At 73.4% G+C, this 57,671-nt stretch carries 40 protein-coding genes, 2 tRNA genes and 1 pseudogene (1 of these 43 running past the window's edge); 21 read left to right on the top strand and 22 right to left on the bottom strand.

Features of this window, described 5'->3' with window-relative positions:
• The 6 genes and pseudogenes from HWY08_RS13005 to HWY08_RS13030 all read right to left on the bottom strand — a co-directional run.
• A pseudogene (locus HWY08_RS13005) lies at positions 1 to 224 on the bottom strand (HNH endonuclease); the annotation flags it as partial.
• A gap of 522 nt (positions 225 to 746) precedes the next feature.
• Positions 747 to 1,766 (bottom strand): NAD-dependent epimerase/dehydratase family protein, encoded by a 1,020-nt coding sequence (locus tag HWY08_RS13010; protein ID WP_176065848.1) that lies wholly within the window; start codon positions 1,764 to 1,766, stop codon positions 747 to 749.
• On the bottom strand, positions 1,763 to 6,481 hold the full coding sequence (locus tag HWY08_RS13015; protein WP_176065851.1) for an AMP-binding protein: 4,719 nt from the start codon (positions 6,479 to 6,481) through the stop codon (positions 1,763 to 1,765). The genes HWY08_RS13010 and HWY08_RS13015 overlap by 4 nt, the downstream gene beginning before the upstream one ends.
• Positions 6,478 to 8,088: an NPN-dependent hydroxyacid isomerase, LarAH14/15/16 family gene (gene larAH / locus HWY08_RS13020; RefSeq protein WP_176065853.1), complete on the bottom strand. Its 1,611-nt coding sequence runs from the start codon at positions 8,086 to 8,088 to the stop codon at positions 6,478 to 6,480. Before larAH ends, HWY08_RS13015 begins: the two co-directional genes overlap by 4 nt.
• Position 8,089: 1 nt before the next feature.
• Positions 8,090 to 8,770 carry an HAD family hydrolase gene (locus HWY08_RS13025; protein ID WP_176065855.1) on the bottom strand — a complete coding sequence of 227 codons (681 nt, stop codon included), beginning with the start codon at positions 8,768 to 8,770 and terminating at the stop codon, positions 8,090 to 8,092.
• An 85-nt stretch (positions 8,771 to 8,855) separates the two neighbouring features.
• Positions 8,856 to 9,839 carry an NAD-dependent epimerase/dehydratase family protein gene (locus HWY08_RS13030; protein WP_176065857.1) on the bottom strand — a complete coding sequence of 328 codons (984 nt, stop codon included), beginning with the start codon at positions 9,837 to 9,839 and terminating at the stop codon, positions 8,856 to 8,858.
• 102 nt (positions 9,840 to 9,941) lie between these two features.
• On the opposite strand from HWY08_RS13030, the gene HWY08_RS13035 reads away from it, so the two are divergent.
• From HWY08_RS13035 to HWY08_RS13090, 12 genes are all read left to right on the top strand, one after another.
• Positions 9,942 to 11,954 (top strand): molybdopterin-dependent oxidoreductase, encoded by a 2,013-nt coding sequence (locus tag HWY08_RS13035; RefSeq protein WP_176065859.1) that lies wholly within the window; start codon positions 9,942 to 9,944, stop codon positions 11,952 to 11,954.
• Between the two features lie 124 nt (positions 11,955 to 12,078).
• On the top strand, positions 12,079 to 14,640 hold the full coding sequence (locus tag HWY08_RS13040) for a bifunctional aconitate hydratase 2/2-methylisocitrate dehydratase (protein ID WP_235969617.1): 2,562 nt from the start codon (positions 12,079 to 12,081) through the stop codon (positions 14,638 to 14,640).
• Positions 14,641 to 14,951: 311 nt separating this feature from the next.
• The gene (locus HWY08_RS13045) at positions 14,952 to 15,641 is read left to right on the top strand and encodes an NUDIX hydrolase (RefSeq protein WP_176065863.1); all 690 of its coding nucleotides are present in this window, start codon (positions 14,952 to 14,954) and stop codon (positions 15,639 to 15,641) included.
• A gap of 48 nt (positions 15,642 to 15,689) precedes the next feature.
• The gene (pdhA, locus tag HWY08_RS13050) at positions 15,690 to 16,745 is read left to right on the top strand and encodes a pyruvate dehydrogenase (acetyl-transferring) E1 component subunit alpha (RefSeq protein WP_176065865.1); all 1,056 of its coding nucleotides are present in this window, start codon (positions 15,690 to 15,692) and stop codon (positions 16,743 to 16,745) included.
• 237 nt (positions 16,746 to 16,982) lie between these two features.
• Positions 16,983 to 19,385: an OmcA/MtrC family decaheme c-type cytochrome gene (locus HWY08_RS13055; RefSeq protein WP_176065867.1), complete on the top strand. Its 2,403-nt coding sequence runs from the start codon at positions 16,983 to 16,985 to the stop codon at positions 19,383 to 19,385.
• A 16-nt stretch (positions 19,386 to 19,401) separates the two neighbouring features.
• Positions 19,402 to 20,463: a pyruvate dehydrogenase complex E1 component subunit beta gene (locus HWY08_RS13060; protein ID WP_255499663.1), complete on the top strand. Its 1,062-nt coding sequence runs from the start codon at positions 19,402 to 19,404 to the stop codon at positions 20,461 to 20,463.
• A gap of 2 nt (positions 20,464 to 20,465) precedes the next feature.
• Complete coding sequence (locus HWY08_RS13065; protein ID WP_176065871.1) at positions 20,466 to 21,845, top strand: dihydrolipoamide acetyltransferase family protein; 1,380 nt, start codon at positions 20,466 to 20,468, stop codon at positions 21,843 to 21,845.
• A complete protein-coding gene (locus HWY08_RS13070; protein WP_235969618.1) occupies positions 21,842 to 23,254 on the top strand; it encodes an aspartate ammonia-lyase in 1,413 nt (470 codons plus the stop codon). Before HWY08_RS13065 ends, HWY08_RS13070 begins: the two co-directional genes overlap by 4 nt.
• A 38-nt stretch (positions 23,255 to 23,292) precedes the next feature.
• Positions 23,293 to 25,044, top strand: coding sequence for a carboxypeptidase regulatory-like domain-containing protein (locus tag HWY08_RS13075; RefSeq protein WP_176065874.1), 1,752 nt, complete (start codon positions 23,293 to 23,295; stop codon positions 25,042 to 25,044).
• A 10-nt stretch (positions 25,045 to 25,054) separates the two neighbouring features.
• On the top strand, positions 25,055 to 25,600 hold the full coding sequence (locus tag HWY08_RS13080; protein ID WP_176065876.1) for a hypothetical protein: 546 nt from the start codon (positions 25,055 to 25,057) through the stop codon (positions 25,598 to 25,600).
• An 83-nt stretch (positions 25,601 to 25,683) separates the two neighbouring features.
• Positions 25,684 to 28,032: a glutamine--tRNA ligase/YqeY domain fusion protein gene (locus tag HWY08_RS13085; protein WP_176065878.1), complete on the top strand. Its 2,349-nt coding sequence runs from the start codon at positions 25,684 to 25,686 to the stop codon at positions 28,030 to 28,032.
• A gap of 178 nt (positions 28,033 to 28,210) precedes the next feature.
• Complete coding sequence (locus HWY08_RS13090; RefSeq protein ID WP_176065879.1) at positions 28,211 to 30,280, top strand: methyl-accepting chemotaxis protein; 2,070 nt, start codon at positions 28,211 to 28,213, stop codon at positions 30,278 to 30,280.
• A 58-nt stretch (positions 30,281 to 30,338) separates the two neighbouring features.
• Here the strand turns inward: HWY08_RS13090 and HWY08_RS13095 are convergent.
• The 4 genes from HWY08_RS13095 to gltX form a co-directional block, all read right to left on the bottom strand.
• Positions 30,339 to 30,413: transfer RNA gene (locus HWY08_RS13095), tRNA-Glu, on the bottom strand.
• A 60-nt stretch (positions 30,414 to 30,473) separates the two neighbouring features.
• Positions 30,474 to 30,547: transfer RNA gene (locus HWY08_RS13100), tRNA-Gln, on the bottom strand.
• Positions 30,548 to 30,560: 13 nt separating this feature from the next.
• Entirely contained in the window at positions 30,561 to 30,806 is a 246-nt protein-coding gene (locus HWY08_RS13105; RefSeq protein WP_235969619.1) for a hypothetical protein, read from the bottom strand.
• A gap of 222 nt (positions 30,807 to 31,028) precedes the next feature.
• Positions 31,029 to 32,450, bottom strand: a complete 1,422-nt coding sequence (gene gltX, locus HWY08_RS13110; protein ID WP_176065883.1) for a glutamate--tRNA ligase — start codon at positions 32,448 to 32,450, stop codon at positions 31,029 to 31,031.
• A 79-nt stretch (positions 32,451 to 32,529) separates the two neighbouring features.
• Between gltX and HWY08_RS13115 the strand changes: the two genes are divergently transcribed.
• The gene (locus HWY08_RS13115) at positions 32,530 to 33,060 is read left to right on the top strand and encodes a hypothetical protein (protein WP_176065885.1); all 531 of its coding nucleotides are present in this window, start codon (positions 32,530 to 32,532) and stop codon (positions 33,058 to 33,060) included.
• Entirely contained in the window at positions 33,057 to 34,058 is a 1,002-nt protein-coding gene (locus HWY08_RS13120; protein ID WP_176065888.1) for a zinc metalloprotease, read from the top strand. Before HWY08_RS13115 ends, HWY08_RS13120 begins: the two co-directional genes overlap by 4 nt.
• Here the strand turns inward: HWY08_RS13120 and amrB are convergent.
• Positions 34,034 to 34,828, bottom strand: coding sequence for an AmmeMemoRadiSam system protein B (gene amrB, locus HWY08_RS13125; RefSeq protein WP_176065889.1), 795 nt, complete (start codon positions 34,826 to 34,828; stop codon positions 34,034 to 34,036). The genes HWY08_RS13120 and amrB overlap by 25 nt on opposite strands.
• Before the next feature lie 27 nt (positions 34,829 to 34,855).
• Here amrB and HWY08_RS13130 point away from each other — a divergent pair, with 27 nt between their 5' ends.
• The 4 genes from HWY08_RS13130 (at position 34,856) to HWY08_RS13145 (ending at position 41,317) form a co-directional block, all read left to right on the top strand.
• Entirely contained in the window at positions 34,856 to 35,242 is a 387-nt protein-coding gene (locus HWY08_RS13130) for a response regulator (protein WP_176065890.1), read from the top strand.
• Positions 35,243 to 35,548: 306 nt separating this feature from the next.
• On the top strand, positions 35,549 to 39,475 hold the full coding sequence (locus HWY08_RS13135; RefSeq protein ID WP_176065891.1) for a choice-of-anchor Z repeating domain-containing protein: 3,927 nt from the start codon (positions 35,549 to 35,551) through the stop codon (positions 39,473 to 39,475).
• 14 nt (positions 39,476 to 39,489) lie between these two features.
• Positions 39,490 to 40,257 carry a myxosortase MrtX gene (mrtX, locus tag HWY08_RS13140; protein ID WP_176065892.1) on the top strand — a complete coding sequence of 256 codons (768 nt, stop codon included), beginning with the start codon at positions 39,490 to 39,492 and terminating at the stop codon, positions 40,255 to 40,257.
• A 10-nt stretch (positions 40,258 to 40,267) separates the two neighbouring features.
• Positions 40,268 to 41,317 carry a deoxyguanosinetriphosphate triphosphohydrolase gene (locus tag HWY08_RS13145; protein ID WP_176065893.1) on the top strand — a complete coding sequence of 350 codons (1,050 nt, stop codon included), beginning with the start codon at positions 40,268 to 40,270 and terminating at the stop codon, positions 41,315 to 41,317.
• On the opposite strand, the gene HWY08_RS22035 is transcribed toward HWY08_RS13145, so the two are convergent.
• Together HWY08_RS22035 and HWY08_RS13155 are read right to left on the bottom strand one after the other, a co-directional pair.
• Positions 41,314 to 42,654 (bottom strand): response regulator, encoded by a 1,341-nt coding sequence (locus HWY08_RS22035; RefSeq protein WP_176065894.1) that lies wholly within the window; start codon positions 42,652 to 42,654, stop codon positions 41,314 to 41,316. The two genes, HWY08_RS13145 and HWY08_RS22035, sit on opposite strands and share 4 nt — an antisense overlap.
• Positions 42,655 to 42,738: 84 nt before the next feature.
• Complete coding sequence (locus tag HWY08_RS13155; RefSeq protein ID WP_176065896.1) at positions 42,739 to 43,584, bottom strand: class II glutamine amidotransferase; 846 nt, start codon at positions 43,582 to 43,584, stop codon at positions 42,739 to 42,741.
• A 117-nt stretch (positions 43,585 to 43,701) separates the two neighbouring features.
• On the opposite strand from HWY08_RS13155, the gene HWY08_RS13160 reads away from it, so the two are divergent.
• Both HWY08_RS13160 and HWY08_RS13165 read left to right on the top strand, forming a co-directional pair.
• Complete coding sequence (locus tag HWY08_RS13160) at positions 43,702 to 45,303, top strand: Hsp70 family protein (RefSeq protein WP_176065898.1); 1,602 nt, start codon at positions 43,702 to 43,704, stop codon at positions 45,301 to 45,303.
• On the top strand, positions 45,303 to 45,857 hold the full coding sequence (locus HWY08_RS13165) for a J domain-containing protein (RefSeq protein WP_176065900.1): 555 nt from the start codon (positions 45,303 to 45,305) through the stop codon (positions 45,855 to 45,857). Before HWY08_RS13160 ends, HWY08_RS13165 begins: the two co-directional genes overlap by 1 nt.
• A gap of 45 nt (positions 45,858 to 45,902) precedes the next feature.
• Here the strand turns inward: HWY08_RS13165 and HWY08_RS13170 are convergent, their stop codons facing one another.
• From HWY08_RS13170 to HWY08_RS13180, 3 genes are all read right to left on the bottom strand, one after another.
• On the bottom strand, positions 45,903 to 46,931 hold the full coding sequence (locus HWY08_RS13170) for an agmatinase family protein (RefSeq protein ID WP_176065902.1): 1,029 nt from the start codon (positions 46,929 to 46,931) through the stop codon (positions 45,903 to 45,905).
• A 9-nt stretch (positions 46,932 to 46,940) separates the two neighbouring features.
• Positions 46,941 to 48,116, bottom strand: a complete 1,176-nt coding sequence (locus HWY08_RS13175) for a homospermidine biosynthesis protein (protein WP_176065904.1) — start codon at positions 48,114 to 48,116, stop codon at positions 46,941 to 46,943.
• Between the two features lie 94 nt (positions 48,117 to 48,210).
• Positions 48,211 to 48,684, bottom strand: coding sequence for an RrF2 family transcriptional regulator (locus HWY08_RS13180; protein WP_176065906.1), 474 nt, complete (start codon positions 48,682 to 48,684; stop codon positions 48,211 to 48,213).
• Positions 48,685 to 48,764: 80 nt separating this feature from the next.
• On the opposite strand from HWY08_RS13180, the gene HWY08_RS13185 reads away from it, so the two are divergent.
• Positions 48,765 to 49,598: a PHP domain-containing protein gene (locus tag HWY08_RS13185; RefSeq protein WP_176065909.1), complete on the top strand. Its 834-nt coding sequence runs from the start codon at positions 48,765 to 48,767 to the stop codon at positions 49,596 to 49,598.
• A gap of 767 nt (positions 49,599 to 50,365) precedes the next feature.
• Here HWY08_RS13185 and HWY08_RS13190 read toward each other — a convergent pair.
• The 6 genes in view from HWY08_RS13190 to HWY08_RS13215 are tightly spaced (at most 24 nt apart) and all read right to left on the bottom strand, a layout consistent with a single transcriptional unit that may run on beyond the window.
• Positions 50,366 to 51,904 carry an NADH-quinone oxidoreductase subunit N gene (locus tag HWY08_RS13190; RefSeq protein ID WP_176065911.1) on the bottom strand — a complete coding sequence of 513 codons (1,539 nt, stop codon included), beginning with the start codon at positions 51,902 to 51,904 and terminating at the stop codon, positions 50,366 to 50,368.
• 15 nt (positions 51,905 to 51,919) lie between these two features.
• A complete protein-coding gene (locus HWY08_RS13195; RefSeq protein ID WP_176065913.1) occupies positions 51,920 to 53,608 on the bottom strand; it encodes a complex I subunit 4 family protein in 1,689 nt (562 codons plus the stop codon).
• Between the two features lie 16 nt (positions 53,609 to 53,624).
• On the bottom strand, positions 53,625 to 56,090 hold the full coding sequence (locus HWY08_RS13200) for an NADH-quinone oxidoreductase subunit L (protein WP_176065915.1): 2,466 nt from the start codon (positions 56,088 to 56,090) through the stop codon (positions 53,625 to 53,627).
• Positions 56,091 to 56,092: 2 nt separating this feature from the next.
• A complete protein-coding gene (gene nuoK, locus HWY08_RS13205; protein WP_176065917.1) occupies positions 56,093 to 56,404 on the bottom strand; it encodes an NADH-quinone oxidoreductase subunit NuoK in 312 nt (103 codons plus the stop codon).
• Between the two features lie 24 nt (positions 56,405 to 56,428).
• The gene (locus HWY08_RS13210) at positions 56,429 to 57,073 is read right to left on the bottom strand and encodes an NADH-quinone oxidoreductase subunit J family protein (protein WP_176065919.1); all 645 of its coding nucleotides are present in this window, start codon (positions 57,071 to 57,073) and stop codon (positions 56,429 to 56,431) included.
• 12 nt (positions 57,074 to 57,085) lie between these two features.
• Positions 57,086 to 57,671 carry the 3' portion of a NuoI/complex I 23 kDa subunit family protein gene (locus tag HWY08_RS13215; RefSeq protein WP_176065921.1) on the bottom strand. The gene runs 230 nt beyond the window's last position, so the window shows 586 of its 816 coding nt (coding positions 231-816); its start codon lies beyond the right edge, outside the window; its stop codon occupies positions 57,086 to 57,088.

Genomic DNA, 57,671 nt, shown 5'->3' on the forward strand with positions numbered 1-57,671 from the left:
ATGGCGGCGATGCGCCGACCGGCGGCGCCCTCGCTCAGGTGGAGGGCGCGAACGCACCACTCCCACAGGGAAGGATAGCCGGCCTCGGCCCAGGCCCGGCGCTGGTCGAAGACGTCGAGGTGGAGCAAGAACTCGACCTGGGTGTGGCGCTCGTCCCCGGCTAGCGCGGTCAGGCGACGGGAGAGGGCGGCGGTATCGAGGGAAGCGGGCGCGGCGTCGGGCATGAAGACCTCCGGTGCGTGTTCTCCGACGGTAACACGCACTTTTCGAGCCTCCGGGAAGGCCCCTGGCCGCCGCGCCTGCGCGTCTTCGTGAGGAGCCCGCCGACTTCGCCTTCGACGGCGCCGCGCGCCTCGCAGGCGCAGGGCGCGGCGCGCTAGCGGGCCATCCTGTTGCATTGCCGGGCCGCGCGCGCGATTCAGCTGTGACTCGGTCAAGCGCGAAAGCGTTCACCGTTGGGGCGTGCTGCCGGCGCACCGCGGTTCACCCTCAGAGGACATTTGTGAGCCGGGCACGCCCAGCCGTCTCGAACGCGCGGCTCCGCCGCGCGTGGGGCGCCCGCCGGCCGAGGCCTGCCCGCCGGCGCGAGTCCGGCCGCCCATCCTGCCGCGCCCCTCTCTGCCCGTAGTCCGCCGGGCCGCCAAGCCCACCGACGGCCGCTGAGGCGCATGACCTCTAGGAGATGTGGCTGATGATGAGGCTCCGGCCGTCGCCCCGCTTCGCGGGGCGAGGGAGAGGGGGCTCTCTCAGCCGAGGTCGCCCACCGTCGCGGGCCGGCCGGCGCCCTTCGCGCGGACGTGGCGGTCGAGCCAGGCGACGGTGGCGTGCAGCGTCTCCTGGGGGTCGCGGGCGGTGAAGCCGAGCTCCTGCTCCGCCTTGCGGCTGTCCACGTAGAAGAAGTGCTCACCCATCTCGACCTCCTCGGGCGAGATGGGGCTCTCGCTGCCGCGCCAGCCGTGCCAGCGGCCGAGGAGGTGCGCCCCGGCCACGTTCACCTTCGAGGGCAGGCGCAGCGCGGGCGGGGCGACGCCGGAGAGGCGCGACAGGCGCGCGAAGAAGTCGGCGAAGGTCAGGTTGGCGCCGCCGAGGAGGTACCGCTCGCCGGGCCGGCCGCGGGTGAGCGCGGCCGCGAACGCCGCCGCCGCGTCGCGGACGTCCACGAACGAGAGCCCGCCCGAGGGCCGGGCCGGCACGCGCCGCTCGAGGAACTTGAAGACCACGTCGGTGGAGGAGAGGCGGGCGTCGCCGGGGCCGAGCAGCAGCGACGGGTTCAGCACCACCACCGGGAGGCCGGTGTCGCGGTGGAACCTGAGCGCCGTCTTCTCCTGGTAGATCTTGGAGAGGTAGTAGGGCCAGCGCGCCGCCACCTGGATGGGCGGGCCGTCCGACTCCGTGTGGACCTTCTCCTCGCGCGAGATGCCGATGGTGCCTGAGCTCGAGGCGAGGACGAACCGGCTCACCCCGGCGGCGTGCGCGTCCTCGAGCAGCGTCCGCGTGCACTCGACGTGGAGCTGGTAGAGGGCGGAGGGGTCGCGGGCGTCGAACGCCACCTGGCCGGCCAGGTGGAACACCGCCTCGACGCCGGCGAGCGCCCGCCGCACCGCCGCGCGGTCCTGCAGCGGGGCCCGGACCACCTCGGCCCCCAGCGCCTCGGCCTGGGCCGCGTCGCCGCGGGCGAGGACGCGCAGCCGATGCCCGCCCTCGGAGAGCAGCGGCAGGAGCGCCGAGCCGAGGAAGCCGGTGCCGCCGGTGACGAGCAGGTTCACGAGTCGTGCTCCTCCGGGGCGAGGATGACCTTGGCCGGCCCGGCGCCGCCCGCGTCCCCCCGCACGCGGGGAGCAGGGGCCGCACCGTCGCCGTCCTCCGGCGCGCCGGTCGCAGTCGCCTCGGCGGTCGCAGTCGCCTTCGCGGTCGCGGTCGCGGTCGAGGTCGCCTTCGCGGTCGCGGTCGCGGTCGCGGTCGAGGTCGCGGTCGAGGTCGCGGTCGAGGTCGCGGTCGAGGTCGCCGTCGAGGTCGCCGTCGAGGTCGCCGTCGAGGTCGCGTTCGAGGTCGGCCCGAGCCCCCCCAGCGCCCGCACCGCCTCCTCCATGAGGCGAGTGGCCTCCTTGTGCGCCTCGCCGCGCGCCAGGTGCGCGGTGCGGGCGCGCAGGTCGGCGACCGCGATGGGCTGCCCGATGACGACCGCCAGGTCGGCCGCGCGCGGCACGAGCCGGCCCGGGGCGAGCGCCTCGTGCGTCCCGCGGATGTAGACCGGGAGCGCGTCCACTCCGCACTGGAGCGCCAGGTAGCCCGCGGTCGGCTTGAAGCGCGCCAGCGCGCCGTCGCGCGAGCGGGTGCCCTCCGGGAAGATGAGGAGGTTGAGCCCCTGCCGCAGCGCCTCCTCCGCCGCCCGCAGGCTCTGCCGGACCGAGCCCGAGCGCTCCATCGGGATGAGGTTCGTGAAGTTCTCGAAGTAGGCGCGCTTGAGCGGCGTGTCGAAGAAGTAGTCGCGCGCCGCCAGCGCGGCGAGCCGCTCGCCCTGGTCGCCGAGCGCCACCTTGACGAGGCCCATGTCGAGGTGGCTGGCGTGGTTCGCCACCACCAGGAAGTTGCGGTCGCGCGGGATGAAGGCGCGCCCGCGCACCTCCGTCCGATAGAGATCCCGGTACAGCACGCGCTGGCCGGCGGCGAGGAGCTTCCGCCCGATCGCGGAGAGCGGCTCCGGCAGGGCGACGTCCGGCTCGCGCTCCGCGGCCGCCTTCTCCGCAGAGGGCGCCGGGGCCTCGCGCTCCGCCCGGTGCACCGCCGCGCCGGCGGCGCGCGCCAGCTCGCCGGCCGTCTCCAGCCGGTGCAGCCCGTCGGTCACGCTCGCCGGCACGCCCGCCTGCTCCAGCGCCGCCGCCAGCTCCGTCAACATGAGCGAGTCGAAGCCCAGGTCGGCCGCGAGCAGGCTCGCCGGCGTCACGCTCCCGCGCGGCCGGCGCGCCACCTCGGCCAGGAGGTCGAGCACCCAGCCGTCGCCCGCCGCCTCGCGCGCCGCGGTGCGGGCGCGCGCGCCCTGCTGCGCCGCCGCCTCGAGCTTCCGGAGCTCCTCGGCCACCCAGGCGCGCTTCACCTTGCGGGTGGAGGTCTTCGGCAGCTCCAGGTCGGTGACGTGCCAGACCTTCACCCGCTGGTGGAACGGGAGCGACGCCGAGACGCGCCGCACGTGCTCCTCGAGCCGCCGCCGCACCTCGGCGCGGTCGCGGCCCTCCCACCGCGGCACCACCAGCATCGCCAGCTTCTCGAAGGCGCCGTCGCGCAGGCCCACCACCGACAGCTCCTGCACCAGGTCCTCGGAGCGGTAGCGCTCCTCCACCTCGTCGGGGTGGACGTTCTTGCCGTCGGCGTCGATGACGACGTCCTTCTTGCGCCCCACCAGCACGAGCCGCCCGGCCTCGTCGAGCCGGCCGAGGTCGCCGGTCCGCAGCCAGCCGCCCTCGAGCACCTCGGCGGTGAGCGCCTCGTCCACCTCCGGCCGCTCGCTCCCCGCCTTCCAGTAGCCCGCCATGACGTTCGGCCCGCGGGCGAGCACCTCGCCCACCCCGCGCGCGTCCGGCGCGTCGATGCGCAGCTCGACGCCGGGCAAGGGCCGCCCCACGGTGCCGGCGCGGGGGCCGTCGTCGGGCGTCGAGACCGCCAGCACCGGCGCGGCCTCGGTCAGCCCGTACCCCTCGTAGAGGTCGAAGCCCAGCTCGTGGAAGGCGCGCTGGACGTCCGGCGCCAGCGCCGAGCCGCCCGAGACGAGGATGCGCAGCCGCCCGCCGAGCTTCCGGTGCACCGGCCAGAAGAGGAGCTTGCCGAGGTTCGCGCCCAGCCGGTCGCGCAGGCCGGCGTTCGCGCCCATGAGCGCGCGGGCGGCCGCCTCCACCGCGCCGGGGCGGGCCGACAGCTCCTGGGTGATGCGCCGGTGGAGGAGCGCCCACAGCGCGGGGACGCCGATCATGGCGGTGACGCGCCCGCTCTCCAGCGCGTCCCCGAGCGTGTCGGCGGTGAGCTCGTCGAGGTACTCCACCTCCGCGCCGCGCGCGAGCGGCACCAGCAGCCCGCAGGTGAACTCGAAGGTGTGGTGGAGCGGCAGCACCGACAGGAGCCCGTCGCCGGGCCCGAGGTCGAAGATCGACGAGAGCCGCGCCACCAGGCTGGTGAAGTTGCGGTGGGTGAGGAGGACGCCCTTGGGCGTGCCCGTGGTGCCGCTCGTGTAGATGAGCGAGGCGACGTCGTCGGGCTGGGGCGGCGGGAGGCGCGGCGCCGCGGCGGGGTCGCCCGCCAGCGCCTCGGCGAGCCCGAGCGGCGCCGGGCCGCCCTCGCCGCGCCAGGCCTGGACGAGCTCCGCCGCGCGCTCGGCCACCTCCTCCGAGAGGAGCGCCAGCTTCGCCCCGGCGCTGCGCGCCAGGTTCGCGAGCTCGGGCTGGGAGAGCTGGGCGTCCACCGGCACCGCCACGCCGCCGGCGGCGAGGACGCCGAAGAAGGCGATGCCCCACTCCGGGCGGTTCTCCGCGGCGAGCAGCACGCGGTCGCCCGGCCGGACGCCCCGCGCGGCGAGCGCGCCCGCGACGCGCTCCGCGGCCGCGCCCAGCTCGGCGTAGGTGTAGCGGTCCTTGCGCGCGCCGGTCATCCGCAGCGCGACGCGGCGCCGGTGGGTCTCGCAGGAGGCGTGGAGCAGCTCGAGCAGGTCGCGGTGCTGCTTCACGGGGTGGACCTTCTTCTGCGACTCCTCCTCCAGGCCGGGGAACACCCACTCCTCGAGGCCCTTCATGTGGACGTCGAGCCAGTACTCGCGCCAGGCGAGGCGCTCCGGGTCCCAGGGCAGCCGCTCCTGGTCCGCCGGCGCGAGCCGCGCGTACAGCTCGCGCAGGTGGGCGCAGCGGAAGACGTACCGGTTCTCCCACACGAAGGGCATGAAGAGCTCGAACAGGCTCTCCGTCTGCGCCAGCTTCGACTCGACCTCGTCGAGCGCGTCGGCGGCGCGTCCGGCCAGCGCCGAGAGCCGCGGCGCGCCCCAGCGAGGCCCCTCGTCGCGGAGCAGCCGGCTCGCCGCGCGCGCCAGCCGCGAGAAGGCCGGCGCGCTGAAGGTCTCGTAGTGCCGCCGCGAGACCGAGTAGGGCTCGAAGCGGGACCGCACCGCGTTGGCGAGCCGGCTCCCCTCCTGCCGGCTCCGGTAGAAGCGCCGGCGGTAGAGCCCGACCAGCGCCAGCGCGCGCCGCACGTAGAGCGGGTTCGTGTCGCTCGAGGCCAGGTGGTAGACGGACTTCCGGCCGGGGGGATGAGGCCCCCCCGGACCCCCCGCTCGCTCCGGGGCAGCCTCCTCCGGCTGCCCCTCCGCTCGCCCGTCGAGCACGTCGGCGAGGATCGCGACGATGGCCGCCGCCACCAGGTCGACCGGGACGATGTCGAGGATGGCGCGCTCGCCCATCGGGTAGACGCGCTGCCCCTTGAGGCCCAGGAACGCGAGCGGCGCGCTGGTGGTGAACCCCTCGTTCCAGCCCGGGAACGGGTAGCGCAGCGCGGTCTCGACGATGGCCGGGCGCACCAGCGCGAAGCGGACGCCGCTCCGCGCGATGGCCTGCTCGCCCAGGCTCTTCGTGTAGGTGTAGGTGTTGGGCCAGCCCCAGTGCCGGGCGCGCTCCATCCCCAGGTCGACCAGCCGCTGCGAGATCCAGAGGCGCTTCTCGCGCCCGAGCGCGAGGCGCTCGGAGCGCGCGTCGCCGGCGCGCCCCTCGGCCCGCAGCCGCTCCTGGGCGCGCGCCCGCAGCTCCGACTGGAGGGCGGCGTCCTCGGCCTCCTCGCGCACGCGGGCGATGCGGCGCTCGCAGTCGGCGAGCTCGCGGTCGAGGTCGAAGTCGCGCGCGTCGAGGGTGGGGGCGGTGGGCCGGCCCTCGACCCCGTCGCGGCGCGGGAAGTAGCCCTCGAGCGCCTCGTCCTCGAACACCACCCCGCTGCGGTTGCCCGCCACGAAGCAGGTGGAGACGTGGACGAGCGCCGCGCCGGTGCGCCGGCACAGCTCGGCGGCGTGGCGCGCGCCGAGCGCGTTCACGTCGATGGCCAGCTCGAGCGAGGGGTTGAAGTCCACCAGCCCGGCGCAGTTCACCACCGCCCGCAGCGGCCCCAGCGCCGCCAGGTCGGCCTCGGAGAGCCCGCACAGCGGGTCGGAGACGTCGCCGGCGAGCGGGGCGCACTTCTCGCGCAGGAAGGCGTCCAGCCGCGCCCCGTGCCGCTCGCGGAGCGGGTCGAAGGGCCGGCTCGCCGCCACCTTGCCGAAGAAGCGCGCCTCGGCGGTGCCGCCGGTCCCGGGGCGCACCAGCACGAACACCTTCCCGATCTCCGGGTACCGGTGGAGCAGCATCGAGAGCATGACCTTGCCCACGAAGCCGGTGGCCCCGGTCACGAGGATGCGCTGGCCGCGGAGCGTCGCCGCGACGTCGAGGAGCCCGGCGGGCGGAGCTGAGGTCGGCTCGCTCATCCGAGGTTCTGCGTCATGACGATGGGCGGGTGGTGGAGCATCGCGATCTGGGCGCTCCGGCCGTGGTGGGCGCGCGCCAGGTCGATGGCGTCGGAGAGGCGCTCGGCGCGCTCCCAGCCCATGAGCCGGGGCACGTGCTCGTTGTCGGCGCCGACCACGATGATGCGCCCGTAGTGCTGGCGGCCGTTCTCGCCCCAGTACCACATGAAGAACGGGTGCGCGCCGTGGTAGGCGTGGCCGGTCCGGTACATGTGCACGTAGCTCGGGTTCTCGGCGAACTCGCGCTCGTACTTCTGCTCGAGCACCTTCGCGTCGCGGGTCTCGGGCAAGAGCCGGTGGAAGAACTCGATGTAGCTCGGGTGGTGCTCGGGGTCGAACTCGTCCGAGCAGGGGTGGGTGACGATGAGCGTCCCGCCCGGCTTCACCAGCGGCTTCCCCCGGTAGAAGTTGAAGAAGTACCCGCAGGCCATGACCTGCACCAAGAGCGGGTTCAGGATCGAGTTCACGTTGTAGGGCGAGATGAACGGGATGCCCATGACGCCGACGTCGGCCTGGAAGTCGACGTCCACCGCGTACTGCTCCCAGCTCTTCTCCAGGATCTTGCGGTGGGTCGGCTCGGTGCGGCCGGCGTGGACCGCGATCACCTCGTAGGCGGCGGGCACGGCCTGGAACAGCTTGCGCCGCGCGGCGCGCGGCAGGGCCTTCAAGGTCGCCTGCAGGCCGGCGAGCTTCAGCCGATCGAGCTCGCCGTAGTGGTCCTCGCGCTTCATGAGGAAGCCCATCGGCCCGTCGAACATCCGGTTGTTGATGGTGGTCTCGATGTGGAACACGTCCAGGCTCTCGTCGATGACGCGGCCGATCCGGTCGATCGAGCGGTGCATCTCCGACCGCGCCGGGTCCATGTACGAGTCGCTCTTGCGGATGTGGTCCGGCGTGTGGTGCGCCTTCACGCCCTCGTAGTTGGTGAGCCCGGTCCCGACCGACTTGTGGCCGCCGTCCATGGGGACGAGGTTCAGGTTCACGTAGATGAGCAGGTCCGACTCGGCGGCGCGCCGGTTCACCACCACCTTCTCGCCGTGGCGGGTGGTGCCGAGCGTGACGAGGCCGTCCGGGTCCTCCGCGTCGTGGTGGTAGAGCCGGTCGGGCCACCAGGCGTCGAAGATCTTCTCGCCCACCATCCGCTTCACCTCGGCCGCCGTCATCCGGCGGTGCAGGCAGATGGCGATGACGAGGTGGACGTCGTCCACCCCCGAGTCGGCGAGCAGCTCGAGCACGACCTCCAGCACCTGCTGCCGCACGTCGGGCGTGCGCATGGGCGGCAGCGGCAGGGAGATGTCGTCGAGCGCGATGGTGACCTTCATCCCCGGGCGCAGCTTCGCGTGGAGCGGCTCGCAGCCCTCGGGGTGGTTGATGGCCCAGCGGATGGCGGACTTCACGTTGGGCAGGCCGGCGACGGGCGGCTTCGGGTAGATGACCTTCGTGCCGACGGGGAGGTCCTCGACCAGCAGGTCCTCGCCCGAGAAGAGGACGCGCGGCGCCGAGTCGCGGTCGAGGGTGACGACCTGCTCGGCCTGCTCGTGGAGGCGGGTGAGGGAGAGGGGGCGCATGTCAGGAGGCTCGGGTGGTGTCGAGGATGGGCCACGCGTAGGCGCGGGCCACTTGGCGCAGCCGCAGGTCGGGGTTCACCGCGGCCGGGTGGCCGACCACCGTCAGCATGGGGTAGTCGGAGAAGCTGTCGGAGTAGGCGTGGCTCCGGTCGAGGGCGAGCCCCTCGCGCAGGCAGTAGTCGCGCACCGCCACCGCCTTGTGCGCCCCCTCCACGATGGGCGGGACGACGCGGCCGGTCGCCACCCCCTCCACGTAGTGCATCCGGTTGGCGATGACGTCGTCGGCGCCGAGGTGCCGCGCCAGGTCGCGCACCGTGAAGTCGAGCGCGCCCGTCACCAGCACCAGGCGGCAGCCGGCGCGGCGCGCCTCGGCCAGGAGCCGCGGCGTGCCGGGGTGGATGGCCGGCAGGAGCACCGCCTCGAACAGCTCCGCCGCCAGCTCCTCCAGCCGGTCCTGCGAGAGGCCGCGGTACGACTGGTAGAAGAGCTCGTTGAAGGCCTTGCGGTCGAGCTTGTCGAGCGCCCAGTAGAGCGGCGCGCCGGCCAGGGTGCGCGCGGTCCGGAGCGCCGTGCCGAAGATGCTCCCCTGGTTCAGCGCGTAGTACGCGAACGCGTGGACGATGTTCGTCCGGACCAGGGTCCCGTCCACGTCGAAGAACGCGGCGCGCTGGGGGTCGGGCATGCGGTGCGTGAAGTCCCGGGTGGGGGTCGAGGGTGAAGCTGGAATGTTATAGCCAGTGGCGCGCCGAGCGGGCCTGCAATCGAGATCAGGGCCCCGGCAGCCACCCGCGCTCGCGGTAGTCGCGCGCGGAGCGGGCGACCGAGTCGCGCAGCGCCGTCCCGGCGGTGAACCCGAGCACCCGCTCCGCCTTGCCGGTGGCGCAGGTCCAGCCCGGGGCGAGCACCTGGCGCACGAGCTTCCGGTTGAGCGGGAGGCGGCGGCCGGTGAGCCGGGTGACGGCGTCGGCGGCCCAGCCGAGGGCCGAGAGCGCCGCCGGCGGGACCGGCACGGTGCGCGGCGCGACGCCCAGCGCGCGCGCCACCTCGCGCTGCAGCCCCTCGACGCTGGTGCGCTCCGGCGAGGCGAGGAAGAAGACCTGGCCGACCGCCTCCGGGCGCTCGCCGAGGAGCGCGAAGCCGCGGGCGCAGTCGTCCACGTCGATCCACGAGAGCGGCCGCTCCGGCCCGAGGACCCGCAGGACCAGGCCCTTCGCGGCGAGCCGGAAGAAGAGGAGGTTCTCGCGGTCGCCGGGCCCCAGGATGCGCGGCGGCCGCGCCACCGCCACCGGCAGGCGGCCGGCGTAGGAGAGCGCGATCCGCTCCGCCTCCGCCTTCGACTCGCCGTACCACTCGACCGGGGCGAGCGGGTCCTCCTCCCGCTTCCCCTCGCGCGAGGGGCCGGCGGCGGCGAGCGAGCCGGCCAGCACGAAGCGCCCGCGCGCGGCGCCGCCCTCGAGGCAGGCGTCGAGGAGGAGCCGGGTCGAGCCGGCGTTCACCGCGAAGAAGCTGTCGCGGTCGGCGGCGCGGCGCAGGCCCGCCAGGTGGTAGACGAGCTCGCACCCGTCCACCGCCCGGCGCACCGCCGCGCGGTCGAGCGCGTCGCCGCGCACCACCTCCACCCCGGGCGGCAGCGCCGACGCGTCGCTCGAGGGCCGAAGCAGCGCGCGCACCGCCACGCCGCGCGCGGCGAGCGCGCGGACGAGGGCGCGGCCGAGGAACCCGGCGGCGCCGGTGACGAGGGCGGTCGGCATGCGGGGACCATGAGCCACGCCGGCGGCGGCCGGTCAACGGAAAGCGCGCCGGGCCGGGCCGCGCGTTGAAATCTCCCGGGCCGGCGGGGCAGGATGCCGGCCATGCCGACCGTCCACCGCTCCGCCTGCCCCTACGACTGCCCCGACTGCTGCGGGCTCCTGGTGGAGGTGGAGGGCGGCCGGGCGGTGGCGGTCCGGGGCGACCCCGACCACGCGTGGTCGCGCGGGACGCTCTGCCCGAAGATGAACCACTACGAGGCGACGGTGCACGCGCCTTCGCGCCTCACCACCCCGCTCCTGCGCGACGGGCCGAAGGGCTCCGGGCGCTTCCGCCCGGCCGGCTGGGACGAGGCGATCGCGCTCGTGGCGTCGCGCTGGAAGGCGCTCATCGCGGCGCACGGCGCCGAGTGCCTCCTGCCGTACTCGTACGCCGGGACGATGGGCCTCGTGCAGCGCAACGCCGGGCACGCCTTCTTCCACGCGCTCGGGGCCTCGCGCCTCGACCGCACCATCTGCTCGCCGGCCAAGGGCGCCGCCTGGAAGGCGGTCATGGGCGAGACGGCCGGCATGGACCCGGAGGAGGTGGCCGAGAGCGACTTCGTGGTCGTGTGGGGCCTCGACCCGGTGGCGACGAACATCCACCTGGTGGCGCGGCTCAAGGCCGCCCGCGCCCGCGGCGCGCGCGTCCTCCTCGTCGAGACCTACCGGACCGCGAGCGCCCACCTCGCCGACGAGGTGCTCCTGGTGCGGCCCGCCTCTGACGGCGCGCTGGCGCTCGGGGTGCTGCACGTCCTCGAGCGCGACGGGCTGGTGGACCGCGCCTTCGTGGACGCCCACGTGCAGGGGTGGGGGGAGCTGGCGCGGCAGGTGCTGCCCGAGTGGACCCCGGCGCGGACGGCGGCCGTCACCGGCCTCGCGGAGGAGCGGGTGGTGGCGCTGGCGCACGCGCTCGGGGAGGCGCGCGCGCCCTTCATCCGGGTGGGCAACGGGCTCTCGCGGCACGGCAACGGCAGCATGAACCTGCGCGCCATCGCCTGCCTCCCCGCCGCCCTGGGCGCCTGGGCGAAGCGCGGCGGCGGCGCCCTCTTCGACAGCTCGGCGTCGAAGGCGTTCGACACCTCCGCCGTCACGCGCGAGGACCTGCAGCCCGGCCCGACCCGGCTCGTCAACATGAACCAGCTCGGGCACGCCCTCACCGAGCTCGACCGGCCGCGGGTGATGTCGCTCTACGTCTACCACTCGAACCCGGCCGCCGTGGCGCCCGACCAGAACCGCGTGCTGGCGGGGCTCCTGCGCGAGGACCTGTTCACGGTCGTGCACGAGCGCTTCCTCACCGACACCGCGCGCCACGCCGACGTGGTGCTCCCGGCCGCGAGCTCCCTGGAGGCGGACGACCTCTTCCGCTCCTACGGACAGTACGTGATCCAGCGCACCCGGCCGGTGGTGGCGCCGGTGGGCGAGGCGAAGCCGAACTGGGACGTGTTCCGGCTCCTCGCCAGGGCAATGGGCCTCACCGACCCCTTCTTCGAGCTCACCGCGAACGACCTCGTCGAGCGGCTCCTCGCGCCGCCGTCTCCCTGGCGCGAGGGCCTCGACCGGGCGGCGCTGGACGAGGGCCGTCCGCTGTCGCTGAAGCTCCCGCCCGACGTGAAGCTCCGCTTCCGGACGCCGTCGGGGAAGATCGAGATCCTGAACCCCAGCCTGGCGCAGCCGCTGCCGGTCTACCGCCCGCCGCACACGGCCGGCTCGGCCCTGCCGCTCCGGCTCATGACGGCGCCGTCGGTGTGGGGGCTCAACTCCTCCTTCCTCCAGGAGCGGGCGGATCTCCAGTCGAAGGCGGGCCCCATGGCGCTGCGGATGAGCCTGGCCGACGCGGAGCGGCGCGGGCTCGCGGCGGGCGCCCGGGTGGTCGCCTGGAACGAGCTCGGCGAGGTGACGTTCACCCTGGAGGTGACGGACGACGTGCCGGCGGGCGTGGTGGTCGCGCCCGGCGTGCGGCGCCTCGAGGACGCGCTCGGGGCGCGCACCGTGAACGCGCTCACCTCGCAGCGGCTCACCGACGAGGGCGAAGGCAGCACGTTCTACGACACCGCCGTCGACGTGCGGGCCGCCTAGGTCTCCCCTCGCCCGAACCCGGGCGGGGTGACAATCCGCCGCAGATGGTGTAGGAGAACGGGCGTCCCGCCGGGGCAAGCGCGCGCCCGGACAGGGTTTCTCCCCCAACCCCGATCCGAAGGAGATGACGGTGATCGACGCTTACCTGAAGCACGAGGCGGAGCGAAAGGCACTCGGAATTCCCGCTCGCCCGCTCGACCCGGAGCAGACGCGGGAGCTGTGCAAGCTCCTCGAGGCGCCGCCGGCCGGCCAGGAGAAGTTCCTCCTCGACCTGCTCGAGAACCGCGTCTCCCCGGGCGTCGATCCCGCCGCCGAGGTGAAGGCCGGCTTCCTGGCCGACGTCCTCCACGGCAAGCGCAAGTCGCCGCTCCTCTCGAAGAAGGACGCGGTCCGCATCCTCGGCACGATGATGGGCGGCTACAACGTCGGCCCGCTGGTCGAGGCGCTCTCCGTCCCCGAGCTCGCCGACGGCGCCGCGCAGGCGCTCTCCGCCACCACCCAGGTCTACGACGCCTTCGACGCCGTGCTGGCGCTCTCGAAGAAGAACGCCGCCGCGAAGCGGGTGGTGGAGTCCTGGGCCAAGGCCGACTGGTTCACCGCCCGGCCGGGCGTGCCGGCGCAGGTGAAGGTCAAGGTCTTCAAGGTCGACGGCGAGATCAACACCGACGACTTCTCCCCCGCCGGCGACGCCTCGACCCGGCCCGACATCCCGCTCCACGCGCTCGCCATGGGCAAGACGCGCTTCCCGGGCGGCCTGGCGAAGATCGCGGAGTTCCGCGCCCAGGGCTTCCAGGTCGCCTTCGTGGGCGACGTGGTCGGCACCGGCTCCTCCCGCAAGAGCGCCTGCAACAGCGTGCTGTGGGCCATCGGCGAGGACATCCCGTCCGTGCCCAACAAGCGGCGCAACGGCGTGATCATCGGCGGCGTCATCGCGCCCATCTTCTTCAACACGGCGCAGGACTCGGGCGCGCTGCCCATCAAGACCGACGTCACGAAGCTCAAGACCGGCGACGTGGTGGTCATCGACACGGTGAAGGGCGAGGTCCGGACCGAGCAGGGCGAGGTGCTCTCGACCTTCAAGCTCGCCCCGAACACGCTCGCCGACGAGTACCGCGCCGGCGGCCGCATCCCGCTCATCATCGGGCGCGCCCTGACCGAGAAGGCGCGCCAGGCGCTCGGCCTCGGCGAGACCGACCTCTTCACGAAGCCGGTGAACCCCCAGCCGAAGCCCGGCCAGGGCTACTCGCTGGCGCAGAAGATGGTGGGCAAGGCCTGCGGCGTGGCCGGCGTGCTGCCCGGCACCGCCTGCGAGCCGAAGATGACCACCGTCGGGTCCCAGGACACGACCGGCCCCATGACCGCCGACGAGCTCAAGGAGCTCGCCTGCCTCAAGTTCGCCGCCCCGATGTTCATGCAGTCGTTCTGCCACACGGCCGCCTACCCGAAGGCGGCCGACGTGAAGATGCACAAGAGCCTGCCGCGCTTCGTGCAGGAGCGCGGCGGCGTCGCGCTCAAGCCGGGCGACGGCGTCATCCACTCCTGGCTCAACCGCCTGCTCCTGCCCGACACCGTCGGGACGGGCGGCGACAGCCACACCCGCTTCCCCATCGGCATCAGCTTCCCGGCCGGCTCGGGCCTGGTCGCCTTCGCCGGCGCCGCCGGCTTCATGCCGCTCGACATGCCGGAGAGCGTGCTCGTCCGCTTCAAGGGCAAGCTGAAGCCGGGCATCACGCTCCGCGACGTGGTGAACGCGATCCCGTACTGGGCCATCCAGCAGGGCCTCCTCACCGTGCCGAAGAAGAACAAGAAGAACGTCTTCAACGGCCGGATCCTGGAGATGGAGGGGCTGCCCGACCTCACCGTCGAGCAGGCGTTCGAGCTCACCGACGCCGCCGCCGAGCGGAGCGCCGCCGCCGCCTGCGTCGACCTGTCGGAGAAGAGCGTCGCCACCTACCTCCGCTCCAACGTCGCGCTCATGAAGAAGATGATCGCCGACGGCTACCAGGACGCCGCCACGCTGCAGCGCCGCGTGGACGAGGCCGAGGCGTGGCTCGCGAAGCCCGCGCTGCTCCGCGCCGACAAGAACGCCGAGTACGCGGCGGTGATCGAGATCGACCTGGCCCAGCTCGACGAGCCGATCCTGGCCTGCCCGAACGATCCCGACGACGTGAAGAAGCTGTCCGCCGTCCAGAACACGAAGATCGACGACGTGTTCCTCGGCTCCTGCATGACGAACATCGGCCACTTCCGCGCCGCCGGCGAGCTCTGGAAGGGGCAGAAGTTCAACCCGGCGGTGCGGACCTGGATCTGCCCGCCGACGCGCATGGACCAGCAGCAGCTCAAGGACGAGGCGTACTTCTCGACCTACACGGCCATCGGCGCCCGCATCGAGATCGCCGGCTGCTCGCTGTGCATGGGCAACCAGGCGCGCGTGCCCGACGCGGTCAACGTCTTCTCGACGTCGACCCGCAACTTCGACGACCGCATGGGCAACGGCGCCAAGGTGTTCCTCGGCTCGGCCGAGCTGGGCGCGGTGGCGGTGAACCTGGGCCGGCTCCCCACGCCCGCCGAGTACTTCGCGGCCTACCAGGAGAAGATCGCGCCCAAGGCGGCGCAGGTGTACCGCTACCTCCAGTTCGACGAGCTCGAGGAGTACAAGCCGAAGGGGCTGCGCACGGTCGCCTGAGCGACCGGCGGGTGGCCGCTCCAGGCGGCTTCGCGAGGGCGGGGGCGCGTGCTCCCGCCCTCTGCTCTTGCGCGCGGCGCCGCGGGTTGCCTCTCCCCGGCGCCGTTTTTAGTTTTTGTACAACGAGGAACCGGATCCCGCGGGCCCACGGGATCGCGAAGCTGACCGAGCGGACGGCACCGGGTCATCGCGGGGAGGTTGTCCCGGGACCGTTCCCCCCCACCACTCACGTCGTGCGCCGGCGGCGCGCGGGCCAGGTGCCCTCGCGCCGCCGGCTTGCTTCAGCCGGCGGGCGCCCCTAGCCTGCGCGGATGCCGCGCCTGACCGCGATCGAGATCGTCGAGGACCGCACCGCCCGCTCGCGCTGCGACGAGGGCTTCCTCCGGCTGAAGCGCTACCGAGCCCGCAACCGCCGGGAGGACGGCTCGCGCTCCCCCGAGTACCCCATCGACGTCATCGACCGGCCGACCCTCGACGCGGTGGCGGTGTGCCTGTGGGCGCGCGGCGCCGAGGGGATCGAGGTGCTCACCCGCCGCGGGCTCCGGCCCGCCGCCTACTTCAGGCGCGGCAAGGCTGCGGTGCTGCCGGAGGGCGAGTACCTCCTGCTGGAGGAGCTGGTGGCGGGGGTGCTCGAGCCCGGGGAGGTGGGCCTCGACGCGCTGCGGCGGCGCGCCGCGGACGAGGTGCGGGAGGAGGCGGGGCTGGAGGTCGCGCCCGACCGCTTCCAGCCGCTCGGCGGGCCCTTCTTCATGCTCCCGGGCATCGCGTCGGAGAAGATCCACCTGGTGGAGGCCCAGGTGGAGCGCGGCGGCGGCCCGGCGGTCTGGCCCGCGCCCGAGACGGGGGACGGCTCCCCCCTCGAGGAGGGCGCCGAGCTGCGCTGGCGGCCGCTGGCGGCGGCGATCGAGGCCTGCGAGCGGGGGGAGCTCGAGGACGCGAAGACCGAGCTCGCCCTGCGCCGGCTCCAGGCGCGCCTGGGCGCCGGGCTTCGCTCGCCGTGAAGCGGATCGCGTTGACTTCGCGCGCCTCCGCCCCCTAAAGAACGCGGCATGGCCGAAGCGAACACCGCCGCCCGCGAGGCGGCCGCCCCTCGGGCGGAGACCGCGCCCGCGGCGAAGCAGGCGCTCCTCGACCTCTACCGGCGCATGCTGCTCCTGCGGCGCTTCGAGGAGGCGGCGGGGCGCGTCTACACCGAGGGCAAGATCGGCGGCTTCTGCCACCTCTACATCGGGCAGGAGGCGGTGGGGATCGGGGTGCAGACGGCGCTCGATCCCGCGCGCGACTACCTCGTGAACGGCTACCGCGACCACGGGCACGCGCTGGCGTGGGGGACGGAGCCGGAGAAGGTGATGGCCGAGCTGTACGGCAAGGCCAACGGGATCGCGCGCGGCAAGGGTGGGTCGATGCACATGTTCGACGCCCCCCGCCACAACCTCGGCGGCTACGGGATCGTCGGCGGGCAGATCCCGCTCGCGGTCGGCGTCGGCTTCGCGCTGCGGTACCAGAAGAAGGACGGCGTGGTGGTGTGCCTCTTCGGCGAGGCGGCCGTGAACAACGGCGCCTTCTGGGAGTCGCTCAACATGGCGGCCATCTGGAAGCTGCCGGTCATCTTCATCTGCGAGAACAACCGCTACGGGATGGGCACCTCCATCGAGCGCAGCTCGGCCGTCACCGAGGTGTGGCGGCGCGCCTGCGCGCACGATCTCCGGGGAGAGCTGGTGGACGGCATGGACGTGCTCGCGGTCCGCGACGCGGTCGCGCGCGCCGCCGCCGAGGTGCGCCCGGAGGGCGGGAAGCCGGTGCTGCTCGAGGCGCGCACCTACCGTTACCGCGGGCACTCGATGGCCGATCCGGCGACCTACCGCACGCGCGACGAGGTCGAGCAGGAGAAGAAGCGCGATCCCCTGAACGTACTGCTCGCCCGCGCGCGCGAGCGGAGCGTCGAGCTGCCGCAGCCCGAGCTGGAGCAGCTCGACGCCGAGGTCGGGAAGGTGGTCGAGGCGGCGCTGCGCGCGGCCGAGGAGGGGCCGCAGCCCGACGTCGCGTCGATCTGGCGGGACGTCTACGCGTCCGCCGAAGATCCGGCGCTGCACCGCGAGATCTGACCGCCGCCGACCCGGTCGAGCGCTCGTTTCCCCTTTCGGGACACCGCCCGCGGCGCCCCGTCGCCCCGCTGCAAACGCGGCGAAAGGCGCGCACGGGCACCCGTTCGGGTTGCTACGCCGCAAAGGGGGTGCCTAGACACCCACCGTCATCGTGTCATCCTTCCACGCGATCCGCAGTCGGAGTCGCGTGCCGCATTCACCTTGGACGGGCTGGTTCCGGGCCCAGGATGGCTAAGGATGACGAAGCCTTCTCTCGGAAGCGTGGCGCTCGTGGCCGCATGCGCGGCGGCGATCGGTCTGGCAGCTTGCAAGGGCGACCGGGGTCCGGCGGGACCCCCTGGACAGCCCGGCGGGACGACGGGTGGGACGGACGGCGGCACGAGCGCCACCGGCACCTCGGCGGCGCGACTGTACGCGAAGTTCACCGCCGCCAGCATCCCCAACGGAGGCGCCAAGGGTGGGACCCCGACCGTCACCTACCGGCTCTTCAAGGACGCCGCGCTCACGCAAGACGCCGGCACCTGCGCCGGCGGTGGCTCGAGCAGCTACGCCGCCTTCTCGCCCAACTTCACGGTCGCGAAGCTCATCGACGATCCGGAGAACCCGGGGACGAAGATCTGGCAGAGCTACATCAACCGGCTCATCGGGACTGTGAAGGTCGCCGCCACCGAGGGCGCCCGCGGCAGCGTCGCCGGCACGCTCAAGGACAACGGCGACGGCACCTGCACCTACACCTTCAAGAGCGACCTGAGCGCGCCAGTGGCGCCGTCCACCACCGCGGCCGTGACGGAGACCTACGACCCGGCGGCCGTCACCCGCGTCGGCATGCAGAACAACGGCGCCTCGGTCGACGACACCCACCCGGCCTTCGACGGGTTCGTCGACGTGGCGGCGGGGGGAGGGCAGGCGCAGGCCGACAACGCGCGCGTCGTCGTCGCGACCGCCTCCTGCAACCAGTGCCACCGCGATCTCGCCCACCACGGCGCGAAGCGGCTCAGCACCGAGTACTGCGTCACCTGCCACAACCCCGGCACGCCCGACCCCGACCCGACCAGCGTGAACTCCACCTCGCTCGCCTTCGCGGTGATGGTCCACAAGATCCACCAGGGCGGGAACCTGCCCAGCGTGACGGGCAACAACGTGAACGGGACGAAGATCACGGGCGCCACGGCCGGTCAGTACCCGGGCAAGATCGTCATCAACGGCACCGACTACACCTTCGTCGGCTTCCCGCAGGACACCGGCAACTGCACGGTCTGCCACGGCGCGACCACCGGCACCGGCAACGACTACTGGAAGACGCAGGCGAGCATCGAGAGCTGCGGCGCCTGCCACGACCGCGTCGACTTCACGGCCGCCGCGCCGAGCCCCACCGCGGCGCCGCCGAAGGCCGGGTACATCGCGCACCCGGCCGGCGCGGTGCAGGACGGTCAGTGCACCCAGTGCCACGGCGCCGGCAAGCAGGTCGACACGACCGTCGTGCACCGGATCGGCATCCCGACGCCCGACCAGCAGAAGTCGCGCTACGCCATCAAGAGCGTGACCAACACCGCGCCGACGCAGACGCCGGTGGTCACGATCGCCATCACCAACCCCACTGCGAGCGACGCGCCGCAAGATCTCGCCGCCGACCCGCTCTGGACCAACACCACCAACGGCGCGAGCCGGCTCGCCGTCACGATCGGCTGGTCCGTCAAGGCCGGGGAGGACTGGGACAACTCGGGGAATGGGAACGGCGCCGCGCAGCCGGTCTCGGTCGACGTGCTGGCGGGCGTGAAGGCCGGCACGGTCACGAAGAACACCGATGGCACCTACGTGGTCACCTCGAGCAAGCCGGTCCCCTCCGACGCGAAGGGCTCCGGCGTCGTGCTCATCGAGGGACACCCGGGCACCTCCACCGGCACGCGGTTCTCCGTGACGAACGCCATCCAGTACTTCCCGATCACGGACGCGACCGCCACCCCGCGGCGCGTGGTGGTCGACATCCAGAAGTGCGACAAGTGCCACGGCCTGCTCTCCCTGCACGGCAACAACCGCACCGACAAGATCGAGGGCTGCGTCATCTGCCACAACGCTCAGGCGACCGACATCAGCCAGCGCCCCGGGACCACGGCCGGCGTGGACGGGAAGATCGAGCAGAGCATCCAGTTCGGGGCGATGATCCACGGGATCCACGCCGGGAAGCATGATCCGTTCACGCAGGGCATCGTGGTTTACGGGTTCGGGAAGAGCGTGAACGACTTCCGCGACGTGCAGTTCCCGGAGGGCAACTCGGTCGGCCACTGCGACGCGTGCCACGCCGACACGAACCCGCTCCCGAGCGCCGACACCGGCATCGTGAACGGCATCACCATCACGACGGGCGGCGCCACCGTCACGGATCAGACGACGTTCCTGCGGACGACGCACGGCGCGGGCATCTGCTCCTCGTGCCACCAGTCGGCGCAGCCGACCGCGCACATGGCCCAGAACGGCGGCGTGGGCGTGGCCACGGTCGGGACCACCACCATCAGCGGCACCGGACTGACCCAGGGGGCGATCGACCAGGCGGGCACGCTGGGCGGCACCGGCGCCGAGGCCTGCACGGTCTGCCACGGCAAGGGCTCGATCGCCGATCCGGCCCTGTTCCACGGCCACTAGGCCGGGCTGACGGCGAGTGACGGGAGGGGGCGAGCCCGCGGGGCCCGCCCCCTCGCTTTTCCTTGCGGCGGCGGCGGAGGCGCGCAAGAACCGGCGCATGCCCGTCCTGTCGTACCGTGAAGCGCTCAACCAGGCGATGCGCGAGGAGATGGCGCGCGACGACCGCGTCTTCCTCCTCGGCGAGGAGGTCGGCCAGTACAACGGCGCCTACAAGGTGTCGCAGGGGCTCCTCAAGGAGTTCGGCCCCTGGCGCGTGGTGGACAGCCCGATCTCGGAGCTCGGCTTCGCCGGCCTGGGCGTCGGCGCCGCCATCGCCGGGCTGCGCCCCATCATCGAGTTCATGACCTGGAACTTCGCGCTGCTGGCCTACGACCAGATCGTGAACAACGCGGCCAAGATGCGCTCGATGTCGGGCGGGCAGCTCACCTGCCCGGTCGTCTTCCGCGGCGCGCAGGGCGCGGCCCACCAGCTCGCGAGCCAGCACTCGCAGGTGTTCGAGAACATCTACGCCTACATCCCCGGGCTCAAGGTGGCGGTGCCGGCCACCCCGCGCGACGCGAAGGGCCTGCTCAAGACCGCCATCCGCGACGAGGATCCGGTGGTCTTCATGGAGTCCGAGGTCCTCTACGGCTCGAAGGGCGAGGTGGAGGAGGGCGAGCTCCTCATCCCCTTCGGGCAGGCCGAGATCGTGAGGGACGGCGGGGACGTGACGATCGTCGCCTGGCAGAAGATGCGCTTCGTGGCGCTGAAGGCGGCGGAGCTCCTGGAGCAGGAGGGGATCCACGCCTGCGTCATCGACCCGCGCACGCTGCGGCCCTTCGACCTCCCCGCGGTGCTCGGCTCGGTCGCCCGCACCCACCGCTGCGTCATCGTCGAGGAGGGGTGGCCGTGGATGGGCTCCGGCGCGCAGCTCGCCGACGCCGTCCAGCGCCACGCCTTCGACGACCTCGACGCGCCCGTGCTGCGCGTCACCGGGCGCGACGTGCCCATGCCCTACGCCAAGCCGCTCGAGCACGAGGTCCTGCCGACGCCCGAGCGCGTCGTCGAGGCCTGCAAGAACGTGCTCTACAGGACCTGACCATGCCCAAGCCCATCAACATGCCGAAGCTCTCGGACGAGATGACCGAGGGCAAGCTCGCCGACTGGCTCAAGCAGGAGGGCGAGGAGGTCAAGGCGGGCGACGTCATCGCCCAGGTGGAGACCGAGAAGGCCACCCTCGACGTGGAGGCGTTCGAGTCGGGCGTGCTCCTCGGCATCGTGGTGCAGAAGGGCGAGACGGCGCCGGTCGGGACGCCCATCGCCTGGGTGGGCGCGCGCGGCGAGCAGATCCCGGCCGCGCAGCCGAAGGGCGCGCCCGACGCCGCGAAGGAGACCATCGCGGGGGGCGAGACGTCGAAGGAGTCGTCGCAGCCGGCGCGGCCTCGCGCGGACGAGCCCGAAGCGGCGGCCGTCGCGCGGACCAGGGCCGCGGCCTCGAGCACGACCGCGAGCAGGACCGCGACCGCGACCAGGACCGCGAGCCCGACTGCCGCCCCCGTCTCAGGCCCTCCACCCGCGGGCGCGGGCCAGGGGACCGGGCGCGACGGGCGCGTCATCGCCTCGCCCGCCGCGCGGAAGCTCGCGCGCGAGCGCGGGATCGACCTGGCCGCGCTCGGCGGGTCGGGGCCCGGGGGGCGGGTGGTGCTCGCCGACGTGGAGCGCGGGCCCCAGGCGCGCGCCCCGGCCGCCGCGCCCGCGAAGCGCAAGCGCGAGCTGCCGCCGAAGCGGACCCTGCGCGACGAGAGCCTGCCGCTCTCGCCCATGCGCAAGGCCATCGCCAGGAACCTCGCCGTCGCGAAGCCCGGCTCGCCGCACTTCTACCTCGAGATCTCGGCCGACATGCGGCGCGCGGTGGCGCTCCGGGAGCAGCTCAACGAGCTCGGGCAGGGGGAGATCTCGCTCAACGACCTCGTCCTCAAGGCGGCCGCCGACGCGCTCACCCGCCACCCCGAGGTGAACGCCGCCTGGGCCGGCGAGAGCATCGTCCGCCACGCCGGCGTGCACGTGGGCATGGCGGTGGCGGTCGAGGAGGGGCTCATCACCCCGGTGCTGCGCGACGCCGACCGGCTGTCGGTGTTCGAGGTGGCGCGCGCCTCGCGGGAGCTCGCCAAGCGGGCGCGCGACCGTCGGCTCAAGCCGGACGAGTACCAGGGCGGCACCTTCACCGTCTCCAACCTGGGCATGTTCGGGATCGACGCCTTCTACGCCATCATCAACCCGCCCGAGGCGGCCATCCTCTCGGTGGGGGCCTCGCAGAAGGTGCCGTGGGTGGACGAGGCGACCGGGGCGCTGGTGGCCATGGAGCGCTGCCGCTTCGGCCTCTCCGGGGACCACCGCGTCATCGACGGCGCCGCCGGCGCCCGGTTCCTGCAGACCTTCAAGGCGGTCATCGAGAGCCCCGTGCGGCTGGTGGTGCCGTGAAGCGGAAGGCGCGGGCGGCGAGGACCCGCCTCGAGCGCGACACGATGGGCGAGCTGGCCGTGCCGGCGGACGCGCTCTACGGCGCGCAGACGGCGCGCGCCCTGGAGAACTTCCCCATCTCCGGCCTCCGCCCGCACCCCGCCTTCGTGGACGCGACGGTGCGGGTGAAGCTCGCCGCGGCGCGGGTGAACGGGCGGCTGAGGCTGCTCCCCGCCCGCAAGGCCAAGGCCATCGCCGCGGCGGCCGAGGAGGTCCTGGCCGGCCGGTGGCGCGACCAGTTCGTGGTGGACGTCTACCAGGCCGGGGCCGGGACCTCCCACCACATGAACGTGAACGAGGTGCTGGCGAACCGCGCCTGCGAGCTGCTGGGCGGCCGGCGCGGCGACGCGAAGCTCGTCCACCCCAACGACGACGTCAACCTGGGGCAGTCCACCAACGACGTCGTGCCCACCGCCATGCGGCTGGCGGCGCTCGAGCTCGCGCCGCCGGTGGTGGAGGCGCTCCAGGGCCTGGCGGACACGTTCCAGCAGAAGGCGGAGGACTGGGACGGCATCGTGAAGTCCGGCCGCACGCACCTCAACGACGCGACGCCCATCCGGCTCGGCCAGGAGGTGTCGGGGTGGGCGGCTGCGCTGCGCGCCGCGGCGGCGCGGCTGCTCAACGCGCTGCCGGAGGCGGGCGCGCTCGGCATCGGCGGCACCGCGGTCGGGACCGGGCTCAACGCCGACCCGCGCTACCCGGCCCTCATGGTCGAGGAGCTCTCGAAGCTCACCGGCGCGCCGCTGGTGCTGGCGCCGAACCCGTTCTACGCCATGCAGTCCCTGGCGCCCTTCGTCGCGATCTCGGGCGCGCTGCGGGGGTCGGCGGTGGAGCTCCTCCGCCTCGGGGGCGACGTGCGGCTCCTCGGCTCGGGCCCCAACACCGGGCTCGGCGAGCTCCGGCTCCCGCCCGTCCAGCCCGGCTCCTCGATCATGCCCGGGAAGGTGAACCCCTCCATGGCCGAGATGCTGGCCATGGTGAGCTACCAGGTCATCGGCCTCGACGCGGCGGTGGCCGCGGCGGCGAGCGGCGGCCAGCTCGAGCTCAACGTCATGATGCCGCTCGTCGCCTTCGACCTGTGCCACGCGCTCGGCATCACGGCCGCCGCCGTGCGCGCCTTCGACGAGCGCTGCGCGCAGGGGCTCGAGGCGGACGAGGCGCGCTGCCGCCACTACGCCGAGCGCACGGTGAGCCTCGCCACCGCGCTCGCGCCCCGCATCGGCTACGCCGCGGCGGCCGAGATCGTGAAGGCGTCGGTCCGGACCGGCCGCTCCATCGTGGACCTGGCGGAGGAGGGGAGCGGCCTCGGCGCCGCCGAGGCGCGCCGGATCCTGGATCCCGCGAAGCTGACGCGGCCCGGGCGCGCCTGACGCGCCCCCGCCCCCCGCTCCGCGGTAGGATGCGCGCCGTGCCCGCCGGCCTCCTCCTCGTCGCCCTGCTCGCCGCCCCCGCGCCGGCCCACGCCGCGGCGCGGCCGTCCGGCACGGTGGTCGGCACGCTGCGCCACAAGGGGTGCTCCTCCGCGCCGCCGCACGCCTCGGTGACGGTGATCGGCCGCGACGCCGGCGCGCAGGCGGACGCCGAGGGGCACTTCGCGCTGGCGCTGCCGCCGGGCAGCTACTCGCTCGTCATCGCCGGGCCGGGGCTCGTCCCGGACCAGCGGGTGGACGAGGTGCAGGTGGCCGCCGGGCAGACGCACGACCTCGGCACGGTGGAGGTCTGGCCCGAGGAGCGGCCGCCCGGCTGCGCCAACGCGCCGGCACCGCCCCCCGCGCCCGACGCGCTCGTCGCCACCGCGCCCGACACCCCGGCGCTCGATCTGCCCGGCACGGCCGTCGCGCCGGCGAGCGCCGCCGGGGAGCAGATCTGGGTGAGGGGGGCCGCGGGCGGGGCGGCCGGGCAGTTCGGCCTCTCGGGCAACCCCAGCCGCGACGACGAGGACGCGCTCGGGCCGCCCAGCTTCGCCGTGGGGCCGCAGGGCGGCCTGTGGGTGCTCGACACGCTCAACGGCCGCGTGCAGCGCTTCGACGCCCACGGGCGGTTCGCCGGCAGCTTCCCGCTGCGCCGCCACGCCGGCGACGAGCCGCTCACGGAGGCGGACCTGGTCGTGGCCGACGACGGCCACGTCTTCATCTACACCGAGAACGAGCAGGCGACGCTCACCGAGCACGACGCGAGCGGGCGCACCCTGGTCGGCGGCGCGCTCCCGCCCTCGCTGCGCGGCGTCGCCCAGCTCTGCGCCGGCCGTTCGCGCCCCATCTTCCTCATGCAGAACGGCCAGGCGGTGAAGGCCGAGCTGGGGTGGGGCGGGCTGCGCGCGGAGGGGCTCTTGCCGGGCATCCCGGCCGGCGACCTGTACGCGCAGGCGGTGCGGCTCGACCGCTGGCGCGCGGCGGTGAAGCTCTCGGCGCGCGACGGCCGCGTCCGCCGCACGGTCCAGCTCCACTCGCGCGTCCCCATCACCGGGGTGCGCCTCGTCGGCGTCGACCGGCGCGGCGAGATCGTGCTGGCGGTGGACCGCGCCGAGGGGGGCGACGACGGCACCCCGCAGGCCGAGGTGCTCCTGCTGGCGCTCGACCAGCACGGCCACCTCTCGGCGGTCAACTCGGTGCCGCCCGGCGCGCGGCGGTACGAGTTCCGGGAGTTCGCGCTCGCGCCCGACGGCGCGGTCGTCCAGATGCAGTCCGACGTGGCCGAGGTGCGGTTCGTGCGCTGGCCGCTCCGGCCGCCGCCGCGCGACGCGGTGGCGGGCGAGGGGCTGGTGCGCGGCCGGGTGGTCGACCCGGGGCGCGGGATCGCCGGCGCCACGGCGATCGTGGCGCGGCTCCACCTGGCGGTGCCCATCGCGGCCGACGGCGCCTTCGAGGTGCGGCTGCCCGCCGGGAGCTGGCACCTGGCGTTCCGGCGGGCCCCCGCGCCGGGCCTCGACGCCACGCCGGTCGAGCTGCGTGTGGCGGTGGCGGCCGGCGCCACGGTGGACCTCGGGACGGTCTCGGTGGTCCCGCGGCCCAGGCCCCCCGCCCTGGCGCCCACCGTCATCATCGGCCCGCTCCCGGGCGTGCGCGAGGAGGAGCCGCCGCTCCGCCCGCCGCCGCCCGGCGCTCCCCCGGCCGCGCCCGCTGGCGCGGCCCCACCCACCCCCGCCGCCGGCGGGCGGTGAGCGAGGACCCGTGCCCGCGACGCTCCGCTACTTCATGCTGCCGGCCGACGAGCTGGCGCTGTTCCGCTTCCTGGCGCGCCACGGCCTGACGGTCTACCCGGAGCTCGTGCCGCCCGGCCTGACGCCGCCGCGCGCGGACGAGCAGCTCGTCCCGGCGCTCGACGCCCCCGCCTACTACCTCGCGGCCGAGCGCCTCGGCCCCGTCATCGCCCACCCGGTGAAGCGCGGCCCGGACCGCGGCATGCTCGTCATCGAGGAGATCCCCTCGCCCGTCTTCCACTACGAGCGCTCGCTCCTGAACGAGGAGGGCGAGCTGGTGGGCGGGCGGCTGTGGGCCGAGCTCGACGTCACCGACGACTCGAGCACGAACCAGGGGAAGCACCGCGCGCTGCGCAGCATCTTCGAGGACGTGCACGGCTGGTTCCGCAAGACCTTCCGGCGCTCGGATCCGAAGGGCTGGTGGGTGGGGCCGGCCGCGGGGCGGGCGTGGAAGAGCGAAGGGCTCCTCCTGCGCGAGCCGGGGCACAAGGGGAAGCTCGTCGACGTGTGGCGCTGAGGGGGCGGGGCGGCGCCGGCGCGATCGGCTCGACCGAGCGCCGCCGTGTTGCGGCCCCCGCCCGCCTGGGGTACACGCGATGCATGGCCGAAGCCTCCGTGGGGCCGGGGAACGCCCCCCGCCGTGAGCCCAGCTCCTCCAGCAACTTCCTGACCGACCGCGTCGAGGCCGACCTCGCCGAGGGGAAGAACGGCGGGCGCGTCGTGACGCGCTTCCCGCCGGAGCCGAACGGCTTCCTCCACATCGGCCACGCCAAGTCGATCCTGCTCAACTTCGGCCTGGCGGCGCGGTTCGGCGGCCAGACGCACCTGCGCTTCGACGACACGAACCCCACCACCGAGGACACGAGCTACGTCGAGGCCATCGAGGCCGACGTGCGCTGGCTCGGGTGCGAGTGGTCCCGGCTCACCTACGCCTCGGACTTCTTCGAGCGGATGTACGCCTGCGCCGAGCGGCTCGTCCGCGAGGGGCACGCCTACGTCGACACGCAGCCGCAGGAGGCCATCCGCGAGCAGCGCGGCGCCTTCGACCGGCCAGGCGTGGCGAGCCCGTTCCGCGAGCGCCCGGCCGAGGAGAGCCTGGACCTCCTCCGCCGGATGCGGGCGGGGGAGCTGCCCGACGGTGCCGCGGTGCTGCGGGCGCGGATCGACATGGCGCACCCCAACGTGCTCATGCGCGATCCGCTCCTGTACCGGATCCGCCACGCGCACCACCACCGGACGGGCGACCGCTGGTGCATCTACCCGATGTACGACTTCGCCCATCCGCTGGAGGACGCCTTCGAGGGCGTCACGCACTCCATCTGCACGCTCGAGTTCGAGTCGAACCGCGAGCTGTACGACTGGGTGCTGGACCACCTCGGCCCGTGGGAGCCGCGGCCGCGCCAGTACGAGTTCGCGCGCCTGGCGCTCGGCTACACGGTGCTCTCGAAGCGCAAGCTGCTCCAGCTCGTGAACGAGAAGCGCGTCTCGGGCTGGGACGACCCGCGCATGCCCACCCTGGCCGGGCTGCGCCGCCGCGGCGTCACCCCCGAGGCGCTGCGCGACTTCGCGGAGCTCATCGGGGTGGCGAAGAACAACAGCGTGGTGGACATCGGCAAGCTCGAGTTCGCCCTCCGCGCCGACCTCGAGCGCCGGGCGCCGCGCGCCATGGCGGTGCTCTCGCCGCTGCCGGTGGAGGTGACCACCTGGCCCGCCGGGCGGATCGAGGAGCTCACGCTCCCCTGGTGGCCGGGCGAGCCGGAGCGCGGGACGCGGCAGGTGCCGTTCGGCCGCGAGCTGCTCATCGAGCGCGAGGACTTCGCCGAGGACCCGCCGGCCGGCTGGAAGCGGCTCGCGCCCGGCCGCGAGGTGCGGCTCGCCGGCGGCTACGTGGTGCGGTGCGACGAGGTGGTGCGCGGCCCGGCGGGCGAGGTGAAGGCGCTCCGCGTCAGCCACGACCCCGCCTCGTTCGGCGAAGGCGCCCCTCGCCGCGGCCTCGGCGCGGTGCACTGGGTCCACGCCACGCGCTCGCTCCCGGCCCCGGTCCGGCTCTACGACCGGCTCTTCGCCGTCGCGCAGCCGGACGCCGAGCCGGACTTCCTCGCCGCGCTCAACCCGGACTCGCTGACGGTGGCGGCCGGCGCCCGCGTCGAGCCCGCCCTGGGCGAGGCGGCGCCGGGGACCCGCTGGCAGTTCCTGCGGCAGGGGTACTTCTTCGCCGACCCGGTCGACTCCCGCCCCGGGGCGCCCGCCTTCAACCGCACCCTCACGCTCAAGGACACGTGGGCGGCGCGGGCCGCCAAGCCGGCCGAGCCGCCGCCCCCGAAGCCGCGGCGCGAGGCGCCGGCCGGCGGCGGCGAGGCGGGCCCGGCGCGGCGCTCGCGGGCGGACGCCCGCGCGGAGCAGCGCGCCGCCACGCCGGAGCTGGCCGACCGGTTCGCGCGCTACCGCGGCCTGGGCCTCTCCGAGGAGGACGCCGACGTCCTCACCGCCGACCTGGCCACCGCCGGCTACTTCGACGCGGCGCTCGCCGCCCACCCGCGCGCCGCGAGCGTGGCGCGCTGGCTCACGAACGACCTGCTCGGGCTGGCGCAGGGCCGCGAGCTCGCGGCGCTCCCGCTCGACGGGGCCGCCTTCGGCCGGTTCGTCGCGCTCGTCGACGCGGGGCGCCTGCCCGCCGCCGCCGCCAAGGCGCTGCTCGCCGACCTGGTCGCGCGCGGCGGTGAGCCGGCGGCGCGCATGACGGAGCTGGGCCTCGAGCGCATCGACGACCGCGGCGCGGTCGCGGCGGCGGTCGAGCGCGCGCTGGCGGCGCGCGCGGCCGAGGTGGAGCGGTACCGGGCCGGCGAGAAGAAGCTCTTCGGCTTCCTGCTCGGCGCCGCGATGCGCGAGACGCAGGGCTCGGCCGACCCCGCGCTGGTGCGGTCGGTGCTGCAGGAGCAGCTCGGGTAGCGCGCGGGCCGTCCCTGCGGGTCGAGAGCGACCCCCTGCGCCTGACCCGGCGCGGGGGAGACTCGCGAGCCGCCGGGCGGAGGGCTCCCCTGAATGGCCGAATTACGCGCCGGAGGCGCTGGCACGGCTGGCGCAGGGGGTGTGGCGAGCTGCCACTTGCCGCGAGGACCCTCCGCCCATGCTCTCGTCCCTGAAGATCGCCCACAAGGTGCTGGCCAGCTTCGGCGCCGCGCTCGCGCTCACCGCGCTCGCCGGCGGGGTGGCCTACACCGCCATGAGCCGGGTGAGCCAGAAGCTCGATCGCAGCGCCGGGGTGACCGTCCCGAGCCTGGTGGCGCTGGGCGAGTGCGCCGACGCGCACGACCGCGCCATGCGCGGCCTGGGCTGCCAGCTCGTGACCGGGACCTCCCAGGAGACCCGGCTGGCGTGCCGCCAGCTGGCCCAGGAGTCGTTCCGCGCCATCGACGAGGCGATGGCCCGCTGGCTCGAGATCCCGCACAGCCAGGAGGTGCTGCAGCTGCAGGGCGCCTGGAAGCCGCTCTACGCCGGGTGGCGCGCCCACACCGACAAGCTGAGCGAGCGCCTGGAGGCGCGCGACCGCCTCGCCCGCGACGACCGGTACGACGAGGCGCGCGACGCGGAGCTCCAGGCCTCCCGGGAGTTCCAGCTCGCGACCGAGGCGCTCGTGTCGGCCGAGGCGCCGCTGCGGGAGATCGTCCACATCACCCGCCGGCACGCGTCGGAGGATCGCTCGGCGGGGGGGGCCGCCAGCGCCGCGGCCGGGGTCATGCTGCTGGCGGGGTTCCTCGCCACCGCCGGGCTCATGGCGCTCCTCGGCTGGCTGCTCGCCCGGAGCCTCGGCCACACCGTCGCCGCGCTCGACGCCGAGGCGCAGACCGTCCGCGACGCGGTGGAGGCCGGGGCGCTCGACGTCCGCGGCGACGAGGCGAAGGTCACGCCGGAGTTCCGGCCGATCGTGCGCGGCGTGAACGCCGTGGCGCAGACCTTCACCCGGCGCTTCCGGATCATCAGCGACTACATGGACAAGCTCTCGCACGGCGAGCTGCCGGAGCTGCTCACCGCCGAGGTCCGCGGCGAGTACGTCGTCACCCGGGACGCGATCAACCGCTGCGTCACCGCGGTGCAGCGGCTGGTGGCGGACATGGAGGCGCTCACGAACGCCTCGCTGGAGGGGCGGCTCGCGACGCGGGCGGACCCGGGGCGCCACGAGGGCGACTACCGGCGCGTGGTGGCCGGGGTGAACGCCACGCTGGAGGCGGTGCTGGCGCCCATCCAGGAGGCCTCGCGCGTGCTGGCGCGGCTCGCCGAGCGCGACCTCACCGCGCGCGTGACCGGCAAGTACGCCGGCGAGCACGCGGCCATCCAGGAGGCCATCAACGCCAGCGCGGCGGCCCTCGAGGCTGCGCTGGCCCAGGTGGCGCGCTCGGCCCAGGACCTCTCCTCGGCCACCGAGCAGATCGCCTCCGCCAGCCAGGCGGTGGCGAGCGGCGCCTCGGAGCAGGCGAGCTCGATCGAGGAGACGTCGAGCCAGCTCGAGTCGATGACGGCCATGATCCGGACCGCGGGCGACGGCGCCGCGGCGGCTCAGGGGCTGGCCCAGTCGGCGAAGGGGCTGTCCGAGGGCGGGCAGCAGTCGATGCAGCGGATGGGCGACGCCATGGGGAAGATCCGCGCCTCCGCCGAGAGCACCTCGCAGATCATCAAGGACATCAACGAGATCGCCTTCCAGACCAACCTCCTCGCGCTCAACGCGGCCGTCGAGGCGGCGCGGGCGGGCGAGGCGGGGCGGGGCTTCGCGGTGGTGGCGGAGGAGGTCCGGTCGCTCGCGCTGCGCTCGAAGGAGGCGGCCAGCAAGACCGAGGCGCTCATCCAGGAGTCGGTGGGCCACGCCGCGGAGGGCGACCGCACGGCGCGGGAGGTGGCCGAGAACCTGGGCCGCATCACCGCGGAGGTGACCAAGGTGGCGGGGATCGTGGCCGAGCTGTCGGAGGCCTCCGGCGAGCACGCGCGGGCCGTCGGGCAGGTGACCGCGGCCATGGAGCAGATGAACAAGGTCACCCAGCAGAACGCCGCCAGCTCGGAGGAGTCCTCCTCGGCGTCGTCCGAGCTCGCCGCGCAGGCGCAGGAGCTGTCGGGCCTGGTGGCCACGTTCCGGCTCGCGGCCGGCGAGGAGCCCGCCGCCTCGTTCGCGCCGCGGCCGGCCGCCCGGCCCGCCGCGCGCGCCTAGCGCCGGCGGCGCGGGCAAAGAAAAACCCCGCCACTCGGACGAAGTGGCGGGGCGGAGATGGTGACCCCTACGGGACTTGAACCCATGTCTTCGACGTGAGAGGCCGACGTCCTAACCACTAGACTAAGGGGCCACGAAACTGCTGCTGATCTACCGGCGGCCGGTGCTGGAGTCAACGGCCGCGCTACGAAATTGGCTGGGGGACAAGGACTCGAACCTTGATAGCCAGATCCAGAGACTGGCGTCCTGCCGTTAGACGATCCCCCAAGGATCCACCGGCTCAGCGCCGGCTCTTCTTCTCCTTCGGCGAGACCAGCACGAACACCCGCGTCTCGCCGTTCAGCTCGTAGACGTTGAGACCTTCCCAGCCGCCCGGCTTCGACTCCGGGTTCACGATGTGGACCGCCTTCACGCCCGGCTGGTTGACGATCGCCTTCCGGGGATAACGCCCGGGAGGATAGACCGCCTTGTAGAACTTGAGCGTCTCCTCGTAGCTCTTCTCGACCCGGTACCGGTTGGCTTCCACCGGCCGGGCCTCGTCGGGGAGGGCGGCACCCGCCACCCGCTCCGCACGAGCCGCCGCGGCCGCCGTCAGGCAAACCGCAGCAAGCGCGGCCTTATAGCGAGAGGGTACCCGCACGTCAAGCCTCTGCTTACCGGGCGTTCGGCCCGGCGTCAACGGCGCGCGCCGGGCCGGCGCCGCGGGGGTCGGGCGCCCGGCGCGCGCGGGGGCGAGGCGAGGGGCCGCTCACCCGATCACCTTCGCCGCCGCGTCGAGCCGCGCCAGGGTCTCGTCGCGCCCCAGGATCTGCACCACGTCGTAGATGCCGGGCGAGGCGGTGCCGCCGGTCAGGGCCACCCGGACCGGCTGCGCCACCTTGCCGACCGAAAGCCCGCGCGCGGCGGCGGTGTCCTGGAAGAGCTTCTCCAGCGCCGCGGTCTCGAGCGCCGGGAGCCCCGCCACGCCGTCGCGGATGGCCTGCAGGGTGGGCCGGGCGTCGGGGGTCAGGAACTTGTCCTTCGCCTTCGGGTCGAGCTGGATGGGCGCATAGAAGTAGCGGAACTGCTGCACCATCTCGCCGAAGGTCTTGGCGCGCTCGCGCGCGACGTCGGCCACGTGGCGCAGCTTCTCGCCGTCCTCCGCCGGGAGCCCGGCGGCGCGGAAGTAGGGGACCGCCCGCCGCGCCACCTCGTCGCGGGGGAGCTTGCGCATCCACTCGTGGTTCACCCAGGTCATCTTCTCGGGGTTGAACACGCCGGCGGTCGCGCCCACGTCCTTGAAGTCGAAGTGCTGGACCAGCTCGTCCAGCGTGAAGATCTCCTGGTCGCCGTGCGACCAGCCGAGGCGGGCCAGGTAGTTCACCACCGCGTGCGGGAGGTAGCCCATGTCGCGGTAGGCGGTGACGCTGGTGGCGCCGTGGCGCTTCGAGAGCCGGGTCTTGTCCGCCCCCAGGATCATCGGCAGGTGCGCGAAGACCGGCACCGGGACCCCCAGCGCCTCGTACATGAGGATCTGGCGGGCGGTGTTGTTGACGTGGTCGTCGCCGCGCGCGACGAGCGAGATCTTCATCTCGATGTCGTCGACGAGCGCGCCGAAGTTGTAGAGGGGCACGCCGTCGCCGCGGAGGATGACCTCGTCCTGCAGGGTGTCGTGCGGGGTGGTGATGGGGCCCTTCACCAGGTCGTGGTAGGTGGTCGCGCCGGTCTCCGGCATCCGGAACCGGATGACGTGCGGCCGCGAGGGGTCGTACGGCTTCTCGCGGCAGGTGCCGGGGTACTTGAACTGGCGCTTCTCGGCCTCGGCGCGCTTGCGGCCGGCGTCGAGCTCCTCGCGCGTGCAGTAGCACGCAAAGGCCTTCCTCTCGGCGATGAGCTTCTCGGCGTAGCGCTGGTAGACCGCGAGCCGCTCGGTCTGCGAGTAGGGGGCGTACGGACCGCCCACCTCGGGGCCCTCGTCCCAGTCGAGGCCCAGCCAGCGCAGCCCGTCGAGGATGGCGTCGACCGCCTGCTGGGTCGAGCGCTCGCGGTCGGTGTCCTCGATGCGGAGGACGAAGGTGCCGCCGGTGCGGCGCGCCCAGAGCCAGTTGAAGAGCGCCGTGCGGGCGCCGCCGATGTGCAGGTATCCGGTGGGGGAGGGTGCGAAGCGCACCCGGGGCTTGTCCGTACTCATGCGCGCGGAAGCTAGCATGAAAAGCCGCGGGGGCGGCCGCGGCGCAGCGGCCGGCGTCCCCCGTTGCTAGCATGCAGCCGTGAGCAGCCGCTCCCCTGCCTTCCTGGCCCTCCTCGCCGCCCTCGGCGCCGCCCCGCGGCCTGGCGCCGCAGCCGTGGCGGTGCCCGCCTCGATCGAGGAGCTGGCCCGCGCGTCGTCAGCGGTGGTGCGCGGGCGCGTCGCGTCGGCCGCGGCCAGGTGGTCGGCGGACCACCGGCGCATCGAGACGGAGGTGGAGGTGGAGGTGGCGAGCGCCTGGCGCGGCGCGGCGGCGAGTCGAGTCGCGGTGGTGGTGCCGGGCGGCGAGGTGGACGGCCTGGGCCAGCGGGTGGACGGCGCGCCGCGGCTGGCGCCGGGCGAGGAGGTGGTGCTGTTCCTGTGGGGCGGGGGTGCGCGGCCCTACCGCGTCACCGGCCTCGCCCAGGGCAAGTTCGCGGTGAAGGGCCCGGCGGCGCGGCCCGACCTCTCCGGCCTGAGCTTCGTCCCGCGCGCCGCGCTCCGCGCGGGCGAGCGGCGCGTGGAGGAGCTGGCGCTGGACGAGCTGGAGCGGCGGGTGAGGGCGGTGCCGTGAGGCGGCGCGCGCGGCTCGGCGCCGCGGCGGTCCTCCTCCTCCTCGCCGGCGGCGGCTTCGTGCGCAGCACCACCGTGCCGGGCCACCCCGACCAGGGGAAGCCGCTCTGGTGGAAGGACCCGCGCGTCATCTACCACGTGAACGCGAGCGGGTTCCGCTCGATGCCGGGCTGCGACTCGCCCGCGGCGGCGGCCGACCTGGCGCGCCGCAGCGTCGTCGCCTGGTCGACGGCGGCGCGCGCCGGCGAGGCGGCGCCCTGCACCAGCTTCCGCTTCGTGGACGGGGGCGACACGGCGCGCGCCGAGCTCGGGTACGACGGCTCGCCGGGCGCGACCAACGTGAACCTCATCGTCTTCCGGCAGGGCCTCTGCGCTACCCTCACCTCCGACCCCGACTGCCAGGGCGGAGACCTCGGGGCGTGCATCGCGCGGCACGACTGCTGGTCGCACGACGCGGCCCTGGGCGGAGGGGGCATCCTCGCGCTCACCACGGTGACCTACCGCCTGGACTCGGGCGAGATCCTCGACGCCGACATGGAGGTGAACGGCTGGAACGGCCTGCCCGCCCCGGACCTCACCGGCTTCTACCTCACCTGCGCCGATCCCCCGGCGCCCGTCTGCGCCGATCCGGTCTTCGGCCAGGCCGGGTGCGTGGAGATCGACGTCGGGAACACCGTCACCCACGAGGCCGGGCACATGGTGGGGCTCGACCACGTGTGCGTCGCGAGCTACCCGGCGCCGTTCGACGCCTGCCCCAAGGTGCCCTCGCCGTCCGGCCCCCAGGAGCCGGTCATGGCGCCCTCGGCCGCCCCGGGCGACACGGACAAGCGCGTGCTCAAGCCCGACGACGTGGACGGGGTCTGCACGGCCTATCCCGTGTCGGCCGGCGGGTGCGGGTGCCGCAGCGGGGGCGGCGGGGGCGCGCTGGCGCTGGCGGCGGCGGGCTGGGGGCTGTGGCGGCGCGGCCGGAGGCGTCAGCGGACCACCGCGCCGGCGTAGCCGACCACGTGGGCGCGGTCGCCGGTCACGTCCCCGCTGTCCGCGTACCGGACGAGCTCGGCGCGCGCGGCGCCGAGGGCGCGCGCCGCGGCCAGCGCCACCGTCGCCGGGACGTAGCCGCACATCGAGATCTCCTCGCGCTCGACCACCTCGAAGAGGCCGCGCGCGTCGAGCGCCAGGAAGCGGTCGAGCGCGAGGGCGTCCTTCCGGCGCGCCTCCTCGGCGGACACGTAGTGGCTCATGTCCGAGGAGGCGACGAGCAGCGCCGGCCGCGCGCGCAGCGCGCCCGCCAGCGCCTCGCCCAGCGCAAGGCACGCCTCCACGGTGAGCGGGCCGAGGCACAGCGCGGCGATCGCCACCTCCGGCCGGCGCGCCTGGAGGAACGGGAGCTGGACCTCCAGCGCGTGCTCGGCCAGGTGGGCGGCGCGGTCGGGCCGCACGCCCGGGCAGCCGCGCAGCGCCGCGGTGAGCTCGGGGTCGAGCGGCACGCGGCCGAGCGGCGTGCGCCACCCGCCGTCCGGCCAGAGCGCGACCGGCTCGCCGAGCCCGGTGTGGTTGGGGCAGAGCACCACCGCGCGCTCGGGTACGGCGGTGCGCGCGTAGGTCGCCCCCGCGACGCCTCCGGAGTACAGGTAGCCCGCGTGTGGGGCGAGCACCGCCACCGCGGGCGCCGCCTCGCTCGCGTCCCCGAGCAGCGCCGCCACCTCGCGCGCCAGCTCCGCCCGGCCTCCGGGGTAGAAGCGGCCCGCCACGGCTGGTTCGCGGTCCATGCGGTCCTGGGATATAACGGCCGGCCGATGAGCAAGCGCAAGACGGTCCTCATCGTGGACGACTCGAGCGCGCTGGTGGACGCGCTCACCGCCGCCTTCGAGGACGCCGGCTACGCGGTCGGCGCGGCGATGGACGGCGAGGAGGTCTTCCGCAAGATGGCCGCGCTCGACCCGGCCGCCGTCCTCCTCGACATCTACATGCCGAAGATCAACGGCGCCGACGTGTGCCGGCTGGTGAAGGCGCACCCGCACTGGAAGAAGACGTTCCTGGTGCTGATGAGCGCGCGCATCTCCGACCGCGAGATCGACATGTACCGCCGCATCGGCGCGAACGAGATCCTGCGCAAGCCCTTCGAGCCGGAGGTCCCGCTCGAGGCGGTGCGCAAGGCGATCGGGGCGCCCGAGGCGGGCTGACGGTCTCGCAGCGTCCTCTCTTCTCCCTCGCCCCGCGGAGCGGGGAGAGGGCCGGGGAGAGGGCGAGAGGGCCGGGGAGAGGGGCCGCTCAACCCCGTCCGGCGCCGCAGAGGCCCGCGCGCTCGCGAGATCCGCAGGTGCCCGCGATGGGGCGGGCGGGCCGCCCCTCGTGTGGCGCTCCCCGCTTGCTTCACTGTCAGCCGCGCGCCCAGTTGCCACATGGGGCGGTGTGCGCTCGAAACGTACGGCGCGAGCGGGGCGTGTCCGTTGCTAACATGCGCGGGTCACACGGACGGGAGACTTGCCATGCGGCGGACCCTGATCACCACGACGCTCCTGACGGCGGCTGGGATCGCGCTCACCGGCGCGTCCACCTGCGGGCCGCAGGGGCCCGGCGCGCGCGACTTCGCGGCCGGGTCGCTCGTCATCCCGATGGACAACTGTTACCAGCACCGCGACACGTCCGCGTCGAACCAGACGGTCGGGTGCACCACCACGCGCGACGACGGCGTCTTCCGCGCGTACGGCCTCGTCTACTTCCTGCTCAAGCACAACGTCCCGGTCTACTGGGCCATCGACAACGGCAAGACCTCGGTCACCGCCGCGGACGTCACCGCGACGGCGAGCTCCGGGGTGGTGGCGCAGAAGATGAGCTGGGCGGGCGGGACCTTCGCCGACGTGGCGGGCCTCGGGTCCACCGTCAACTACATCGGCGGGCCCTTCGTCATCGACGCGACCGACGTCGCCAGCTTCAACGTCGTGTCGCTGCTCCAGAACGACCCCGACTTCGCGCGCTTCAAGAGCGAGGCGGTGGTCGACATCCACAAGGTGCAGGTGGGCTTCCACGCCAACCAGGTGCGGCCGCTCTCCGGGCCGCCGCCCAAGCTCGCCATCCTCAACATCACGGCGCCGGTGAGCGGGAAGACCTCCAGCAACGTGATGTACCAGTACGCCGTCGCCGCGGGGCTCTCCTGGCCCTGCACGGGCAACGGCGACTGCGCCGGCGGCCTCGGCCCGAGCTGCGACAAGGCGGCGGTGCTCGCGTACCTCGCCAGCCCCGGAGGCGACACCGCCATCCCCCAGGTCTGCAACGGCAGCCTGTGCGCGCCGAACTTCAACACCGGCGCGAACTCCGGGCTCATCTACGACATCCTCTGCGGCGGCGACTTCATCCCGCCGGCCGGCGGCACGTACGCCGACACGCAGCTCGCCAAGGGCAACTACAAGATGCTGTGGATCCCGCACTGGGACACCCACGGCCCGACGCCGACCGGCTCGACGGATCCGAACGTCGTCCCGCCGCTGCCGCCGGTGACCACCGGCGACACGCTCGCGTGGCAGCTCCGCTCGATCTCCTCCTTCGTCAACGCGGGCAACAACCTCTTCGTCGAGTGCCTCGGCATCCAGGCGCTCGAGGGGATCGTCGGTCAGGACAACGCCAACAGCAACCCGCTCGGCATCCCGGCCACGCGCTTCCAGTCACCGGCGGGCATGCTGAAGTGGAACGGCGCCAACTCGACGAGCTCGCTCCTCGCGCCCGCGCAGCCGAACCTCCAGGTCGGCGACTTCGCCTACAACATCGTCTCGGGCGCCATCACGACCTATTACCCGGACGCCTCGAAGCCGGTCGCGAGCGCCTACCTGCCCGGGGTCCAGCGGCTCATCACGACCCTGTCGCCCACCACCACCTCGCCGCCGGCCTGGGACGTCGGCAGCACCATCCAGGTGACGGGGACGGACGGCGCGCTGCGCGGGACGGTCGCCTACCTGGGCGGGCACGACTACTCGCCGAGCGTCAGCACCGCGCTCAGCGGCCAGACCGCCGGCACCCGCATCGTCCTCAACACCCTCTTCAACCTCGGGTTCGGCTGCTCCGACCCCAACACCACCTGCACCACCGGGCTCCTCGGCGCCTGCGCGCAGGGGGTCCTCAAGTGCGCGCCCGGGGGCGGGCTCCAGTGCGTGGGGGCGAAGGCGGGCGCGGTGGACTGCACCACGCCGGGCGCCGACGCGAACTGCAACGGCGTCCCGGACGCGAACGAGCAGGCCTGCCAGCCGGTGGCCTGCGCGGAGGGCGCGCAGCGCGAGTGCTACGACGGCCCCGCGGCGACCGACCCGGGCCCGCTCCCGGCCAAGAAGGGTCAGTGCGTCCACGGGAAGCAGACCTGCACCGGCGGCCTGTGGGGCGCCTGCGAGGGCGAGGTGACCCCGCAGCCCGAGGTGTGCAACGGCCTCGACGACGACTGCAACGGCCAGGTGGACGACGGCAACCTCTGCTCGACCGGCTTCACCTGCCAGCCGGGCGCCGGCGTCTGCCTGCCGATCACCTGCAACAACGAGAACGCGCGCTGCCCGGCCGGCTTCGAGTGCCTGACGAGCGGCGGGAGCTGCACCCCCGTGCCGTGCGGGGTGAGCAACACCGCCTGCCCCGCCGGCAAGGTGTGCCAGTCGGGGCAGTGCGTCGATCCGTGCCAGGGCCTCGCCTTCACCTGCGGCGCCGGCGCGGGCTGCTCGAACGGCCAGTGCGTGGCGGGTGGTTGCACGTCCACGCCGACGCAGTGCAGCGGCCAGGGCCAGGTGTGCGTCTCCGGCATCTGCACGACCGACCCGTGCGCGGGCCTCACCTGCCCCACCGGCACGTTCTGCCGCGTCGGGCCGGCGGTGGGCGGCGTCCACGTCGCCGACTGCGTCCGCTCCTGCAGCTACGTCGGCTGCGCGGCGGGCGAGACCTGCAGCGCCGACGGCTTCTGCGAGCCCGCCTGCTCCCCCGCCTGCGCCGCCGGGCAGGCCTGCGTGAGCGGCGCCTGCGTGACCGATCCCAAGTGCGCGACCGTGCAGTGCGGCGCGGGACAGGTCTGCAGCGGTGGGGCCTGCATCGACGACGCCTGCAAGAACGTGCACTGCAACCCGGGCACCTGCTCGGCCGGCCAGTGCGTCAACGGCGGCGTCACGACCTCCCAGACCACGCCCATCAAGCAGGCGTCGTCCGGCGGCTGCGGCACGGGCGGCGGCGGCGACCTCGCGGCGCTGGCGTTCCTCGGCGCGGTGCTCGCCACCCGCCGGCGCCGGCTCGCCCCGGCGCTGGCGGCCGCGGCGCGGCGGAGCGCGCCGCTCGCGCTGGCGCTCCTGCTCGCCGCCGGGGCCGCCTGCTCGAAGAAGGGCGGTACCGCCTCCTGCACCGCGCCCCAGACCGCCTGCGGCGCGGAGTGCGCCGACCTCCAGACGAGCGCGCTGCACTGCGGCGTGTGCGGCCACGGCTGCGCCGCCGGCTTCCAGTGCGTCACGGGCGGCTGCGTGCTGCCCACCGGCAACCCGCACCTCCTGTCCGTCACGCCCGCGACCATCGGCCGCGGCGCGGCGCCGGCCCTCAAGTTCACCTTCGACGGCCTCGACCCGGCGAGCCCGCCCCAGGCCCTCAGCGTCCGCGTGAGCGGCGCGGTCCAGACGCAGGAGCTGCCGCTCACCCTGGGCGCCGCCGGGACGGCCACGCTGCCCGCCCAGGCGATGGACCTCACCGCCGAGGCGGCCGGTACGGCGTCCCAGCCGGCCACCATCGAGGTGCGCCTGCTCAACATGCCGGGCCGGCTGGTGTCGAACCCGCTCACGGTCACGGTGGTGGACGCGCTGGTGGCCAGGACCTTGACCCCGGCGCTCGTCTCGCAGAGCCAGACGGCGCCCCAGACGCTCGACCTGCAGGGCCTCGGCTTCCTCTCCGGCGCCACGGTGGCGATGGCGCCGACCGGCTCCGTCACGCCGGTCCCGCTCTCGAACCTGACGGTCAAGGGGCCCGGCGAGCTCACCGTGGACGCGCCGGCGCCGAGCACGCTCAAGCTGGGCCGGTACGACGTGACGGTCTCGAACCCGGGCGGCGCCACCTCGAACCCGCTCGCCTTCACCGTGACGGAGGGCACGCCGGTGCTCGGGACCGTGAACGGCACGGTCGGCACCTGCGTCCAGTCGGGCGGCAGGTTCGACGGGACGGCCTCGGGCCAGTTCTTCTACCCGTCCTCGGTGGTGCACGTGACCGGCAACAGCATCACCGACTCGCCGCTCGACACGAGCTGCCTCAACGGGACCGACGCGCTCGGCCAGTGCGTCGGCGGGCAGATCCACGTGAGCGCCGACCTCACGCTCATCCAGCCGGGCAGCTACGACGCGACGGTGGTGAACCCGGGTCCGAAGCCGCTCGTCTCGAACAAGATCACGATCACCGTCAAGACGAGCTGTCCGTAGCCTAAGATGCCCGGGTGAGCCTCTCCCTCGCCCGGCGCGCGCCGGCGCGCGCCCGGCGCGAGCTCGTCCTGACCTGGGCCGCGGCCGTGGCGCTCCTCGCCGCGGCGAAGGTCGTGTCGGGCTTCGAGCCGACCGGGCTCCTCGCCGGCAACCTGGCCGGCGTGGCGGCCTTCCTCTTCATCGTGCTCCCGGAGCGGCGCCTGCGCGCGGAGGGGGAGGGGTGGTCCGACTTCGGGCTGCCCTGGAGCGGCCTCGGGAGCCGCGCGACCTGGCGCGCCTGGGGCCGGGGGCTCGCGTTCGCGCTGGCGGTCGCGGCCGTGGTCTTCCCGCTCTTCTTCGCCGGGTTCTGGGCCTACGGGCGGCTCCTGCCGCACCTGCCGCGCGGGCTCGCGGCGGTGCTCGCGCCGTACGCCCTCCCGCCCGCGCCGCACCTCCGGCTGCCGGCGCGCTTCGCGGTGCTGGCCGCGGTGCAGCTCCTGGTGGTGGCGCTGCCGGAGGAGCTCTTCTACCGCGGGTGGATGCAGACCACCTGGGCGGCCACCGCCCCGGGCCGCGGCGTGACGGTGCTGGGTGCGCGGCTCGGCGCCGGGTTCCTGGCGACGCAGGCGCTCTTCGCCCTCGGGCACCTGGTGGTGCTGCAGCCCTGGCGGCTCGCCACCTTCTTCCCCGGGCTCCTCTTCGGCTGGGTGCGCGAGCGCAGCGGGGGCCTGGCGGCGCCGGTCCTGCTGCACGCGCTGTCGAACCTGTTCATCGCGGTGCTGGAGCGGAGCTTCTATGGGTAATAGCTAGACGATGACCGGCACCATCCGCCAGATGCTGGAGGAGCAGGAGGTCCGCACGCTGCACCCGCGGGCGGCGCTCTCGGCGGCGTCGCGGGGGCGAGAGCGGCCGCTCGCCGCCGACGACCTGCGGCCGGCCTACCAGCGCGACCGCGACCGCGTGGTCCACTGCAAGTCGTTCCGGCGCCTGCAGGGCAAGACCCAGGTCTTCCTCGCGCCCCGCGGCGATCACTACCGGAACCGCCTCACCCATACCCTCGAGGTGGCGCAGGTGGCGCGCTCCATCGCGCGCGCGCTGCGGCTCAACGAGATGCTGGTGGAGGCCATCTGCATGGGGCACGACCTCGGCCACACGCCCTTCGGGCACGCCGGGGAGCGCGCGCTCGACGCGCTGGCCGAGGGGGGGTTCCACCACGTGCGCCAGTCGGTGCGGGTGGTGGAGGTGCTGGAGGCGGGCGGCGAGGGGCTGAACCTCACGGCCGAGGTGCGCGACGGCATCCTGCGGCACTCGAAGGGGCGCGGGAACGTGCTCATGACCGGCTCGGGGGCGAAGGCGCTCACGCTCGAGGCGGAGATCGTGCGGCTCGCCGACATCATCGCCTACGTGAACCACGACCTCGACGACGCGGTGCGGGCGGGGCTGCTGGCCGAGGACGAGGTCCCGGCCGAGGTGCGCCGCGCGCTGGGGGCGAGCCACGGCGAGCGGCTGGCGACGCTGGTGGGGGACGTCATCCGCGCCACCGACCTCGACGGCGGGGGGCACGTCGAGATGTCGCCCGCGGTGCACGAGGCGCTCATCGCGCTCCGCGAGTTCCTCTACCGGCGCGTGTACGAGAACCCCGCCGTCAACGACGAGCTCCAGAAGGCGCAGCGGATCCTGCGCGAGCTGTACGCCTGGCTGGCCGCCGACCCGGAGCGCCTGCGGCGGCGCTTCGAGGTCGCGCCGCGGCCGGGCGACAGCGTGGCGCGCGCGGTGACCGACTTCGTGTCGGGCATGACCGACCGCTTCGCGCTCGAGGCCTGGGAGTCGGTGGTGGTCCCGCGGCCCTGGTCGATCCTCTAGCCGCCCGCCGGCGAGCCGGAGGACACGTCGCGCAGGGACGGCCGGGGGGGCGGGCCGGCCAGCTCGGCCTCGGCGCGCAGCAGGAGCGGCTCGGTGCTGCCGACCAGGTGCGGCACGTCCAGGCAGTGCGCCCGCACGCCGGGCGCCGCCGCCCGCACCCGCTCGAGCGCGTCCGTGCGCCGGGCGTCCGGCAGGAGCACCCCGAGCAGCGCCGGCCCGAGCCGCCCGGCCAGCGCGCGCGGGAAGGCCGCCTTCAGCGCGGCCACCGTCTCGCCGAGGCGCGCCGGCTCGGGCGCGAGGACCGCCAGCGCCAGCGCCTGACGCCGCTCGGCCGCGCGCAGGGACGACACCTGCAGCGCCTGCGAGAACGCCTCGCGGCCGAGCACGTGCAGCTCGCGGTCGAGCCAGGCGAGCGAGGAGAAGGCGCTCTCCGGCTGGCCCGGGCGCTGGTGGCGCTCGCGCCACTCCAGCTCGGCCAGCACGCGCCGGGCGAGCACCGAGAGCAGCTCCAGGTCGAACGCGGTGAACGGGCGCGGCTTGAAGTCGAGCAGGCAGAGCGTGCCGAGCGCCAGGCCGCCCCGCGACACCAGCGGCACCCCGGCGTAGAAGCGCAGCCCGCGCTCGCGGACCAGCACGTTGGAGGAGAAGAACGGGTTCTCGCGCGTGTCCAGCACCACCAGCGCCGCCCGCGCCACCACGGCGTGGGTGCAGAACGAGTCGTCGCGCGGGGTGCCGCGCGCCAGGGCCAGGTCGTCGGGCAGCCCGCAGTGGGCGTGCCAGTACTGCTGATCCCGCAGGACGATGGACACGAGGCAGACCGGGACGTCGAAGATGGCCGCCACCCGCTTCGCGAACGCGTCGAGCGCCCCCGTCGGGGAGGGGCGGTCGAGCTCGAGCTCGAGCACCGCCCGTAGGCGCTGCCCTTCGTCGAGCGGGATGGGGCGGGCCGCCGGCCTGTCGGGGGCGGCGCCCCGGGCGAGCGCGTTCACCTGCCGCAGGAAGGCGTCGAGGTCGAAGGGCTTCGCGAGCGCGACGGCCGCTCCGAGCTCGAGCGCGGTGGCGAGGTACCCGTCGAAGGCCGAGGCGGCAAGCACCGGGGCGCGCCGGCCGGGCCGGAGCGCGTACTCGCGCAGGAAGGCGAGCCCGTCCATCTCCGGCATCATGAGGTCGAGCACGATGACCGCCGGCTCGGCCGCCGCGAGCAGGTCGAGGGCGTGCCGCCCGTGACGGGCGGTGAGGACCGTGTAGCCTTCGGCCTCCAGCGACTCCGTCTCGATGGCCGCGATCTCGGGGTCGTCCTCGACCACCAGGACCAGGGGCTTGCGCTGCTCGCTCATGTTCCGCCTCCCGCCGGGCGGAGCGGATCGTCACCGGCTTGCACGTGGAGTGCTAGCCGGAAAGGCATGCCCCGGGTGAGTCGTTCACGCGCTCGCGAGGCTGCTCACCGAGACCTGGAGCGAGCGGCTGACCGACACGACGCTGGCCTCCGGGACCTCGATGAACCCGTTCGGCTGCAGCAGGTGCGTGGCGAAGCAGACCGCCTTCACCTGCCGGTGGGGGCGGGTGCGCGGGTCGCTCTCCGGCGCGCCGAGCTCCAGCCCGCAGCGCGGACATGGGAAGATCCCCTCGAGCAGCGCGTAGTGGAGCGGGCGCCCCCGCCGCGTGGCGGCCAGGACCCGGCCGTTGGTGGCGACGAAGTTGAGGGCGCCCGGCCGGCCGCCGCCCGCCTCCCGGCTCCAGGTCTCGAGGTCGCGCGCCGTGAGCGCCAGCGCGTGGCCCACCACCCGCGCCTCGACGTCGAGGTCGTCGAGGTGCCCGGCGTCGCGCAGGTGCTTGAGGAAGAGCGAGAAGGCCAGCTCCGAGTCGGTCTCGCCCTCGACGTTGCGGCGCAGGAAGTCGGGCAGCGCCTCCACCAGGCGCGGCTTCACCTCGGTGAACGCCTCCACCGTCCCGTCGTGGGCGAACAGCCAGCGGCGGAAGCGGAAGGGGTGCGTGTTCTCGTCCTTCTGCGCCCCCACCGTCGCGTAGCGCGCGTGGGCGAGCAGCGCCTCGCTGTCGATCGCGCCCGCGAGCTGGGTGAGGGTGAAGGTCGCGGGCGCCCCGCTCGGCCGCTTGCCGAGGAGGACGTCGTTTCCCTTGTAGTAGCCGAACCCATACGCGTCCGGGAGGCGGTCCGGCTCGCGGAGCGCGACGTGCGCCTCGAGCCGGCGCACCTGACACCGGAGCAGGTTGGGATCCGTCTGGAGGACCGCCAGCAGCGCACCCATCGAATTCGAGGCTCCTGGGCGCAGACGAAAGGGCGCCCACCTCCTCTATAATGACCACTCGGCCGCGGAGCAGCCGCCGCCGGCCGAGCGGGCGCAACCCCACCGGAACCGGAACTCATGAGCGACGACATCGCCGTCGGGATCGACCTCGGGACCAGCTACAGCTGCGTGGCGGCCGTGCAGGACGGCGCGCCACAGGTGATCCCCAACGAATGGGGGGAGCTCACCCACGCCTCGGTGGTGAGCTTCCTCCCCGAGGGGACCGTCCTCGTCGGGAACAACGCCAAGAAGAACATCATCACCAACGCCGAGAACACGGTCTATTCCGCCAAGCGGCTCATCGGCCGGTTCTTCTTCTCCGACGAGGTGAAGAAGGCCCAGGCGGTCATGCCGTACAAGATCGTGGAGGGGCCCAACAACTCGGTCCGGGTGGAGGTGGGCGGGCGCGTGCTGGCCGTCCCGGAGATCTCGGCCCTGGTGCTGAAGGAGATGAAGGCGGTCGCGGAGACCGCCCTGGGGCGCGAGGTGAAGAAGGCGGTCGTCACCTGCCCGGCGTACTTCAACGACAACCAGCGGCAGGCCACCCGCGACGCCGCGCGCATCGCCGGGCTCCAGGTCCTGCGCATCATCAACGAGCCGACCGCGGCGGCGCTCGCCTACGGGTTCGGCAAGGACATCAACCAGCGGATCTGCGTCTACGACCTCGGCGGCGGCACCTTCGACGTCTCCATCCTGGAGATCGGCAAGGACGTCTTCGAGGTGCTCTCCACCGCCGGCGACACCTACCTGGGCGGCGACGACTTCGACGACCGGATCATGGGCTGGCTGGCGCAGGGCTTCCTCGAGGCCCACCAGCTCGACCTGCGGCAGAACAAGTTCTGCCTGCAGATGCTGAAGGAGGCGGGCGAGAAGGCGAAGATCGACGTGGGCCGCGACGGCGTCGCCCAGATCCACGTGCCGGCCATCTGCCAGACCGCCGAGGGCGAGGTGCTGGAGCTGCGCCAGACCCTCGCCGCCGACCAGTTCAACCGCATGGTGATGGACCTCGTGCAGCGCACGTTCAAGGTGTGCGACGAGGCGCTCCAGTCGGCCCGCCTCACCGCGGCCGACATCGACGCGGTGATCCTGGTCGGGGGCCCGACGCGGCTGCCGGTCATCCGGCAGAGCGTGCAGCACTACTTCCAGAAGGAGCCCATGACCGGGGTGGACCCCGATCAGGTGGTGGCGCTCGGCGCCAGCATCCAGGCGGCGGCGCTGCTCGACGAGGCGGCGGCCACCACCGGGGCGGCGAGCTATCTCCTCGACGTGACGCCGCTCTCGCTGCGGGTGGGCACGGTGGGCGGCTTCACCGAGCGCATCATCGACAAGAACACCCCCATCCCCATCGAGAAGTCCAAGACCTTCACCACCAGCCGCGACGGCCAGGAGCGGGTCAAGATCCGCGTCTACCAGGGCGAGTCGAACCGCGCCGACGGCTGCGAGCTCCTGGGCGAGTTCGAGTTCTCCGGCTTCCGCATCGCGTTCCGCGGCGAGGTGCAGATCCAGGTCACGTTCGAGATCGACCCGAACGGCATCGTCCACGTCTCCGCGACCGACCTCGAGACCGGCCAGCGCGCCTCCACCACCATCAGCCTCTCGTCCGGCCTCTCCGAGGGCGATCTCCAGACCGCCATCGACAAGAACGCCGAGATCGAGCTCGCCGGGCACCAGGCCGCCTGATGGACATCCAACTCATCATGGAGATCGAGCAGCGCGCCGCCGCGCTCGACGGCCTCGACTACTTCGAGGTGCTGCGGCTGCCGCGCGAGGCGGGGGCGGCCGAGGTGAAGGCGGCCTACTACCGCGAGTCGCGCGCCTTCCACCCCGATCGCTTCGCGGCGCTGCCCTCGCCCGAGCTGCGCGAGCTGGTCGGGCGCGTCTACCGCCGCGTCAACGAGGCCTACACCGTGCTGCGCGACGACGCGAAGCGGCGGAAGTACCTGGCCGACGTGTCCGGGCCGGAGCGCGCCGCCAAGCTCCGCTTCACGGAGGCGGAGGAGGCTGCGCTGCAGGACGAGCAGAAGCGGAAGCTCGAGGAGCAGCTCGGCCAGACCCCCAACGGCCGCAAGCTCTACGCGCAGGCGCTCGCGGACGTGGAGGCGCAGCGCTGGGACGCGGCGGAGCGCGCGCTCCGCTCGGCGCTCATGTACGAGCCGGCCAACGCCCGGTTCAAGGAGCTCCTGGCCCGGGTCGAGAAGTCGAAGCCGAAGGTGGACCCCTACAAGATCAGGTGAGCAACGCGGGAGGGGGGGCGGGGGCTCGTCCCCCGCCGCCCGAGCTCACGACCGCGACTTCAGCATCCAGCCGATCATCTTGTAGAGCAGCCGCGCCCCCACGTTGCCGTCCCACGCGTCGCCGTCGGGGCCGGGCGCCACCTCCACCAGATCGAGGCCCACGATCCGGCGGCCGCTCGCGACCACCCCGGCGAGCAGCGCGCACGCCTGCTGGAAGGAGAGGCCGCCCGGCACCGGCGTGCCGGTGTGGGGGCAGAGCGTCGGGTCGAGGCCGTCGATGTCGAAGGAGAGGTACACGTCCCGCGGCAGCGCCTCGACGATGCGGCGCACCTGCGCGCCCCAGGTGACGCCCTCGAACCGCTCCGCGGCGAGCAGCGCGTCGTGGTGCACCACCACCCGCCCGCCCGCGCCGGCCGCGTACGCCATCTCCTCGTCGGAGACGTCCCGGATGCCCACCTGGACCAGCCGCGCCACGCCCGGCACGCCGTCCATCACGTTGCGCAGCACCGAGGCGTGGCTGTGCTGGAAGCCCTCGAAGGCGAGGCGCAGGTCGGCGTGCGCGTCGAGGTGGAGGACGCCCATCCCCGGGTAAGCGGCGGCGTGGGCGGCGATGGAGCCGAAGGCGACCGCGTGATCTCCGCCCACCAGCCCGACCCGCTTCCCGGCCGCCAGGAGCCGGCGGACCTCGCCCTCCACCCAGTCGTTCACCTCGCGCGAGGCCGCGTCCACCCGCGCCGCCGCGGCGGCCAGCTCCGGCCCGCCGTTCGCGGCGCCCCCGGCGGCGATCACCGGCGCCGCCGCCGCGCGCGCCTCGCGATCGAGCGCCGCGACGTGCGCCGGGATGGGCAGCATGTGGATGCCGGCCTCGTACGGGCGCCCGGTCTCGACGTCGTAGAGGTCGACCTGGCGGCTCGCCTCCAGGATGGCCGCGGGGCCGCCCGAGGCGCCGCCGCCGTACGAGGTGGTGGCCTCGAACGGCACCGGCACCAGCACCACCGCCGCCTCCTCTTCGGAGTGGGGCAGGCCGAACACGCCGGAGCCCTCGAGGGCCGCGGCGGAAGGATCGAAGGGCATCAGGGGGATCTAACGGCGCGGGAGCTTGCGGCCCGGGCCGGCCGTCTTCGTCTTGGCCGAGTCCTTCACCTCGAGCATGGCGCCCTCGCCCGGGTGCTTCTTGAGGTGCGCCTGCTGCAGCGCGGCGTACATCTCCGGCAGCCGCTTGAAGAGGCGCTTCGGCTTGCGCTTCTTGCGGGTGGAGAGCGCGTAGGCGAAGACGAGCGGCGCCGCCACGGTCGTGTCGGAGTAGAGCACGACGTGGTTCTTCAGCATGTTCGCCTGCACCTTGCCCCAGGAGATGGCCTCCGAGGGCGTGGCGCCGGAGAGGCCGCCCCACTGCGGCGAGTCGGTCGAGATCTGCAGCACGAACTCGTGGCCGCCGCGGTTGAGGTCGAGGATCTGCCAGAGCGTCGGCTGGGTCTGCAGGTAGAAGTTCTTGGGCGAGCCGCCGCCGAGGATGACGACGCCGTTCACGTCCGCGTCGTAGACGATGGCGGTGGACTCGAGCACGTCGAGGTCCGGGTCGATGGTGGTCTGGCCGCCGCGCAGCTTCATGGCCGCCACGTTCATGCCGATGGAGGAGTCGCCCGGCGAGCTGGTGAAGATGGGGACGTCGTACTGGGCGGCGGTGGCGACGAAGCTCTTCTCCGGCAGCGGCGCCTGCTGGCGCACGAGCTGGCCGAGGTAGTGGTGCAGCCGCGGGGTGGAGATGCGGCCGCGCAGCGCCTCGGGCGCCTTCTCCAGCGCCTCGCGCACGAAGGCGTCGGTGTCGAGCAGCGAGTCCTCGGTGATGAAGATGTCGTAGATGCGCTCGATGCCGGCCCGGTACAGCTCCTTGTCGTCCACCTGGAAGTGGCCCTGGACCACGGGCAGCTTCAACGCGAAGTGAAGGTCGTGGTAGATGTTCGCGCCGGTGGAGATGACGAGGTCGACGAAGCCGGCCTCCATCATCGCCTGGATGGCGCCGCCCATGCCGGCCGGGGTCATCGCACCCGTGACGGTGAGGGCGATGGTGGCGCCCGAGTCGATCATGCGGCCGAACAGGTCGCACGCCTCGGCCAGCCGGCCGCCGTTGAAGGCGCCCGCCTTGCGGTACACGGCGACGAGCTCCTCCACCGTCATGCCGGGGGTGAGCCGCATCGGCTCGACGGGGGGGCGAGAGAGGTAGGCCTTGCGGAGCTGCTTCGGGGACTTGGGAGCCATGGCGGGCGCGGAAGTTAGCCGCGCCGGCGGGGCGCGTCAACGCCCGGGACTCTCGGTGCGACGATCGCGGGGCGGCGAGCCCCGCTGGGCGGGCCTAGCTCGCGCCAGGGGCCGGCGCCATGAGCTGGACGAAGCCCACCTGCCCCTGCGCGTCGGGCTTCAGCGTGAGGCTCGCGAGCCGCGTCTGCCGGTACACCTCGAGCATCTTCTCCTGCGCCTCGCGCCACACGTCCACCATGGTGCAGAAGTGGGACTTGGCGCAGGGGTCCTCGCCGTCGAGGCAGACGTTGATGGCGATGGGGCCCTCGACCGCCTCGATGACCTGGAGAAAGCTGATGTCGGCGGCGGGCTTCCCGAGAGCGTACCCACCGTGCGGCCCGCGGGTGGACTTCACCAGGCCCTCGTCGACCAGCGTCTTCAGGATCTTGGCCAGGAAGTCCTCGGGGACCATCATCTGGCGGGCGATCTCGCGGAACGGGACCACGGCGTCGGGCGAGATGGAGGCCAGGTAGATCATGGCCCGGAGGCCGTAGTCGATCTTCCGGGAGATGCGCAGGACGTGCTGCATGGCCCTCTTCGCTCGCTGGGGCCCGCGGCGAGGAGCCGAGGACCGGTCTGGCCGATTATAGTATCAGGCAGAGGCCTCCCATGACAGCGCTCGACGGCGCCATCGATCTCCACTCCCACTCGACCGCCAGCGACGGCCAATACCCCGCCGAGCAGGTGGCCGAGAGGGCGGCCGCGGCGGGGGTGGCGGTGTGGGCGCTCACCGACCACGACTCCGTCGCGCAGCTCCGGGCCGGCCGGGCGGCCGCCGAGGCGCACGGGCTGCGCTTCGTGCCGGGCATCGAGCTCTCGGTGCACCTGGACAAGCGCGAGGTCCACCTGCTCGGCCACTTCGTCGACCCGGAGAGCGCCGAGCTGCGCGGCTTCGAGGACCTCCTGGCGGAGAAGCGGCGCGTCCGGATGGGGGAGATGATCCACAAGCTGGCGGCGCTGGGCGTCGCGCTCACCCCGGAGGAGATCGAGAAGTTCAGCGGCGGGAAGACGCTGGCGCGGCCGCACGTGGCGCGCGCCATGGTCGAGCGGGGGATCGTCGGCTCGGTGAAGGAGGCCTTCGATCGCTTCCTGGGCGAGGGCCGCCCGGCGTTCGTCGGCCGCCACCGGATGCCGGTCGAGGACGCGATCGCGCTGGTGCGCGGCGCGGGCGGCGCCGCGACCATCGCCCACCCGGGTCTCAACCGCATCGAGCGCGGCGACCTGGAGCGCATGAAGGCCTGGGGCCTGTCCGGCGTCGAGACCTACCACGCCGACCACGTGCCCTCGCAGCGCGAGAAGTACCTCAAGATCTGCGCGGAGCTGGACCTCGTCCCCACCGCCGGCTCCGACTTCCACGGCCCGGAGGTCGCCCCCGGCCGCAAGCTGGGCATGGTGAGCATGAGCGAGGCCGAGCTCGAGCGGCTCGAGGCGCGGCGGGGGTGACCGTGGCCCGGGTGGCGCGCGCGTGCGCCGCCCTGTGGCGGCAGGCGCTCCGCGCCGGATGGCCACACGTGCGCCGCCCCGCGTCGGCAGACGCTCCGGCGCCCGTGCTCCGCGCCGCGGCGTGGCTCACGTGGCCTGACCGCGCGCAGGGTGCCCATGGCGCGGCTGCGGAATCTTGCCCCGCGCCGCGGAGGCGGCGCGGGGCTTCGGTCAGTCCTCGCCGCGACGCGGTCAACCTGGGCGCGGTCAGGCGAGAGGGAGCCAGGGGCGGCGCTCCGCAATGGCGCCTTCGCGCCTGCCGGCGCGGGGCGGCGCTCGCGGAGCAGCGTGGCCCGGCGCTCCGCGCGAACACCAGGAGGCCTCACCGCACCAGCCAGGGTCCCGCCGCCCCGCGGCGGCGCGCCCGGAGGCCGCATTGCGGAGCGCCGCCCTCGGGTCACGAGGTCGCCGGAACGCGCCACCAGGGCCGTGGTGCGTGGCGAGGACTGACCGAAGCACCGCGGCGCGCAGGCGCCGCGGTGCAAGATTCCGCAGCCACGCCGAGCGTGACCCGTTCGCGCGTTCCGGCCAGGGGTCCCGCTCGCGGCCGCGCAGCCGGCGGCCGGAGCGGTGCGCTGCCGCGAGGCGGCGGGGGTTGCCGTGTGCACCGGCCCCACTCCCCGCTGGCGGGGGGAGGGGGAACCGAAACGCGAGGGCGTCGGACGTGAAAGGGGCCCGGTACGCCTGAGCGCACCGGGCCCCCGGGATCCCGCTCGCCAGCGGGAAGCTTAGCCGCGCAGCATGGTGAGCGACCGCTGCGACCAGTCGACCAGCGGCGCCCACCAGATGCCGAAGACGAGCACGGCGGCGGAGAAGACGCCCAGCATGAGCTGGTAGCCCACCTTCGGCTCGACCGGCGTCGTGACGTACGGAGCGTCGAGGAACATCGCCTTGATGACGCGCGCGTAGTAGTAGAGCGCCACCGCGGTGTTGAGCGCGGCGACGAGCGCCAGCGCGCCGTACCAGAAGCCGCCCGGCGCCGCGGCGCGCTCGATGACGGCGTAGAACAGGTACCACTTGCCGGTGAAGCCGGCGAAGGGCGGCAGGCCCGTCAGCGAGAAGAGGAAGATGGCGAAGGTGACGGCCGCCAGCGGGTGCCGGCGGGCCAGGCCGCGGTAGTCGAGGATCGACTCCGAGCCGGTCGCCTGCGCCACCACGATCACGACCAGGAAGGCGCCCAGGTTCATGACCAGGTAGATGAGCATGTAGATCATCACGCCCTGGATGCCGAGCGCGGAGACCGTCGCCAGGCCCATCAGCGCGTAGCCGGCGTGCGAGATGGAGGAGTAAGCGAGGAGCCGCTTGAGGTTCGTCTGCCCCAGCGCGGTCAGGTTGCCGAGCGTCATCGTGACGGCGGAGAGCACGCCGATGACCGCAGGCCACGGGATCCCAGCCACCGAGGCGGCCAGGCCGTCCGCGCCCATCGGGCCCGCGAAGGCCACGTAGAAGAGGCGGAGCGCCAGCGCGAAGCCGGCCGCCTTGGGACCCACCGAGAGGAAGGCGGTGAAGGAGGTGGGGGCGCCCTCGTACACGTCCGGGCACCACATGTGCCACGGCACGCTCGCGATCTTGTAGCCCACGCCGGAGGAGACGAAGACCACCGCCACCACCAGGGCGAGCTTGGTGGCCGCCGCCGCCGCGCCGGTGGTCCCGGCCAGGGCCGCGATCTTGGGCCCGAAGGCGAGCACGTCGGCGGTGCCGAGCAGGCCGAAGAGGTAGCTCATGCCGAACAGCATGACCCCCGAGGCGACCGAGCCGTAGATGACGTACTTCAGCGAGGCCTCGGTGGCCTTGCGGTCCTTGCGGCGGAAGCCGGCCAGCACGTAGCTCACCATCGAGACGAGCTCGATGCCGAGGTAGATGGTGAGGAGGTTCGTCGCGCTCGCCATGATGAACAGGCCGAGCACGACCGCCATGAGCAGCGCGTAGAACTCGCCCACCCGGGCGTTCGGGAAGTCGTCGCCCTGCGCCACGATGAGGATGGTGAGCAGCGCGGCCGCCAGGAAGAGCCACTTGAAGAAGGTGGCGAAGAGGTCGCTCGCGAGCAGCCCGTTGAAGATCGCGACGCTCTCCGCCGGCTGGGCGGCGAGGAAGGCGCCCGCGAGGCCCAGCGTCGCCACCGCCGCGGCGGTGAGGAGCGCGCGGCGCGCGGGCGACCGCTGCCAGATCAGATCGAGCAGGAACAGCGCGATCGACCCGAAGGTGAGGACGAGCTCGGGGCGAAACCACCCCACGCTCGCCAGGTTGTTCTCGATGAGCTGTTCCATGACGGGGCCGGTCTCCTAGAGCCGGACGTTCTGGACGAGCGCGTGGAGGGTGCCGTTGATGCTGCCCAGGATCGCCTGCGGGTAGAAGCCGAGGACGATGGCGATGGCGCCGAGCGGGTAGAGCATGAAGCGCTCCCGCCAGTTGAGGTCCGGGAAGCCGCGGTAGGTCTCGTTGAGCTTGCCGAGGAACATCCGGTGGATCGCCCACAGGTAGTAGGCGGCGGTGATGATGACGCTCGTCGCCGAGATGATGGTGTAGGTCATGAAGACCGGGAACGAGCCCGAGAACACCATGAACTCGGAGATGAAGCCGCACAGGCCGGGGAGGCCGAGCGAGGCGAAGAAGGCGAGGCCCATCATCGCCGTGTACTCGGGCAGCGCCTGGGCCAGGCCGCCGAAGCGCTCGATCTCGCGGTGGTGGGCGCGGTCGTAGATGACGCCCACGATGAGGAACAGCATCGGGCTGATGATGCCGTGGGTGAAGAGGTTCAGCACCGCGCCGGAGATGGCGGTCGGCGTCATGGCGGCCATCCCGAGCAGCGAGAAGCCCATGTGCGACACCGACGAGTACGCGATCATCTTCTTGATGTCCTTCTGCGCCAGGCAGACGAACGCCGCGTAGACGATGTTGATGACGCCGAAGAGGGCGATGGCGTTGGCGGCCCAGCGGGTCGCGTCGGGCAGGATCCCGAAGTTGAAGCGCAGGATGCCGTAGATGCCCATCTTGAGGAGGACGCCCGCCAGGATGACCGAGATGGGCGTCGGCGCCTCGACGTGCGCGTCGGGCAACCAGGTGTGGAAGGGGAACATCGGGATCTTGATGGCGAACCCGATGAAGAAGGCGACGAAGACGATCTTGGTGAAGGCGAAGCCGAGGATCGTCCCCGCCGACGCGAACTGCCCCGCGTGCCCCTGGGCCGCCAGCTCGAGCAGGTTGAAGGTGTGCTGGGTCGGGGTGCCGTCGATGAGCGCCGAGCCGGCGCTGTTGTAGTAGACGCCGATGATGGCGAGCAGCATCAGCACCGAGCCCGCCAGCGTGTAGAGGAAGAACTTGATGGCCGCGTACTCCTTGCGCGGCCCACCCCAGATGCCGATGAGGAAGTACATCGGCAGGAGCATGACCTCCCAGAAGACGTAGAAGAGGAACATGTCCAGGGCGACGAAGGTGCCCATCATCCCGGTCTGCAGGATGAGCAGCATGACCATGTAGCCCGGCACCATCCGCACCGAGAAGTGCTTGGGGTGGTGGGGATCCTCGGCGTGCGCGCCGTGGCCGTCGCCCTCCTCGAACATGCCGGCCAGCTCCCGGTCCTTCGCGCCCGACCACCAGGGCATCGAGCCGATGGTGGCGACGAAGGAGATGAGGCCGGAGAGGAGCACCATCGAGATGGAGAGGCCGTCGACGCCGACGAACCACTCGACGTTGAAGCCGCGGATCCAGACGGCGCGCTGGACGAGCTGGACGCCCGTCTCCTTGCCGGCCACGACCATGCCGGCCGCGTGCGGGTCGTAGAAGGACCAGGCGTAGATGGCGGCCACGAGCGACAGGCCGCTCGCGGCGAGCGCGATGGCGCGCGCCGCCTGGTTGAGCGTGCGCTTCTGGAAGCCGGTGGCGAAACGGACCGCCGACAAGAGGACGATCAGGACCGCTCCTGCGAGAGGCAGGAAGGTGGCCCAGGCGAGGACGTTGGTCGGACCGAACATGGGGGCGTCGCTCCTGTCAGTGAATCAGGAAGTTGAGGAGGATGACGGCGAGCCCACCCGCGAGCGCGCCGTAGAGGTAGGTCTGCACGCGGCCGGTCTGCACGCGCCGCAGGGACTTGCCGGCCTCGGCGGTGAGCACCGCCACCGCGTTGACCGCGCCGTCGACCAGGTAGGTGTCGATGAGGCCGTCGAGGCGCGCCACGCCGCGCGTGACCGCGCCGACCGTGTTCACGAGCCAGTCGAGGATGTGGCCGTCGAACCACGACATCGCGCGCGCCCAGGCCAGGGAGGGCCGGACCACCACCAGGTGGTAGAGCTCGTCGACGTAGTACTTGTTGTAGACGACCGTCCAGGCGCCGAGGAACCGCTCCTTGAGCGCGGCCGGGACGGTGCTCTTCCCGTCCTTGTAGAGCAGCCAGGCGAAGGCGAAGCCGAGGGCGCCGGCCCCGACCCCGAGGGCCTGGAACAGGTACTCCCAGGCGTGCGGCTTCTCGGCGAAGGCGACCTCGGCGGTGAGCGCCGGCTTGAGCCACTCCTCGAGGAGCGGCTCGTGACCGGTCCAGGCCATGGGGATGCCGAGGAGGCTCACCAGCACCGCGCCGGCGGCCAGCACCGAGAGGACGAGGGTGATGGTCCAGGGCGACTCGTGCGGCACGCCGCCGTGGGCCCCGTGACCGCCGTGCGCGCCGTGCGCGTCGTGCGCCGCGGCGCCGACGTGGGGCGCCGCGCCGTGCGCGGCGTGGATGTGGCCGACCGGCGGGTCGAACTCGGGGTGCGCGTCGTGGTGGCCGTGCGGGTCGGCGTGGTGCGGCGCGGCCCGGGAGGCGTGCGGGTCCTCACCGTGCTCGTGGGCGTGACCGGCGCCGGCGCCCCGGTACTCGCCGGTGAAGGTCATGAAGTACGACCGGAACATGTAGAAGCTGGTGCCGGTCGCCGCGAGGATGCCGACGAGGTAGATGGCCGGCCCGAGCCACGGCGTGGGGTGCCCGAAGAGCGCCAGGTGCTCGGAGGTGAACGCCTTCCAGAGGATCTCGTCCTTCGAGTAGAAGCCGCTCGCCCAGGGGAAGCCCGCGATGGCCCAGCACGCGATGAGGTAGGTCCAGCGCGTGATGGGCATGTACTTCTTGAGGCCGCCCATCTTCCGCATGTCCTGCTCGTGGTGGCAGCCGAGGATGACCGAGCCGGAGCCGAGGAAGAGCGTCGCCTTGAAGAAGGCGTGCGTGAGGAGGTGGTAGGCGCCCGCCCAGTACGCGCCCACGCCCACGCCGATGAACATGAAGCCGAGCTGCGAGACGGTCGAGTAGGCGAGGACCTTCTTGATGTCGTACTGGAAGAAGCCGATCGAGGCCGCGAAGATGGCGGTCAGCGCGCCGACGAAGGCCACCCAGGCCATGGCGGCGGGCGAGAGCGCGAAGATGAAGTTGAGCCGCGCCACCATGTAGACGCCGGCGGTGACCATGGTGGCGGCGTGGATGAGGGCCGAGACCGGCGTCGGGCCGGCCATCGCGTCGGGCAGCCACACGTACAGGGGCAGCTGCGCGCTCTTGCCCATGGCGCCGACGAACATGCAGATGCCGATGAGGGCCAGCAGCGCGAAGCCCCAGACCTTCTGGTCCTTGAGGTGCTCGGCGACGCCGGTCTTCTCGATCACGACCTGGTCGCGCAGCTCGCGGAAGTTGAGGGTCGGGCCGACCTTGACCACCTGGCCCTCGCCCACCTCGACGGTCGGGGCGAGCGCCGCCGACTCGGCGGCGGTGGAGGCGGAGGCGGTGGCGTGCAGCGCCGCCTCCGGCTGGTACGCCGGGCCGTGGACCTTGCCGTTCGCCGCCCAGGCGCCGCCGAGGCCCCAGAAGAGGAGGAACAGGCCGGTCAGGAAGCCGAAGTCGCCGAACCGGTTCACCACGAAGGCCTTCATGCCGGCGGCGGCCTTCTCACGGTCCGTGTAGTAGTAGCTGATGAGGCCGTAGGAGCAGAGGCCGACGCCCTCCCACCCGAAGAACATGAGGACGAAGTTGTCCCCCATGACCAGCAGGAGCATCGAGAAGACGAAGAGGTTGAGCCAGCCGAAGAACCGCCAGTACGCCTTCGCCTCGTCGTCCCACATGTACCCGATGGAGAAGACGTGGATGAGCGTCCCGATGAAGGTGATGATGAGCACCATCATCATCGAGAGCGGATCGAGGGCGAACCCGAGGTCCACCGTCGCGCGGCCCGCCGTGAACATGTTCCAGACGGTGTCCTGCAGGAAGCGGTGCTCGGGCTCGAGCGCGCGCAGCTGCAGGAAGGCGGCCGCCGCGACGCAGAAGGCGAGCGCCATGGCGCCGACGCCGACCACGTGGACGAGCCGCTTCTTGCCGGCGCGCTCGAACTGCCAGCCGAAGACGAAGTTGATGAACGCCCCGACCAGCGGGAAGAGCGGGATGAGCCAGAGGTACCCGGCCCGGGCGGTGAGGAGGGGGCCGAGGGCGTGCGCGTGTTCCATCGCTACTCCCGCATCGTGTCCGCGAGGCGGACGTCGATGCTCCGGAAGGTCTGGAAGAGGGCGAGGACGATGGCGAGGCCGACCGCCGCCTCCGCCGCCGCCAGGACGATGACGAAGAGGGCGAACACCTGCCCCGAGATGCCCCCCGTCACCCAGTGGTTGAAGGCGACGAAGTTGACGTTGGCGCCGTTCAGGATGAGCTCGACGCCCATGAGCACGCCCACCGCGTTGCGGCGGGTGGCCACCGTGAGCAGGCCCAGGCTGAAGAGCAGGGCGCCGAGGACGAGGAGGTGCTGGAGGCCGACGTGGAGCATGCGTTCTCCGGGGGGTGCGGGGCCTTAGCCGAGGGAGGGATCCGGCTCGTCGGCCTTGAGCTCCTTGCGGGCGATGACGACCGCGCCGATGAGCGTGGCGAGGAGCACCAGCGAGGCGAGCTCGAACGGCAGGAGCCACTGCGAGAGGAAGGCGTTGCCGATGCTGCGGGTGGTGGGCCCGAACGCCTCGGGCTCGTGGGCGGCCCAGGGGGTCGCCAGGGCGACGAAGCAGAGCACCGGCACGGTGGAGGCGAGCAGCGCCACCCCGCCCGCCACGCCCAGGCTCACGTTCGAGACCTTCACCTCGGTGATGCGGTTCGTCAGCATCACCGCGAAGAGGATGAGGACGAGGACGCCGCCGATGTAGACGAGGAGCTGGGTCACCGCGAGGAAGTCGGCGTCCATCCAGGCGTAGATCGCGCCGGCCCCGGTGAGCGCCGTGAGCAGGCCGACGGCGCTGTAGACGATGTTGCGCGAGAAGGCGGTCAGCCCCGCGCCGGCGACCGTCAGCGCGGCGAACAGGTAGAAGATCGCGTCGCGGAGCGTGAACGGACCGACCTCGAAGTCGGCCGGCAGCGCGCCGCCGCGACCGACCTCGACGCCGAGCACGCCCACGAAGAGCACGACCAGCGCCGCCAGGGCGATCCACGTGTAGAGCTTCTTCGACATGGACGGTCTCCTCTAGGCCGGCTGGCCGTCGCCGGGGTTCGGGGGGGTGGGGGCCGCGGCGGCGCCGCCGTCGGGCTGGGCGGCCGCCGGGGCGGCCGGCGCGACGGGGGCGGCGGTCGCCTCGGCGGGCGCGGCGGTCTGCGCGGCCGCCTGCACCGCCTCGGCCGGCTTCGCCTCGGCCACCTTGGCCGGCGCGGGCTTCGCGGCCGCGGCCTTGGCGCCGGGGCCGGCCTTCTTCGGGGCGGCGGCGTTCGGGTCGGGGGGCAGGAACTCGGGGCCCGGGGCGTCCCAGCGCTTCGCCTCGAGGCGCGCGCGCAGGATCGAGCCGAGCGGCGCGCGCGGGAAGTACTCGGCGCCCTTCACCACCTTGTAGACCGGGAACGGGTTCTCGGGGTCGGCCCAGCGGAAGGTGAGGTTCCGCACCGAGCGCTGCGAGGCCTCGAACTCGCGGGTGTGCTGGATGGCGCCGGTGGGGCAGGGCTCCACGCACAGCCCGCAGAACATGCACTTCGCCTCGTCGATGTCGAACTGCGTGACGACGCGCAGCTTGGGGTTCGCCGCGTCCTTCTCGAGGTTGATCTGGATGCAGCCGATGGGG

Origin of the sequence: Anaeromyxobacter diazotrophicus (assembly GCF_013340205.1) — a bacterium.
GTDB classification, from domain to species: Bacteria; Myxococcota; Myxococcia; order Myxococcales; family Anaeromyxobacteraceae; genus Anaeromyxobacter_A; species Anaeromyxobacter_A diazotrophicus.

What these genes read in the sequence shown, in the direction of transcription:
- HWY08_RS13130 (WP_176065890.1), top strand. Translation starts at nt 34,856, where the DNA reads ATGAGCAAGCGCAAGACGGTCCTCATCGTGGACGACTCGAGCGCGCTG.
- HWY08_RS13040 (WP_235969617.1), top strand. Translation starts at nt 12,079, where the DNA reads ATGACGGTGATCGACGCTTACCTGAAGCACGAGGCGGAGCGAAAGGCA.
- HWY08_RS22035 (WP_176065894.1), bottom strand. Translation starts at nt 42,654, where the DNA reads ATGAGCGAGCAGCGCAAGCCCCTGGTCCTGGTGGTCGAGGACGACCCC.
- HWY08_RS13090 (WP_176065879.1), top strand. Translation starts at nt 28,211, where the DNA reads ATGCTCTCGTCCCTGAAGATCGCCCACAAGGTGCTGGCCAGCTTCGGC.
- amrB (WP_176065889.1), bottom strand. Translation starts at nt 34,828, where the DNA reads ATGGACCGCGAACCAGCCGTGGCGGGCCGCTTCTACCCCGGAGGCCGG.
- nuoK (WP_176065917.1), bottom strand. Translation starts at nt 56,404, where the DNA reads ATGCTCCACGTCGGCCTCCAGCACCTCCTCGTCCTCGGCGCCCTGCTC.
- HWY08_RS13180 (WP_176065906.1), bottom strand. Translation starts at nt 48,684, where the DNA reads ATGCAGCACGTCCTGCGCATCTCCCGGAAGATCGACTACGGCCTCCGG.
- HWY08_RS13155 (WP_176065896.1), bottom strand. Translation starts at nt 43,584, where the DNA reads ATGGGTGCGCTGCTGGCGGTCCTCCAGACGGATCCCAACCTGCTCCGG.
- HWY08_RS13190 (WP_176065911.1), bottom strand. Translation starts at nt 51,904, where the DNA reads ATGGAACAGCTCATCGAGAACAACCTGGCGAGCGTGGGGTGGTTTCGC.
- HWY08_RS13030 (WP_176065857.1), bottom strand. Translation starts at nt 9,839, where the DNA reads ATGCCGACCGCCCTCGTCACCGGCGCCGCCGGGTTCCTCGGCCGCGCC.
- HWY08_RS13145 (WP_176065893.1), top strand. Translation starts at nt 40,268, where the DNA reads ATGACCGGCACCATCCGCCAGATGCTGGAGGAGCAGGAGGTCCGCACG.
- HWY08_RS13045 (WP_176065863.1), top strand. Translation starts at nt 14,952, where the DNA reads ATGCCGCGCCTGACCGCGATCGAGATCGTCGAGGACCGCACCGCCCGC.
- HWY08_RS13165 (WP_176065900.1), top strand. Translation starts at nt 45,303, where the DNA reads ATGGACATCCAACTCATCATGGAGATCGAGCAGCGCGCCGCCGCGCTC.
- HWY08_RS13065 (WP_176065871.1), top strand. Translation starts at nt 20,466, where the DNA reads ATGCCCAAGCCCATCAACATGCCGAAGCTCTCGGACGAGATGACCGAG.
- gltX (WP_176065883.1), bottom strand. Translation starts at nt 32,450, where the DNA reads ATGAGTACGGACAAGCCCCGGGTGCGCTTCGCACCCTCCCCCACCGGA.
- HWY08_RS13210 (WP_176065919.1), bottom strand. Translation starts at nt 57,073, where the DNA reads ATGTCGAAGAAGCTCTACACGTGGATCGCCCTGGCGGCGCTGGTCGTG.
- pdhA (WP_176065865.1), top strand. Translation starts at nt 15,690, where the DNA reads ATGGCCGAAGCGAACACCGCCGCCCGCGAGGCGGCCGCCCCTCGGGCG.
- larAH (WP_176065853.1), bottom strand. Translation starts at nt 8,088, where the DNA reads ATGCGCCCCCTCTCCCTCACCCGCCTCCACGAGCAGGCCGAGCAGGTC.
- HWY08_RS13200 (WP_176065915.1), bottom strand. Translation starts at nt 56,090, where the DNA reads ATGGAACACGCGCACGCCCTCGGCCCCCTCCTCACCGCCCGGGCCGGG.
- HWY08_RS13085 (WP_176065878.1), top strand. Translation starts at nt 25,684, where the DNA reads ATGGCCGAAGCCTCCGTGGGGCCGGGGAACGCCCCCCGCCGTGAGCCC.
- HWY08_RS13160 (WP_176065898.1), top strand. Translation starts at nt 43,702, where the DNA reads ATGAGCGACGACATCGCCGTCGGGATCGACCTCGGGACCAGCTACAGC.
- HWY08_RS13170 (WP_176065902.1), bottom strand. Translation starts at nt 46,931, where the DNA reads ATGCCCTTCGATCCTTCCGCCGCGGCCCTCGAGGGCTCCGGCGTGTTC.
- HWY08_RS13135 (WP_176065891.1), top strand. Translation starts at nt 35,549, where the DNA reads ATGCGGCGGACCCTGATCACCACGACGCTCCTGACGGCGGCTGGGATC.
- HWY08_RS13015 (WP_176065851.1), bottom strand. Translation starts at nt 6,481, where the DNA reads ATGAGCGAGCCGACCTCAGCTCCGCCCGCCGGGCTCCTCGACGTCGCG.
- HWY08_RS13195 (WP_176065913.1), bottom strand. Translation starts at nt 53,608, where the DNA reads ATGTTCGGTCCGACCAACGTCCTCGCCTGGGCCACCTTCCTGCCTCTC.
- HWY08_RS13055 (WP_176065867.1), top strand. Translation starts at nt 16,983, where the DNA reads ATGACGAAGCCTTCTCTCGGAAGCGTGGCGCTCGTGGCCGCATGCGCG.
- HWY08_RS13035 (WP_176065859.1), top strand. Translation starts at nt 9,942, where the DNA reads ATGCCGACCGTCCACCGCTCCGCCTGCCCCTACGACTGCCCCGACTGC.
- HWY08_RS13025 (WP_176065855.1), bottom strand. Translation starts at nt 8,770, where the DNA reads ATGCCCGACCCCCAGCGCGCCGCGTTCTTCGACGTGGACGGGACCCTG.
- HWY08_RS13175 (WP_176065904.1), bottom strand. Translation starts at nt 48,116, where the DNA reads ATGGCTCCCAAGTCCCCGAAGCAGCTCCGCAAGGCCTACCTCTCTCGC.
- HWY08_RS13185 (WP_176065909.1), top strand. Translation starts at nt 48,765, where the DNA reads ATGACAGCGCTCGACGGCGCCATCGATCTCCACTCCCACTCGACCGCC.